Below are 57671 nucleotides of genomic sequence, written 5' to 3' on the forward strand. Positions count from 1 at the left end.
GTCCTTATCCTCCAGGTAGTGAAGGCGGAGGATGGTCTTGTCCTCCTCCGAGAGGGTCACCAGGTCCAAGAGCTCGTTGAAGTCCCGGACCAGGGAGATGTCCCGCAACTTCCGGCGAGTCTCGATGTGCTGGGACATCTCACAGCGGGCGTCCACAGGCGGGACATGCCTTTTTCCCGGACTTGGAGGTCCCGCCGTAAATGGTCCGCTTGGTGGTGGTCTTCTTCGTGGTGATGGTCTGAGTTGCCTTTGCCATCAGGTGCCCCCTCCGTTCTTTTCCGCGTTGTCGTTGTACTGCTCAAAGCTGCCGTTGTTGATGGTGGCGGTGTCCCCCTCTACGGTCTGGGTGGTAACGGTCTCAGTGGTGGAGATCTCCTCCACCACCACGCCCTCCTCCAGGATGCGGTGGATGGCGTCCAGCTCCCCCTGCTGGCGGTGGACCACCGACCCCAGGTAGAGGCAGCCCGCCAGACTCAGGGCGGCCAGCACCGCCGCTGCAGCCGCCACCGGTCGGAGCCGGTCAGCAGCGCGTGTGGCGGCGCGGATCTCCTCCCGGACGGTCTGCCACATCTTTACCAGAATACGGATGATGGCCCGGTAGGTGGTCAGGCCCGCGCCCTCCTCGCTCAGGATCTCATTCAGCTCGTCGTCCATGGGCCCCTCCTCACAAAAGCTGGGCCACCAGGAAGCCCACGGTCCCCGTGATGAAGCCCGTCACGACCAGGTCCCAGAGCCGGGAGGGCCGCCCTTTCAGGGAAGCCACGTCTCCGGCGATGTCGTCCAGCTTCTCCACGATGGTGTCCAGCCGGGTCCCGTTCACTGCCTGGTGCTGTTCCAGCTCTCGGATGCGCCGGAAGAACTCCTCGTGCCGCTGGCTGTTCTTCTGGGACTCCAGTTCAAAGTCGCCCTCCAGCCGCTTGACCCGCTCGTCCAGCTGGCAGGCGGAACAATCGTTGGGCATGGCGTCAGCCCCCTCTCATCACCTTGTCTGCCTCAATGGCCTTCTGGGTAAAGCTATTGTTCTTCCACCAGGCCGCCAGGGCCGCCGCAACGGTCCACGTTGTGGTCACCAGGGCGTTGATGGTCTCGTCATCGATGGGAATGACCTGGATGCCGGCCATGCTCAGACACTGGTTGAGCAGGGCCAGAAAGAGAATGATGGTGCGGGCGATAGTGCCCGCGCTGATGCTGTTTTTCATATGCGCCTCCTTATCGAACTCCTGCATATCGTTCCATCCACAGTCTATCAGAAACGTACTGCAAAGGGCAAATGCCCGCTTAATTCTGACCCTTGCTCATAAGATCCCAGAAGTCATCCGCCTGTGCCGCGCTCATTCCTGCATTCTGGAGCTGCTGCAGTTTGACCTCTTTGGTGATTCCCTTCCCCGTGGCAGCATAGATGGGGTAATAGGTCAGGTAGTCATCAATGCTCATGCCCCACTGCCGTATCCTTTCCCACCGGGCACGTCCGGCGTCCGAGAGCTCCAGTTGATAGAGCCGGTTCTTGTCCGCCGCAGAGAGTCCGCTCGACTCGATGGCAGCGATGATCTCCGCCTGATTGACGGAGTCGTCTCCGTTCCGGTCCCTATCCGCATCCGCATAGGTCAGCCAGGCGTCCACGGAAAGGCCGCTCTGGTAAGCCTCCCGGAGCTTGTCCCGACTCATGGCGGCTCCGTACTTAGAGCGGTAGGCCAGGTATTCGGCCTCGCTCAGGCCCAAGTCTGTGCCTGCCCGCTTTACCTCACCGACCCACTCCTCTGGCTGATAGCCGCTGTGGAGATCCGCCTTGGACACGGCGTCGGCATAGGTGTATACCATGTCCAGCGCCCTGGCCTTCTCTTCGTCCGTGAATCCCTGATAGACCCCGCTTTGGATGAGTTTGTCGGACAGATCATAGGCCGTTTGTCCACGCATGGTCGCGTATTTTACATACTGTTCTGCGCTTAGGTCGATATGATTTCCGTCCACGATGATGTACCGGTTTGCCCGGCTGGGTACCACCCCGCTTTCTCCGGTCTGGTCGTAGAGCCGCTGCACCTCCTCATCCACCGCCGTCACATTCCGCTGGTCGGTGTAGGCGGGGTTGAAAAGGTTTTGGATGGACCGGATGATGGGGTCTCCCGTCTCCTCCTGCCGCCCCCAGGCGTCCACATAGGGGATCTGCTGGTAGTCCCAGCCGGGGAGCCGGGCTGACGCCTTGCCAAGGGCGTACTGGGCATCCGTGGGGAGGGGGAGGTTCTTGTCGGTGTAGGTGGTCATGCGCACGTCCTCGCCGCTGCGCTCCAGCTGGCCGCCCAGGGTGGGGATGGCCTGGGTGAGGTAGGAGACGATGGAGGACCACAAAAGGCCGCTCAGCTTCTCGTTGCTGGCCGCGTAGGACACGTTGTCAATGAGGTCGTTGAGGGACTGGAGCATGGACATTTCCAACATCGGCTCGGAGATGGAGGAAAAAACGTTCGTGATGCTCTCCGCCGTCAGTCCGTTCTCACCCATGGAGTTCATGAGCTGCACGCCCATGAAGAAGGGCAGGGCCTCCGGGGCCAGCCAGTCCAGGGTGACCGACCCGCCGCCGGGGAGGTTGAGGGCGTAGGACTGCGCTCCCGTCAGGTCGTTCATGGCCTGCTGCTTCTCGTCGGGGTCGTCGCCGCCGGTGACGATGCCTTTGGAGGCCAGAAGGGCCCCCAGGGCCATCAGGGCGGAGCCGGTGAGACCGGCGGCGATATTGTCGATGGCCTGGGCCGCGCTCATCTCCCCACGCTTCACCTTTGCCAGGTCGTAGGTGAGGCCCTTTGCCAGCCCCAGGGGGCTGTACTCCACGCCTCGGACCAGGATGTTGGCCGGCGTCCGCTTGAAGGGCAGGACGGCCTCGCCCAGAGTGCCCAGAGACCGGGCGGTCCGCACCACCGCGTCGGAGAACTGGTTTTTATCGTTGAAGGTGGCCCTCTGCGCCTCCTGTCCGGCGTAGTCCCGGGCAGCGTTGAGCAGTGTTTGGTCCACCTGGCCGGACCGGAGCTGTTCAGCCGTGACGCCGTTCGCGTTGAGATAGCCGGACAGCGCCCCGGCGTAGGTAAGACGCTTGAAAAGCGTGTCCTCGGCGCTCAGCGCGGCGCTGTTTCCGCGTCTCGCTGCTTCCAGCGGCTTTGTCTTGAAGATCGTCCTCTTGTCATTGATGATGCTTTGCACGTCGTCGTACTTGCTGCCGCTCAGCACGTCCGCCACGTTGTTATAGTCCCTCCAGGCGGCGGCGTACAGCTCCGGGCTGGTGGCAAAGGACTTGGTGCGCTGAAGCTTGCCGCCGGAAGCGGCGCTCACGCCGGATTCGATGAGGGCGGCCACCCGGTCCTTCATGAATCGGACCGGCATAAAGCCGGCGCTGCCCGCCACGTTGCGGATGTGGGTCCTGGGATTGCACAGCATGGCCAGATACCGCCAGGCGTTCCACTTGTCCTTCCAGTTGGACGGCACCTGGTCGGCCACGTTCTGATAGATCTCCTCCAGCACCGCGTCCCGCCCGGCCTGGTCGGTCTGCTGCTCAAACTTGGTGATGAGGTCCGGGTCGATGGTGATTTCCTGCCCCTTCAGCGTTTTGGAAAGCGTTTTCTGGAGGTTATCCACCGCCTTCTGAGCGGCGTAGAGCTGATAGCTCGGGTCTAACTTCCGCAGGATGCTGGCTGCCTGGACGGCCTGTCCGGCGGCGGTCTCCATCTGGGCGTAGAGGGAGAGGAGCTCAGCGGTGGCCTTGCCGTCCCCGGCGTTGGCGGCGTTCACCAAAAGCTGCTGGCCCAGGGTGGCCAGGTCCTTGGAGACCACGCCCTTCTGGACCGCGTTGGAAAAGTCGCCCAAAGCCCGCTGGAAACCGTCNCTCCATAACGCCGTCCAGCAACCGAATGTATCCGTCATAGTCCCGGAATACCCCAGCGAACTGCGTCCGGGCGTTGTCCGGGTCGGCCTTATAATAGCCCCACACCAGGGCGTTGAGTTCATCATAGGCCACCAGGGCTTCTTCTGTTGTGAGGTCCAGTATATTCTTTCCGGGAAACCGGCTCTCCACCACAAGGTCAAGAATATCCTGTGTTCGTTCTCCGCGGTGGTCAAGCATCGGATACTCGTCGGCTAAGAGGCTTTGATAGGCTGGATTCCCCTGCTGCCGAATCGCGTGTACTGCCTCGTGATATCCGACGACATCGGCGAGTTCGGCGGGGATAGAATCCGAAATGTAGATTTTTCCCCCACTGGTCAGCGCCCAAGCTCTGGGCGCTCTGGCTTTTAGCGCAGAATCATCCACGGTAAATACTTCACGGATATACTGTCTGGCGTTCTGAGAGGCTCGCTCTGCCTGTTGGGACGGCGTGGCGACTATGTGGTCTCGTGCCCATCCTTCTGCTTGATGCCTTCCTCTACCTTCTTCCAGAACATCTCCCATTCTTCCTGGGTATGCTTCTTCGGCTCCTCCAGCTTTACCCCATACATCTGCTCCAGAAGTTCCTTGATGGGCGGAAGGGGCTTCTTCTCCTCGGCCATCGTTCATGTCTCCTCTCCGGTCAGGTTTGGTCCCATCATATCCCGTGGTGGCATCCCTGTCAACTGGTTCAGCTACCGGCAGTGCCACGGGCTGGTTCAGCCGCTCCCCGACGGCGTTGTAGGCCGAGCCGAAGCCGCCGAACACGCCGCCGGAGAGGGCCCCGCCCGCCGCCGCCTGGGCCAGCTCCGCAAGGGAGAACTCCGCCTCCGGGTCCTTGTATGCCTTGTCCACAAGGTAGTTGGCCAGGTAGGAAACCGACTCCTCCCCGGCCTCCGTCCCCGCCTGCCGCAGGATGTTCCGCAGGACACCCTTGCCCCCGGTCTTCATCGCGTCCAGCAGGGTATCCAGGGGGATCTTCTCGGTGGCCGCCTCGATTCCGCCGGAGATCAGGCCCCGGCTCAGCGCCTCGGAGGCGGGCATCCCCCGTTCGCCCAGCTCATACATCCTGTCGGCGGCGGAGATGGTCCCCATGGCCACAAGAGGAAGGGCCGGGTTGACGGCGGCCAGGGGCAGGAGGGCGGCATTCTGTCCGATGGAGAGTGCAGTTCCGCCCAGGAACCGGGGGACCCCCTCCAGGCCCTCCAATGCCTGCTCCCGGTATTCCCCCGCCCGCCGCATGAGCTGCATGCCGGCGGAATCCGGAGAGACTGCGGTGCTCATGGTGTCATGCAGCTTTTGGTTGAGGGCTTGCCGCTTCTGGTCCAGCGCCTTCCACTGGTCCTGGGAGCGGATGTAGGTGAGGGCGTCGCCCGTCCGTCCGGCCTCCAGCGCCCGAATCTGCTGGTTGACCTGGGTGATCTGGTCCAGCGCGCCGCTCTCCGCCCTCTCCCGCGTGTTCTTGTTGAGCTGGGAGAAAGTGTCCCCGATCACGGGCATGGCGGCGGCCCCCGTGCTCAAAATGCTCTGCGCGCCGCTTTTCAGCCGGTTCGTGCTCGTTTTGGCCGGCGTGAGCGTGCTCAGCTCGTTTTCGATCTCCCGGAGCCGCGCCCGGTTTTCCGCCGTCTTTTCCGGCGTATAGACCTTGTGGCTGTTGATGGCCGCCCGCTCCGTGATGAGGTCCTTCCGCTGCTGTTCTAGGCTTTTTTCAGGCAAAGGAGTAGCAATTCCGGTGTTTACAGTTCTGGTTGAAAAACTTTTTAAGTCTTTTTCTTGCTTTTTTGCCTGATTGTTTACACTGTTCCAATTTATAGCCATAATTGGTCTCCTTCAAATTAGGAGATTACGCATAAAGCCCATACTGAGAAAGGAGGCGTTTGGCAGTTTCCTCAGTAATACTTCCACGCTCATAATAAGACTGAATGATAGAAGCTGCTCTTCTGCTTGCTGTATTTAGATTCCCGGTATCTTGGATTTTGCTAAGCTCATTTTGCAGCGGAACAAGACCGGGATTTGCTGGATCATAAATTTTGTGCCCATAAATAGTCCACGCGTCGTCCGCACTTAAACCTCCGACGGCCTGCTGAGACTCCGGGCCCCAAAATCCATCTGCTGTCACTCCAATAGACGCCTGCATCCGTTTGATCTGGTCAGAGGTCAGAGACCCGTTATCGTACTGAGGAGCATAGGGCCTATTATTGGTAGGAGAATCAGAAGAATTTCTTCCCGTAGGGCTCACCGGTGCGGAATAGGTAGCAGCCTGTGCCGGCTGATACCCTGTTCCCATGTAATACTCATAGGCGCTGAGCACGTTGGGCGTAAGATTGCCGTTTTCAATGGCGTCCATCATTTGGGAATAAGACAAAACGGGTTCTGTGGATACCCTGGTGAGGTTGTTGATGTAGGACTGCGCGTCGCTTGCGGTGATGCCCATAGCGGCCAGCATTTCATCGCTGGGCATCACGCCCTGTTCCAGGAAAGAGGAGCCGTAAGAAGCCAAAGTTCCCGTTTTGTCCGCGTTGATAGAGTCTTGGTACTGCTGCTTTTGCATGTTAAGCTGCTGCTGTGCAAGCTGCTGCTGCTGGTCAAACTGATACCGCTGCATGTCAAGCTGAATTTGCTGGATTTCCTGCTGGCGCAGCGCCTCTTGTACCCGGACCTTTTCCTGATAAATAGCCTGGGCCTGAGCATAGTCGTTGTTTGCCATCGCCTGCGCGATGGCGTTGTTGTAGTCGGTCTCCGCCTGGGCCTTTTGCAGCTCGATGTTGGAGTAGAAGTTCGCCTCGTTTTGGTTGAGGTCGTTGAGGTTGTTTTGGAGGGTCACGTTGCGGGAGAGCTCCGCCTGTCCGCCCGCGCCGGAGTTGAGGCCGGAGGCGGCGGCAAACTCCGCAAAGTTCCGGGCCGCCAATTCGCTGGCTCCGGCCGCCTGGTTCCTGGCGTTTTGGTACTGGGCGTCGACGCCAACGGCGGACTGATCGATGGCGTTCACATTTTTGTCATAGGCGGATTTCAGTTGGCTAAGTGCCGCCTTCCGCTGGGCCTCATACATCTGCTGGATGTAGTCCGAGAAGTCCTCCGGCTGGCTGAGCTGATAGCCGCTGCCGTAGCCGCTGTAACCCTGAGACGTCATCACGTCTCCAGAGCCGCCGCCGCTTCCGTAATGGAACCCGCCGCCGTCATAATAGCCGATCTGATTTTTTACGTAGCTCAAATCTCCCTCGGCGGACTTCGCGGCCAAGCCGTAGTCGTTGCGAACCTGGTTCATGCCGTCGTTGGCTTCCCGCATGCCCTCCACGTCGCCGTTTTTCCGGGCCGTCTCATACTTCTGCTTGTAGTAGGCTTCCTTCTGGTAGTAGCCGCTGTCCAGGTCCCGGATGGGTTTGTCGCCATAGGGACCGTTGTACTTGGCCCCCTGGGGCTTGGATGGGTCATAACTTCCGCTGGAACTGCCACGGCTGCCGGAACTGCCAGAACTGGAAGGTCTGGAGGGGGATGTCACCCGGTTCCCACTGGAGCCGCTGGGTCTACGGTTGGCCGTGTTGGAGATGTCCTGAGAGGCATGCTGTTCCTTCTGCCCCTGCTGTTTTCGGATGGCGTTGGCGCCATCATTTGCGGCCTGCATCCCTGCCGAGTCTCCCCGCTTGCGGGCCTCTTCGTAGTCCTTCTTAATGAGGGCCATGCCGATGGCACCCATGAGACCGGGGTAGGGGGCCCGGAGGACCTCACGTCCGGTGTACTCCTCCATGGCACGGAGGACGGCGTCGTTTTCAAAGGTGCCGCCCTGGACCACGATCTTGTCCCCCAGGGAGTCCAGGTTGGAAAGGCGGATGACCTTGGTAAAGACGTTTTCGATGATGGAACGGCACAGGCCGGCCATGATGTCCTCGGCGCTGCGGTCGTTGCGCTGCTCGGTGATGATGCTGCTGTTCATGAACACGGTGCAGCGGCTGCCCAGCACCGCCGGGTGCCGGGAGGCGAAGGCGGCCTCCTCGATGCCCTTGGTGGGGATGCCCAGGGAGGAGGCGAAGTTCTCCAAAAAGGAGCCGCAGCCGGAGGAGCAGGCCTCATTGACCAGGATGTTGGTGATGATGCCCTTGTCCAGCCACATGGCCTTCATGTCCTGGCCGCCGATGTCCAGGATGAAGGTGGCGTCGGCCACGTACTTCTTGGCCGCCCGGGCGTGGGCCACCGTCTCCACCGTGTGGTATTCCGCCTGAAAGGCCTTGGCGAAGAGCATCTCACCGTAGCCGGTGGTGCCCGCCGCCAGGATATGTAAGGTGGCGCCCGCCTTGCGGTAGCGGTCCCGGATCTCGATGAGGGCCCGCTTGGCCACCTTCAGGGGCTCACCGGCGTTGGGGGCGTAGAAGGAGCCCAGCAGCTCCTCGTTGTCGTCCATGAGGACGAACTTGGTGGTGGTGCTCCCCGAGTCGATGCCCAGGTAGGCCCACACCTCCTCCCCGGCCTGGGGCTCCTTCCAGACTAGGGGGCGCTTCCGATTGCGCTCCTCGAAGGCCCGCCGCTCCTCTGCCGTGGCAAAGAAGGGCCTGGCCTCCCGGGGCTGGTCCTCCGGGGCCCGGAACTGTCCGCTTTTGAGCTGCTCCAGCAGCTGGGCGGGCGCCCATGCCTCGGCTCGGTCCCGGAACATGGTGTCCACACACACCGCCGCCCCGCAGGCCACCATGAGCTCGGGGTGGGGCGGGATGAGGACCTCCTCTTTCGACAGGCCCAGCCGCTGGGCAAAGACCCGTACCAGAGCGGGGTTAAAGGTGAGGGGACCGCCCTCAAAGACCACGGGGCGGGTGATCTCCAGGCCCTGGGCCAGGCCGTCGATGGTCTGCTTGGCGATGGCGTGGAAGGCGGAGAGGGCCAGGTCGGATTTGGCAACCCCCTGGTTGAGGAGGGGCTGGATGTCGGTCTTGGCGTAGACGCCGCACCGGCCGGAGATGTCGTAGACGCAGGTGCCCCGCTCCGCCAGGGCGTTGAACTCCTGGACGGGCACCTTCAGCAGGGAGGCGATCTCGTCGATGAAGGCCCCGGTGCCGCCGGCACAGCTGCCGTTCATGCGCATATCGGCCACGGTGAGGGCGCCGGTGTTGGGATCGGTCTGGAAGAAGATCATCTTGGCGTCCTGGCCGCCCAGCTCAATGGCACAGCCCACCTTCTCATACCGGCGCTTCAGGGCGGCGGCGTTGGCCGCCACCTCCTGGGCGAAGGGAATACCCAGGCCCTCGGCGATGGGCTTGGCCCCCGACCCGGTCAGACAGAAGCGGAAGGTCTCACCGGGGAACCGCCGCTCCAGCTCCTCCATCACCCGGATGACGCTCTGGACCTGGTCGGCGTGGTGCCGCCGGTAGTCGGAATATAAAATGTCTCCCTTCTCCGGGTCCAGGACTGCGATCTTGGTGGTGGTGGAACCGATGTCGATCCCCGCGGCCAGCTCGCGCCCGGAGGTCTTTTCCTGCATGCTAGCTGTCATGGCTTCCTTCGTTCTTTCTCTAAAAATTCACGGTGACGCCGGGGACGATGCCCGGCGGCCCGTTTTTGCCCCATTTTTCCGCCTGTTTCGGAAAATGGCGGCCTAACATTCCATCTTAAGTATTAAAACATGTTTATATTGAAATAGAAGTGAAAAAATGGTATTATTGATGAGAAAAATGCATGAATAAGGGGGTGACTGTGCTTGAATGTACAACAGTTGGAGAGCTTCATCCAGGTGGCGGAGCATTTGAACTTCGCCCGGGCGTCGGAGGCCCTGAACATCACCCAGTCCGCCGTCTCCCGGCAGATCCGCTCTCTGGAGGAGGAGCTGGACGCCAAGCTCTTCCGCCGGACCACCCGGACGGTCTCCCTCACCTCCGACGGGGCCATCTTCCTGGAGCACGCCAAGCAGATCCTGGGCCAGCTGAAGATCGCCACCGCCAAGCTCCGGCACCATACCAACGCCCGGGTCCAGCCCCTGACCATCGGCTGCGAGAGCGAGACCGACCTGGACTTCCTCTGCGGCATCCTGGACCGGTGCCGGGAGGAGATCCCCGCCTTCCACCCCTTCCTCAAGGTCATCCCCCACCACTCCCTCCTCAACCTCTTCTTCCAGCACGAGGTTCAGGTCCTGCTGGGCTTCCGGGAGAACCTGCCGGTCAGGGAGGAGCTGATGTTCCGGGAGCTGGGAAAGATCCCGCTTTGCTGCGTCCTGCCCAGGACCCATCCCTACGCGGGCCGGGCGGAGATCGGTGAGGAGGCGCTCTACGATCAGAACCTCATCCTCTGCAATTCCTACACCGTTCCTTCCAAGGTGATGGAGGTCCAGAACCGGGTGGTCCAGCACATCTCACCCGAGCGAATCCACGCCAGCGACAATCCGCGGGCGGTCCTCACCCTGGTCCGGGCGGGGTACGGCTGCTCCATCCTGCCCATACCGTCCTTCTATGACGGTGCGGTCGCCTGCGTCCCCATCCAAAACGTGCCGCCCCTCTCCTACGGCATGATTTTCCAAAGGGATTCCTCTGATCCCGGCCTGAGGCGTTTTCTGGACATCACGCTGCGTGCCGCCGGAACCTGAGGGAGGGAAAACGGAAAAAACCGGAATATGCGCACTTGACAGCCATCCTTTGATGAAGTAAACTAGGAAAGCGAAGGCGCCGCGATCTGGGAGGTTGCGACGCCTTTTTTGCATATAGCATACGCATTGCACGACCCGGCGTGTCGTCCTCGGACGGGCGCCGGCCAGCGAAATCAAGCGCCAGAGGTGATGAAAGTGGAGCGAAATGTGAAAGAACTGGAAGCCCGCCTGGAGGAGCGGTTCCGAAAGCGGGGCTACCCCGGCATGTCGGTGTGCATCCGGGGGCCGGAGGGAATCCTCTATGAGAAGGGCTTCGGGTACCGGAGCATAGAGCACCGAAAGCCGGTGGACGCCGACACGGTGTTCGGCATCGCCTCCATGAGCAAGTCCATGACGGCGCTGGCCTGCTGTATCTTGCAGGCGGAGGGGAAGATGAGCCTGGAGGACCCGGTGGTGAACTATTTCCCTGACTTCCATATCCCCGGCGCGCCGGACGAGTGCGTCACGGTGCGGACCCTGGCCATGCACCGTTCCGGTCTGCCCCCCATGGAGCCCCTGGAGTGGTCCATTGCCATGAACAGCAAGGAGCGGGACACCCACTGGTACCGGGAGATGGTGCGCACCGCCCCCAACAAGATGGACCGCATCGAGCAGATCGTGGACTACATCTCGGCCGGCAACTATGAGCCGGTGGGAGCGCCAGGGGAGTACATGAGCTATTCCAACGAGGGCTACGCCGTCCTCTCCTATATCGTGGACCAGGCCGCGGGCATCACCCTGGAGGAATTTTTGAAAAAGCGGATCTTCGAGCCCCTGGGCATGACCCGGACGGTGCTGGATGTGGACTGCTCTGAGGCCCGGGCCATGGCCGGGGACAACATCACCAGCCTCTTCGAGCGGGACGACGACGGCAAGCTGATATGGGACGACAACTGGTCCATTCTGCCCCCCTTCCGGGGCTGTGCCTGCGTGAAGTCCACCGCCAAGGATATGACCCGCTATTACCAGATGCTCTCCAACGGCGGCGTGTGGGAGGGAAAACAGGTCATCCCCGCCGAGGCGGTGGAGCTGATGATCGGGAAAGCCTTCCCCCTGCGGAAAAAGTATTACTACTGCATGGGACTGGAGAAGAGCCTCATAGGCGGCAAAATGGTGTGCCAGCACTCCGGCGGCCTCCACGGCGTGTCCACCCAGGGCGGACTCATGGAGGGCGGTTACAGTGTGGCCGTCCTGTGCAACGAGGGCGACGTGGATGTGGAGGAGTTCCAGTGGATCTGCTACAACTACATCCTGGGCCTTCCCCTGGAGACGGAGCACTACTGGGCGGTCCCCAACGGGGGGACCTTCAGCCGGCCGGAGATGCTGGTGGGCGACTATCTGGCCCGGGAGGGGCTGCCCGCCCACTGCGTGGTGGAGTGGAAGGACGGCGCCCTGAGCGGTACTTATCAGGATAAGCCGGTGCTGCTGCGCTGGTGCGGACAGAACATTTTTGTCGCCGTGGACGCCAAAAATCCGGAAAAGCGGGTGACCACCCTGCGGTTCTACACCCGGAACGGCTCTGCCTGGGGCGTGAAGTGCGGCTCCCGAATCTATCAGCGGGTCGCAGACGCCCGGCCATAGGACCTGTGAGGAGGAAAAAAGTCCATGAAAAGCTATCTCATCAAACGGGTCCTTCAGGGTGTGCTGCTGGTAGTATCCGTTTCCATTCTGGTCTTCAGTCTGCTCTATATGATGCCGGGCAATCCGGTGGATATGGTGGTGGACCGGAAGGTGTCGGCAGAGAAAAAGGCCGAGATCGCCCACGAGATGGGCTATGACCGCCCCCTGGTGGAGCAGTATGTGGATTGGGTGAAGGGAATCGTCCTGGAGCGGGACTTCGGCACCTCCACCCGGTATAAGGTGCCGGTGTGGGACCTGATGGCCTCCCGAATCCCCAAGAGCCTCACCCTGTGCGGCTGGTCTCTGGTCATCGAGCTGCTCATCGCCCTGCCGGTGGGCCTCTTATGCGCCATCAAAAAGGACTCTCTCTTTGACCGGCTCACGGTGAACTTCACCCTGATCCTCACCGCCATGCCGGCCTTCTGGCTGGGCGCCCTGCTCATCCTGATCTTCGGCGTGTGGCTGGACATCCTGCCCATCAGCGGCGACAAGAGCGCGGCCTACTTCATCCTGCCGGTATTCTCCCTGGTGGCCTCCAGCGTGGCGGGTTCCATCCGTCTGACCAAGGCCGAGGTGCTGGAGGTCCTCAACGAGAAGTATGTCACCACCGCCTTTGCCAAGGGCCTGACCCGCCGGACCGTCATGGTCAAGCATGTGCTGCGCAACGCCCTCATCGTGGTCACGGTTCAGGTCTTTATGTCCATCCCCTGGCTCATCTCCGGCGCGGTGGTCACCGAGAAGATCTTCAATATCACCGGGATGGGCAACCTGCTGCTCAACTCCATCGTGGTACAGGACTTCCCGGTGGTGCAGGCGGTGCTGCTCATCATCGCCATCCTGACGGTGATCTGCAACCTGATCAGCGACATCGTCATTGGCCTTCTGGATCCGCGCATCCGGATCGCAATGGGGGGAGGTGACAAGTGATGGGCGGAAGAAGCAATAAGGTAAAAGAGACCCTCCTGTCCTGCCTGAAGAACTGGAATTTTATGGTAGGATTTGTGATTTTGCTCAGCGTCATCCTGGTGGCTGTCTTCGCCGATGTGATCGCCCCCTACGACTACACCGACCAGCTGGTGGGGGCAAAGTACACCGCCCCCTGCGCCGAATTCTGGTTCGGTACCGACGAGCTGGGCCGGGACGTCTTCTCCCGCACCATCTACGGTACCCGCATCACCCTGTGGGTGGCCTTCCTGGGCGCCACCCTCCAGCTGGTCATCGGCGTCACCGTGGGCCTCATCTGCGGCTACTTCGGCAAGTGGGTGGACCGGGTGTTCTCCTTCCTCACCGACCTCACCTGGTGCATCCCCGGCACCATCCTGGCCCTGGCGGTGGTCACCCTCATCGGCAAGGGCCTCACCAACTCGGTCATCGCCATCTCACTGGTCTCCTGGGCCAGCTATGCCCGCCCCATCCGGGCCAAGACCATGTCCCTGAAGACCATGTCCTTTGTGGAGACCGGCGCCGCCTTCGGTGAGTCGGCCTTCTCCCTGATGTTCCGGTATATCTTCCCCAACGTGGTCCCCTCTCTCATCGTCATGGTGTCCATGAGTCTGCCGGGCACCATATTGTCTACCACCACCCTCTCCTTCCTGGGCCTGGGCTCCCAGGCACCCTCTCCCGATTGGGGCCTGGCCCTGTCAAACGGCATCAACTATATCGGCAGAGCCCCCTGGCTGAGCATTTTCCCCGGCATCGCCCTGGTCTACACGGTGATCGGCTTCAATCTGCTGGGCGAGGGCCTGAGAGATGTGTTGGATCCCCATATGAAGGCGCAATAAGGAGGGGCACGGTATATGAGTGAAGAATTGTTGAGACTGGATCACCTGTGTATCGACTATAAGGTCAAAGGCGGTCTTCTCTCCGCCGTCCACGACGTGAGCTTTTCCATCGGGCGGGGCGAGATCTTCGCCGTGGTGGGCGAGTCGGGCTGCGGCAAATCCACCGTGGCCCACAGCATCATGAATCTGCTGCCCGGTGGCAACGCCCGGGTCAGCGGAGAGATCCTGTTCAAGGGAAAGGACCTGCGGACCTGCTCGGAGAAGCAGATGGAGGCCATCCGGGGCAAGGAGATCGGCATGATCTTTCAAAACCCCCTGGATTCCCTCAACCCGGTCTATACGACGGGTACCCAGGTCCAGGAGGCCATCCTGCTGGACCGTGTGGACCGGCAGGAGGCCTGGAACCGGGTGGTCAATCTCTACCAGGACGTGAAGATGCCAGACGCCCAGGAGCGGGCACGGAGCTATCCCCATGAGCTCTCCGGCGGTATGCGGCAGCGGGTGATGATCGCCATGATGCTCTCCCGGAACCCGGAGCTGCTCATCGCCGACGAGCCCACCACCGCCCTGGATGTGACCATCGAGGCCCAGATCCTGGAGATCATCAAGGACCTGAAGGAAAAGTACCACACCGCCATTATGCTCATCACCCACAACTTCGGCCTGGTGGCCGAGGTGGCGGACAGGATCGCCGTGATGTACGCCGGCGAGGTGGTGGAGTGGGGGGATGTGTTCGAGATCTTCGAGCAGCCCAAACACCCCTATACCCGGCTGCTGATGCAGGCCCTGCCCCGGCGGACCAAGAAGGAGGGGCGGCTCCAGACCATCGACGGGTCGGTGCCCCGCATCCTGGACCAGAAGCCGGGCTGCCGGTTTGCCAACCGCTGTCCCATGGCGTCGGAGCGGTGCTTTGCCCAGACGCCGGAGACGGCCATGGTCAGCCCCACCCACGGCTGCCGGTGCTTTGCCGTCGGCGGAGAGGAGGCACAGACATGTCAGCAATGATCCAGCTGAACCACCTGCAAAAGCACTTCAAGTTCTCCAAGGGCCTCATCAGCACCGACAAGCGGGTGGTCAAGGCGGTGGACGACATCTCCTTCTCGGTAGAGAAGGGGGAGATCGTAGGCCTGGTGGGCGAGTCGGGCAGCGGCAAGACCACCCTGGCCCGGGTGGTGCTCAGCCTCTCCAAGATGACCGGCGGCGACGTGCTCATCGACGGGGTGGACCTGGCCAAGGCCACCCGCAAGGACATGGATAAGCTCCACCGGGACATCGCCGTGGTCTTCCAGGACCCGGCCTCCAACCTAAACCCCCGGCAGACGGTGGAGAGCTCCATCATGCGCCCCATGATCATCCACGGCGTCCCCCGGGCCGAGGCCCGGAAGAAGGCCGGAGAGGTCCTAGACATGGTCAAGATGGACCGGCGCTATCTGGACAGCTATCCCCACCAGCTCTCCGGCGGACAGCTCCAGCGTATCGCCATCGCCCGTGCCCTGGCCCTCTCGCCCAAGATCATGATTCTGGATGAGCCCACCAGCGCTCTGGATGTCTCTGTCCAGGCACAGATCCTCAACCTGCTGCTGGACCTCCAGGAGGAGATGGGGCTCACCTACCTCATCATCACCCACGACCTCAACGTCATCAAGTACATCAGCGACAAGATCGCCGTCATGTACCTGGGCAAGCTGGTGGAGTTCGGCCCCACCGAGGAGGTGGCCGAGCACCCCAAGCACCCCTACACCAAGGGCCTCATGGACGCCGCCCCCATTCTGGACCCCCGGCTTCGCGGCCGGAAGAAGGAGATCATGCAGGGGGATGCCGGCAGCCTCATCAACATGGGCGCCGGCTGCCGGTTCGCGCCCCGGTGCCGGTACGCCGGTCCGGAGTGCCGGGAGCGGGACCCGGAGCCGGTGACCGTGGGAGAAGATCATCAAGTGGCCTGTTTCCACCCACTTGAGATATAATTGAGATTCAGATAAGGAGGAACAAGTTTATGAAAAGAAGATGGATCGCAATGGCCCTCTGCGGCGCTATGCTGGCCGGTGTGCTCTCCGGCTGCGGCGGCAATGACGGCGGCAGCGCTGAGGGCGGGGATACCGCGGAGCGGGAGGTCTTCGTGGTCTCCGACGACGAGTGGTACGGCACCGACCCCTACCAGCAGGACGCCTGGACCAGCGTCCAGTCCATGATCGCCGACCCCCTCTTCACCCTCAACCCCGACGGCGGCGACCTGCTGGACGGCCTGTGCACCGACCTCACCATCAGTGAGGATGGCCTCACCATGACCATGACCGTGCCCGAGGGCAAGTACTACGCCACCGGCGAGCAGGTGGAGCCCGAGGACGTGGTGGCCTCCATCGAGTGGGGCCTGGAGGTGAGCCCCTACGCCGACGGCTACTCCAACATCGAGTCCATGGAGGTGGACGGCCGGAACGTGATTTTCCACCTTTCCACCTTCCGCTCCGACCTGCTCTACTACCTGGGCGAGTGCTTCATGGGCGTCATCGACAAGGACCAGCTGGACTCTATGACCAAGGACGAGCTCATGTGGGGCGCCGTGCCCTACGGCATGTACTCCGTGGAGGAGTATGAGCCCGGCTCCGGCGTGACTCTGGTGGCCAACGAGGGCTACAAGTCCGACAACCCCCTGGTCACCAACAAGGGCCCTGCCCAGATCAAGCGTGTGGAGGTCAAGTTCAACTCCAACCAGGAGGAGTTCACCATCCTGGAGGAGTACAAGGCCGGCGATATCGACATGGTCAGCGGCGGCGGCTTCGGCTCCGACAGCCGCTCCCAGCTGGAGGGCCTGGAGGGCTTCCAGATCGTGGGCAAGTCCTACCCCAACATCGAGTACTTTGAGCTCAACACCGACGAGGGCAGCGTCTTTGAGGACATCGCCGTGCGCCAGGCCGTGGCCCTGGCCATCGACCGCGACGCCCTGTGCGCCCTCACCGACGGTGACGCCGTGCCCGCCTACTCCATGATCTACGACTCCGTGAAGAACTTCTCCCAGGAGGCCAAGGACGACTTCATGGCCAACTACGCCAACGACCCCGAGCGGGCCAAGCAGATCCTGGCCGATGCCGGCTACACCGACTCCGACGGCGACGGCTACGTGGAGAAGGACGGCGCTCCCCTGGAGTTCACCTTCTATACCCGCTCCTCCGGCACCAGCATCACCATCGCCCAGGGCCTCCAGGAGCAGATGAAGGACATCGGCATCCAGATGAACATCGAGTCCATCGACTGGAACTATGTCTACGAGAACATCAACAACGACGCCTATGATGCCGGCATTGAGGTGCTGGAGTGGGCCGAGCCCATCCTGGTCCTGAACAGCTGCTACTACGACCAGGATGCCCCCGGCAACGATGACGCCTACTACGCCGCCGTGGAAGACGCCGCCTCCACCGTGGACAGCGACGAGCGTACCGCCAAGATCGGCGAGATCCAGATGGAGATGTTCAAGAACTGGAACATCATCCCCTTCTACAGCGATGTCGCCTACATCACCCACGCTGACTATGTCAAGGGCCTCGTGGTCCAGGCCGACAGCTCCCTGTACTGGAACGACCTGAGCTTCTAAACCCTGTTCCGAATGAAAAAAGCACTGGCGCCGGTACGGAAAGTACCGGCGCCATCGTGCGCGTACAGACAAATCCAGAAAGAGGGTAACAAAATGGAGCACCCCATCGGTATCATCGGCGGCATGGGCCCCATGGCCTCCCAGCTCTTTTATAAAATGGTGACGGAGCACACGGCGGCGGAGCGGGATCAGGACCACATCGATCTCATTCTGCTCAGCGACGCCTCCATGCCCGACCGGACGGCGGCCATCCTGTCGGGGCAGTACGAGGGGCCCTATGAGCAGCTCCTCTCCGACGCCCGGCTGCTGGAGCAGTGCGGCTGCACCGCCATCGCCATCACCTGCAACACCGCCCACTTTTTCGCCGACATGATCGCCGACAAGATCGGCATTCCCATCCTCCACATGATCCGGGAGACGGCGGCCGCCCTGGCCGGACGGTGTCCCGGCGGCGTTGTCGGCGTCATGGCCACCGACGGCACGGTGCAGACCGGTCTCTACCAGAAGGCCCTGACCGAGCGGGGCCTCACCCCCTGGACCCCTCCGGCGGAGATCCAGAAGGAGGTCATGCACCAGATCTACGACCGGGTGAAAAAGGGCCTGCCCTGCGACCAGGAGAGCTGGACACGCATCGAAGCGGCCTACCGGCAGGCGGGCTGTGCCGCCGTGGTGCTGGCCTGCACGGAGCTCTCGGTCATCAAGGCCGACGAGGGCCTGGGGGACTGGTATGTGGACCCCATGGAGACCCTGGCCCGGAAGGTCATCGAGACCGCCGGAAAGACCTATCGCTGAGGAGAGGAGAACAAGACTATGGGACTGCCTGAAAACAGCGGCTTTGACCTCCACGCCAAGTGGCCCCGGGGAGAGCGGGACCTCATCACCGACGTGCCCGGGGTGAAGGTGGGCCATGTGACACTGAAGGAGGGGGACGTCCACACCGGCGTCACCGCCGTGCTGCCCCACGGGGGCAACTGCTTCCAGGACAAGGTGATGGCCGGGGTGTCGGTCATCAACGGCTTCGGCAAGAGCGTGGGCCTCATCCAGATTCAGGAGCTGGGTACCATCGAGACCCCCATCCTCCTCACCAACACCCTGAGCGTGGGCACCGCCTGTGAGGAGCTCACCCGGTATATGCTGGAGGGAAATCCGGACATCGGGGTCACCACCGGCACGGTGAACTGCGTGGTCACCGAGTGCAACGACGGACGGCTCAACGACATTCGGGGCCTCCACGTCCGCCCTGAGCACGTCCGTGAGGCCCTGGCCAACGCGAGGGAGGACTTTGAAGAGGGGGACGTGGGCGGCGGCACCGGCATGGTCTGCCTGGGCCTCAAGGGTGGCATCGGCTCCGCCTCCCGGCGGGTGGAGGTGGACGGCCAGACCTACACCGTGGGCGCCCTGGTCATGTCCAACTTCGGCGCGCCGGGCAACCTCATCATCGGCGGAAAGCACTACGACACCAACCTGGGCCGGGACGAGCGGAAGGACGAGGGCTCCATCATCATGCTCCTGGCCACCGACATCCCCCTCAACGAGCGGCAGCTGAGTCGGCTGGCCAAGCGGTCCATGGTTGCCCTGGGCCGGGTGGGCTCCTACTGCGGCAACGGCAGCGGCGACATCGCCATCGCCTTCACCACCGCCAACCGCCTGCCCCATTACAGTGAGAAAAACATCCTGGAGACTAGGATGTTCTACGACGAAAACATCGACCGGGTATTTGTGGCCGGGGTGGAGGCGGTGGAGGAGGCCATCATCAGCTCCCTCTACCACGCCGAGACCACCACGGGTGTCCGGGGCAACTGCTACCTGGGCCTCCGGGACTTCGTGGCCAGGTACGGCGGTTAAAGGGGGCGATCCTATGGCAGTTTATTTCATCAGCGCCGACCTGGAGGGGATCACCGACGTCACCGCCTGGTGCGAGACCGAGCCGGGCGGCCAGGGCTACGAGGAGGCCCGGCTCCAGATGACCCGGGAGGCGGCGGCGGCCTGTGAGGCCATCCTGGCCGCCGGCCACCAGGTGGTGGTCCGGGACGGCCACGACTGCGCCCGGAACCTCCTGCACGACAAGCTGCCCCGGGGCGTGCGGCTCATGCGGGGCTGGGCCTGTCACCCCGGCTCCATGATGGCCGGTGTGGACGGAAGCTATGCCGGCGCCCTCTATGTCGGCTACCACGCCCCCGCCGGCACCGACGGCAGCCCCCTGGCCCACACCATCAACAAAAACATCATCCGCTGCCTGAAGATCAACGGCCGCGTCGCCTCCGAGTTCACCCTCAATTCCCTGTACGCCGCCCAGATGGGGGTGCCCTCCATTTTCCTCAGCGGCGACGAGACCATCTGCCGCCTGGCGGCGGAGGAGATCCCCGGCCTCACCACCGTGGCGGTGAAGGAGTGCCGGGGCAACTCCACCTTCAACCTCCACCCCGACGACGCCTGCGAGGCCATCCGGGCAGGAGTGGCGGCGGCCCTGGCCCGGCCCCTGCCGGTGCGCCCGGTGCCGGAGGAGTTGGTGCTGGAGGCCGATCTCACCGGCCACCAGGCGGCCCGCCGTGCCCAGGCCCTGACGGCCCTGGCCCGGTCCCCCTTCACCCGCACCGCCGTGGATGCCGTCTCCTACACCGCCCACAGCCCTACGGAGCTCAACCAGGCCGTGGAGGAGATCATTGGCTGAGGCCCTCCCGCCGGAAATCGCTTATTTTATGAACAAACATCGTTCCTTTTGTAAACATTAGCACTCTCGCATTGAAAGTGCTAATTCACAGTGCTATAACATAATTGTTCCAAGAAGAGGAGTTCAGAGAGCTCCTCCGCAGGGCAAAAAGTAAGTGCTGTGAATGGAGGAATGACTTATGTTGCCCAGCATTTTTGGTGAGAACCTGTTCGATGATTTCTTTGATGACCGCTTTGGGATGTTCCCCATGTGGAATAATAGCCGTGATCCGCTCTACGGCAAGCACGCCAAGAACCTGATGAAGACCGATGTGCGGGAGACCGAGAACACCTACGAGGTGGATGTGGATCTGCCCGGCTTCAAGAAGGACGAGATCACCGTGGACCTGAAGGACGGCTACCTGACCATCAGCGCCGCCAAGGGCCTGGACAAGGACGAGAAGGACAAGGAGGGCCGTTACATCCGCCAGGAGCGCTACGCCGGTGCATGCAGCCGGAGCTTCTACGTGGGCGATGTGAAGCCCGAGGACGTGGCCGCCAAGTACGAGGACGGTATCCTGAAGCTGTCCATGCCCAAGCAGGGCAAGCCGGAGCTGCCCAAGCGCTCCACCATCGCCATCGCCTGATGGAACAAGTTCATACCGATTGATCTGTAAAAAGGGGGCGCTCCCAGAGATGGGAGCGCCCCCTTTTGCATACCTTCAGGGCTTCAGAGCTTCAATGGACAGGACGGTGAGGGTGTTGCCGGAGACGGAGAAGCGGATGTTGTGACCGGCAAAATCCATGCCGTAGACCCGGTCCGGGTCGTGCTGGTAGGAGGGCCTGGGGTCGCGGGAGAGAACCCCCAGCAGGGCACGGGCCTTGTCCTCCGGCAGACGCTCCAGCAGGGCGGGCGGGCAGTCCACCTCCAGCTCGGCGCCGCCGGTGGGGGCGAACCCCCCCAGGGCCTCGGGATGGCAGTCTGCGTAGGGGAGGTAGGGCTTGATGTCCAGAATGGGGGTGCCGTCCATGAGGTCGGCCCCCGAGACGATGAGCTGGGGGCCGTCGGGGGTGTGGAGCCGGATCTCCTCCAGCTTCACGGCGGAGAGGCCGATGGGGTTGGGCCGGAAGGGGGAGCGGGTGGCAAAGACCCCCATGCGCTCGTTGCCCCCCAGCCGGGGCGGACGGACGGTGGGGGACCAGCGGGCACCCACTGAGCGGGAAAAGACCCACACCAGCCACAGATGGGAAAAGCCCTCCAGCCCTCGGAGGGCGTCGGGGTTGCGGTATTCCGGCGTAAAGACCACCGCCGCCCGGAGGGACTCCACCAGGCCGCTCTGCCTGGGGATGCCGAACTTGGTGGGGAAGTCGCTGCGGATGTGGGCCACGGGGGCCAGAGTGAGGGCCTCAGACACGGGGCAAAGCCTCCTTTTCAGCAGTGTTCAGGAAGGTAACCAGCGCCTCCTCGGGCATGGGCCGGGCCAGGTGGTAGCCCTGGAGCCAGTCCACGCCGCAGCCGCCCAGGGCGTCGGCCTGGGCCTGCGTCTCCACCCCCTCGGCCACCACCGCCACGTCCAGCTCGTGGAAGAGTGCCACCAGGCCGTGGATGAGCTGGCGGCTACGGGGGCTGGCAGGGTAGGCGCTGAGCAGGCTGTGGTCCAGCTTGACGCACTGGAAGGGGAGGTCCAGAGCGCAGGACAGGTTGGACCAGCCGGTACCAAAGTCGTCCAGGTAAAAGTGGATGCCCATACCGGAGAGCTGCCCCATCACCTCCGCCGTACGGCCGATGTCCTGGGCGGCCACCCGTTCGGTGATCTCAATCTTCAGCCGGTCAGGGGAGAGGGCATAGGTCTCCAGACAGCGGCGCAGCCGGGGGACCAGGTCAGGGTCCAGGAACTGCTGCATGGACAGGTTGATGGACACACTCTCCTGGGCGGAGGCCGTCCCTCCGCCCAGCAGGCGGCAGACCTCCTCCAGCACCAGCCAGCTCAGCTCGTCGATGAGACCGGACTCCTCTGCCAGGGGAATGAACTCGGCGGGGGGATGGGCTCTCCCTCCGGGCTGGAAAGGCGAAGCAGGGCCTCGGCGGAGGTGAAGGCGCCGGCGGCGGTGCTCCACACCGGCTGGTACCACACCTGGAACCGGCGCTCCTGGAGGGACTGACGCATCAGGGAAACCAGATCCTTGCGGCGCTGGAGCATCTGTGCCGCCTGCCCCTGGAAGCGCACCGGTTCGCCGTCGCCCTTCCGGGCCAGATCCAGGCTGTACTCCAGAGCCTCCAGCAGCCGCCCCACCGTCCAGTGCTCACCGGCACACAGCAGGTCGGCCAGACGCACGGTGAGCACGGCCTGCGCCGCCCCCAGGCTCAGAGGCTCCGCGAAATGGTTCCGAATGGTCTGGAGCCGGGCGGCGCCGTCAGCGTCAGGGTAGGGGAGGAGCAGGGCGAACTCCACATTGCCGAACCGAAAGACCCGGCCCCGGGGGAAGAGCCGCTCCAGCTGCCGGGCGACCTCGTAGAGAAAGGAATCTCCCATCCGGTGGCCGAAGCGGCGGTTGATGTCGGAGAACTGTTGGAGCCCCAGCAGGATCACCTGGAACCGCTGGCGGCTGGCCAGGCGGAGGGAGAGCTCGTTGCAGAAGCTGTTGCGGTTGCCCACGCCGGTGAGGCTGTCCTGCTCCACCAGACGGCTCTGAAAGCTGATGTAGAGGATGAGGTCGGCCATGGTGACGATGGCACCGTTGAGGAGGATCTCGGGGTAGAGGCGCTGGAAGATGATCATGAGCACTACCAGCGGGGGCAGGGTGCGCATAACGTGGACCATGCTCCGGCTGACGCTGGGGCGGTTGCGCAGATAGCACACCATCAGGGCGGCCAGCTCCACCGCCAGGATGCCGTAGCCCAGGGCATTGAGAGGACCGCGGCGGTAGGCGCCCTGTTCGTCGAAGAAAAAGAGAATGCCGCTGCGGAGGTTCCACAGCACCGCTGCCGCGAAGAAGAGCGTCAGTACTGCCACAAAGACGATGGCGCGCCGGAGAGTCCGGTCGCTGTACGCATGCTCCAGGATCAGGGAGAAGAGATAGGCCGCCATGACCGAGCACATGAGGACGCTGATAAAAAAGTAAAGGCTGTTGAGCAGCACGTTGAGCCACAGGGGCACCACAATGGTGCCACCGATGGTGAACACGCACAGAATGTTCAGCAAAATGGAGTCCAGAGAGAGCAGCAGGCAGGCCTGATACACGCGCTGACGGCGGGTGGGCGCCTGTTTTTGTCCATGGGAGGAGAACATCAGCAGCACCAGTATGATGATACAGAGCAATTCCGCCGACAGGGACCACCGAATCATGCCGTCACCTCCTCTGCCCTCTTCAAACGGAAGTCATATCGAGTATTTTATCACGAATTTTGGGAAATGAACAGGGAAAATCCCGCCTTTCATGAGGAGCGACGTTGCGGAGAATGAAATTTCATAGGATGATAAACCAGCGGGAACCGCGTGACTTTTCCCCGGACAGCATGCTATACTTATTTTATCAGAAACCATACAAGACCAAGATCGGAGCGTGAAATATGCGGAAGCTGCCCAAGTGGATCCAGAACCTGCGGGGACTCTCACCCGCCAATTTTCTCTTTTTGACGGTGGCCGGGCTCATCAACGCCTTCGGCGTCACCATCTTCCTTGCCCCCGTCAAGCTCTATGACAGCGGCATCTCGGGGACCTCCATGCTGCTCTCCCAGCTCACCCCGGAGACGTGGACCCTCTCTATCTTCCTCCTCCTCCTCAACACCCCCCTCTTTCTCTACGGGCTGCGGCGGCAGGGGTCGGTCTTCACGGTGTACGCCATGTATACGGTGGCCGTCTACTCCCTGGGTGCGTGGCTCATCACCGATGTTCTCCCCGTGGACGTGACCATGGCCTCGCCCCTGGCGGGGTCCGACCTCCTGCTGTGCGCCCTCTTCGGCGGCCTCATCTCCGGCCTGGGCAGCGGCCTGGCCATCCGCTACGGCGGCGCCATGGACGGCATGGAGGTCATGGCGGTCATCTTTGCCAAGCGCCTGGGCGTGTCGGTGGGCACCTTCGTGATGGCCTACAACATCATCCTCTATATCATATGTGGTGTGGTCCTCCAGAGCTGGATCCTCCCACTCTACTCCATCGTCACCTACATGGCCGCCCTCAAAACGGTGGACTTCATCGTGGAGGGCCTGGACCGGTCCAAGGGGGTCTTTATCGTCACCGTCCGGCAGGAGGAGGTGTGCCGGGCCATTTCTGAGACCTTTGAGCACGGCATGACCATCGTGGACGCCAAGGGTTTTTACTCCAACTCTCCCCGGACTCTCATTTACGTGGTGGTCAACCGCTTCCAGATCATCCCCATGAAGGATCTGGTCCACCGGATCGACCCCACCGCCTATATCACCATCCACGAGGTGGCCGACGTCTTTCAGATGAACCAGGACAGTGCTCCGGCGCCCAAACCTGAACCCACGCCTGAGCTTGAGCCGTAAAACCATACATAGGAACAGGTCTGATGCACCAGACCGGAAAGGTGGAAACATCATGCGCTCTTTCTTCTTCAGCCCCAGAGGAACCACGAAAAAGACCGCCCGGGCCATTCTGCGGGACTTCGGCCCGGTGGAGGAGCGGGACCTTCTTGGCCGTCCCCTCACCGAGGACCTGACCGTGCCGGCGGAGGAGCCGGTGCTGGTGGCCATGCCGGTGTACGCCGGACGCATCCCCCAGCACTGCTTCGAACAGCTCTCCGCCCACCTGAAGGGCCACGGCGGCCCGGCCATCGCCGTAGCGGTGTACGGCAACCGGGACTACGACGACGCCCTCACCGAGCTTCAGGATCTGCTGGAGGGGAACGGCTTCCACGTGGTGGCCGCCGGCGCCTTCATCGGCCGGCACTCCATCTTCGACCACGTGGCCGCCGGCCGGCCCGACGAGGCCGATCTGGCCGCCATGGCCGACTTCGGTCGGCGCTGCCGGGAGATCCTGTCCGCCTACAACCCCGGCGGGGACCATGCCCCCATTGCCATCAAGGGCAGCCATGACCTGCCTTCCCACAAGCGGGTGCCCTTCCACCCCTCCGCCGGGGACCGGTGCATGAAGTGCAACGCCTGCGCCAACGCCTGCCCCGCCGGCGCCATTCCCAAGGATACTCCCTGGGTCACCGACAACGACAAGTGTATCTCCTGCGGCGCCTGTATCTACCTCTGTCCCACCCAGACCCGGCAGTACCGGGGGGAGGCCTATGAGACCACCGCCAGAGGCTTTGAGGCCAAGTGCGCCAAGCGCCGGGAGCCGGAGGTGTTCTTTTAAGCCGTGAATGAGATCATACAGAGCCTTTACGACCGCAAGTCGGTGCGGGCCTTTGAGGACCGGCCGGTGCCCGGGGAGCTGAAGGAGGCCATTCTGGCCGCCGCCGCCCAGGCCCCCACCGCCGGCTGCCAGCAGCTCTACACCATCCTGGACATCACAGACCAGGCCCTCAAGGAGGCCCTGGCCGAGACCTGTGACCACCAGCCCTTCATCGCCCAGGCCCCGGTGGTCCTCGTCTTCTGCGCCGACTGCCTGCGCTGGTATGACGCCTACCGGGCGGCGGGGCTCTCCCCCCGGCGCCCCGGCCCCGGCGACCTGATGCTGGCCGTCACCGACGCCGCCATCGCCGCCCAGAACGCCGTGGTGGCCGCCCAGAGCCTGGGACTGGGCTCCTGCTACATCGGGGACATCATGGAGCGGTACGAGGACCAGCGCAAGCTTTTACATCTGCCACCCTGGGTCTTCCCCGCCTGTATGCTGGTGCTGGGCTGGCCCACCCAGCAGCAAAAGGAGCGGAAAAAGCCGGAACGGTTCGACAAGTCCTTCATCGTCCACGAAAATGGCTACCGCCGCCTGGACGAGTCCGCCCTCCGGACCATGTTCCGGGACCGCTGCGGCGGCCAGACCTTTGAGGGTTTCCTCTCCGCCTTCTGCCATCGGAAGTACGAATCGGACTTTTCCAGGGAGATGAGCCGTTCTGTGGGGGAGTATCTCCAAGACCTGGAACAGGTGGCGGAGCTTTCCACGGAAAAATAACCAAAGTCAGAGAAAGTTTTGTTGCAATTTTCTATCGGAATGGTATAATTGTGGCAAGCGATACCAAATCGACTTTTGAACTTCAATAAGGAGGATGAACCAATGGCAAAATTTGTCTACGACTTCTCCGAGGGCAACGGCTCCATGCGTGAGCTGCTGGGCGGCAAGGGCGCCAACCTGGCGGAGATGTCTAACCTGGGCATGCCTGTGCCCCAGGGCTTTACCGTGACCACCGAGGCCTGCACCCAGTACTACAACGATGGCCGCACCATCGCTCCTGAGATCGAGGCCGAGATCATGGAGCACCTGGCCAAGCTGGAGGAGAAGACCGGCAAGCAGTTCGGTTCCACCACCAACCCACTGCTGGTGTCCGTGCGCTCCGGCGCCCGCGCCTCCATGCCCGGCATGATGGACACCATCCTCAACCTGGGCCTCAACGACGTGGCTGTGGAGGGCTTTGCCGCCAAGACCGGCAACCCCCGCTTTGCCTATGATTCCTACCGCCGCTTCATCCAGATGTTCTCCGACGTGGTCATGGAACTCTCCAAGAAGCGTTTTGAGGAGATCATCGATGACCTGAAGGACAAGAAGGGCGTCAAGCAGGACGTGGAGCTGGCTGCCGACGACATGAAGGAGCTGGTTGTCCGCTTCAAGGAGTTCTATAAGAACGAGAAGGGCGAGGACTTCCCCCAGGACCCCAAGGTCCAGCTGATGGAGGCCGTCAAGGCCGTGTTCCGCTCCTGGGACAACCCCCGCGCCAACGTCTACCGCCGCATGAACGAGATCCCCTACGACTGGGGCACCGCCGTCAACGTCCAGTCCATGGTGTTCGGCAACTCCGGCAACAACTCCGGCACCGGCGTGGCCTTCACCCGCAACCCCGCCACCGGTGAGAAGGCCCTCTTCGGCGAGTACCTCATCAACGCCCAGGGCGAGGACGTGGTGGCCGGTGTGCGTACCCCCTCTCCCATCAGCAAGCTGCAGGAGGAGATGCCCGGCGTGTACGATCAGTTCGCCGACATCGCCACCCGCCTGGAGCAGCACTACAAGGATATGCAGGACATGGAGTTCACCATCGAGGATGGTAAGCTGTACATGCTCCAGACCCGTAACGGCAAGCGCACCGCCGCCGCTGCCCTGAAGGTGGCCGTGGACCTGGTGGACGAGGGCATGATCGACGAGAAGGAGGCCGTGTGCCGCGTGGAGCCCAAGCAGCTCGACGCCCTGCTGCACCCCACCTTTGACGCCGAGGCCCTGAAGAAGGCCGCCGTGGTGGGCAAGGGCCTGGCCGCCTCTCCCGGCGCCGCCTGCGGCCGCGTGGTCTTCACCGCCGAGGAGGCCAAGGAGTGGGCCGCCCGCGGCGAGAAGGTCGTCCTGGTCCGTCTGGAGACCTCTCCTGAGGACATCGAGGGCATGCAGGTCTCCCAGGGTATCCTCACCGTCCGCGGCGGTATGACCTCTCACGCCGCCGTGGTGGCCCGCGGCATGGGCACCTGCTGCGTGTCCGGCTGCGGCGACATCGTGGTGGACTACGCCGCCAAGCAGTTCACCCTGGCCGGCAAGGCCTATAAGGAGGGCGACTGGATCTCCCTGGACGGCTCCACCGGCAACATCTACGGTGAGGCTGTGGCCACCGTGCCCGCCGATCCCGGTTCCGGCTACTTCGGCCGCCTGATGGGCTGGGCCGACAAGTACCGTCAGCTGGGCGTCTACACCAACGCCGACACCCCCCGCGACGCCAAGCAGGCTGTGGCCTTCGGCGCCCAGGGCATCGGTCTGGTCCGCACCGAGCACATGTTCTTCGAGGGCGACCGCATCAAGGCCGTCCGTGAGATGATCGTGGCCGAGAACACCGAGGAGCGCAAGAAGGCTCTGGCCAAGCTGCTGCCCTATCAGCAGGGCGACTTCGAGGGTATCTACGAGGTCATGGGCGAGCGTCCGGTGGTCATCCGCTACCTGGATCCCCCGCTCCACGAGTTCCTGCCCACCAAGGCTGAGGACATCGCCGAGCTGGCTGCCGACATGGGCATCACCGCCGAGCGGCTCACCGAGGTTGTGGCCTCCCTCCACGAGGTCAACCCCATGATGGGCTTCCGCGGCTGCCGTCTGGCTGTGGCCTATCCTGAGATCGCCGAGATGCAGACCACCGCTGTCATCAACGCCGCCATCAACGTCACCAAGAAGGGCCAGTACACCATCAAGCCCGAGATCATGATCCCCCTGACCACCGACGTCAAGGAGATGAAGTACGTCAAGGAGGTCGTGGTGAGCACCGCCGATCGGATCATCGCCGAGTCCGGCATCGACCTCAAGTATGAGGTGGGCACCATGATCGAGGATCCCCGCGCCGCCCTGCTGGCCGGTGAGATCGCCACCGAGGCTGAGTTCTTCTCCTTCGGCACCAACGACCTCACCCAACTGACCTTCGGCTTCAGCCGTGACGACGCCGGCAAGTTCCTGGGCTACTACTACGACAAGAAGATCTACGAGTCCGATCCCTTCGCTCACCTGGATCAGAACGGCGTGGGCAAGCTGGTGGAGATGGCCGTCAAGGCCGGCAAGGCCACCCGTCCCGAGATGCACATGGGTATCTGCGGCGAGCATGGCGGCGACCCCACCTCTGTGGAGTTCTGCCACAAGGTCGGTCTGACCTACGTCTCCTGCTCTCCCTTCCGTGTGCCCATCGCCCGTCTGGCCGCCGCTCAGGCCGCCATCAAGAACCCCCGGTAAGGAAGCGTTCTGTCATCACCATCGGATTTGACGAGGTACAAGCCCTCTAAATTCCGCGGATGCGGTATCGAACCGTCAAAATGACAGGATCTGACCGTGGAGGTTGCTGTCTGAATGCCAAAACCCCCGCACATTCCCCAAACGGGAATGTGCGGGGGTTTTCTTGTGCCGGAGGCAGCCCTCCCTGCCGGATTACCAGGCGTATATCCTTGTGGAGATATACGGCTTTGCTTGAAAGGTTACTCTGCGTTTGGGGCGGGCAGGAACCGGAGCGCCACCAGCCGGTGAAAGATCGCCGCGAAAACCAGACCGAAGGCAGCGCCCAGAAGGGTATCTGTGATGCGCAGGATCACAGCGCCCTGGAGCCCGTAGATCCCTGCCCCCAGCATCAGCGCGCCCAGGCAGTTCATTGCCGTCTTATACCGGTAATCCGTGCAAAAGCCCAAGCATAACCCGCCCAGCGGTCCAAGCAGTGAATGGAGGGACTCAGGAATTATTAAATACAGAATAAAAAACAGGCAGGAACCCGCGACAGCCCCTGTAATCCGCTGCCGGAACCGGACGAAGGTATTTCCGGAATATGGATATTCCGACAACAGAGACCCGCAGGCAAATCCCATCCACATAAACCGCTCTACGCCAAAGACCTGTCCGGCTGTCATGACCAGGCTTACGCCGAGCGCCATGCGCAGCTGCCACAGGCAGACGGGCTTGGACAGATCAAACCTCCGTACCACATGATGGAACCGAACCGTTTTGTGCTGGTGCCGGTGCTTGAGAAACAGGATCGTGCCGCAGAGCAGGTACCCTGCCAGCGTCAGAAGCCCACGGCGGATCAGAGCCTCTCCGACGACAGGATTGCCCGTCAAATAAATATAGGCAAAACTGTATAAACCGCCGTTTCCCATCTCAGGCCGCTGAGTTGTGAGAGAAAGAAGCGCAAAAAAGGAGACGAAGTGCAGTGGGATCAAAAAAGGCGGCGGGAGTATCGCCACTGCGCTGGGCGCCAGCACCAGAATCGCCAATGCCGCCGCCAGAGCCAGGAGTGAGTCTCCGATGCAGTACTCAAAATTGACAAAACGAATGCCCAACAGGATGCAAAACAACGCCACCGCCATCGGGGTATTGTCGGAGCCAAACACGCCGGACAGCAAGCTGATGAATACAATGGCAAACGCCACAATCAAGACAGAACGTGTGGCCATGGCCACCCAGTAATACATCTTTTCCTGCTTTGTGCCGCAAGCGGCAATTTTTCGTTTGAGTATGGCAGGGTCCATTTGCAGCGCATCATAAAATTTCATCTTCCGTATCTTCCTGACCTTTCTCGATCTGTGCGGCGAGTCGATCCGCATAATACATAAACATCTCAAAATCCTTGCCGGAGCTTCGCCACAGGTCATAAAACGGCTGCAAAATACTTTCGTAGCCCTGCTTCAATTCAGCAAGGCCGGTCTCTGTGATAAATATCTGGTAGCTTCGTTCATCTGTGGCTTTCCGCTGTTTCCGTATACAATTTTTCTCATAGAGCGTCTTCAGGCAGCGGCTCACCGCCTCTTTTTTCATACCGCTTCCCTGGCTGAGGAGAACAGGGGTATTTTGATCCGGCCGCAAATACAGATGGGCCAAGAGCTCGCACTCACTGACAGTCAGCATGGATTTGCGTTTGGGCAGCAAAGACCGCGTGATCTTTTGCATCTGCTGCTGATAGTGAATCATATCTGTCCACTCCATGCAGATCTCCTTTGCATATAATTAACTTTGTTAATCATATGCACTGGAATGCGTTTTGTCAATAGCGGGAGCAAAATAATGGAACTAGTCCGGGCTGAAAAACCGAACCTGGCATATCAGTACATCTCACTGCAGCCAGGCGCCGTTTCCGCCTACAAAGCGCGGGGCGCGACTTTTGCATCATTCAAGACAGATTTTCGTTTACTTTCCAGATATTTGGCGGTATGATGATAGCATGTAAAAAGTCGGCGGGGCATCCGGCGGCACAGGCGGAGATAAAGGAGAGAATGCTGTGAACAGCGGCAAAAGAGGGTCTATCAATACGGTGCTGAGCATCCTTCTGATGGTCGCGTGCGTGAGCATGCTCATTTTTGGGGTGATCCTGGTGCGCGCTAAATTGCTCCAAAACACACAGGATCTGGGTATGTCCCTGGCCGAAAGCTATGCCGCCGAGGAGGAGCTCCAAGTGACCACCTTCCGGAATTTCCTGGAGCTCGGGAGCCAGTATGTGGAGGAACTGAGCAGCTCGGGCGCGGACACCGAAGAGATCCAGACCTGGCTCCACAGCTATTTTGCCAAGATCACCGCCATTGTAGGGGAGAACGTCATGGACCCCTATGCCGTCATCGACGGTGCCATCGTGGCCGCCAACCCCTGGGAAGGGGATGACAGCTACGACTATCAGGGCACCGACTGGTACCGCCAGGCCCTGGAGGCCGATGGGGAGGTCATCTTTACCGACGCCTATATCGACGCCATCACTGGCAGCCCGGTGATCACCGCGGCCAGAAAATTTGAGGGCTCCGACGACGTGCTGGCCATGGACATCTTCCCGCGGAACTTCCACGAGCGGGCGGAAAGCAAGAGCCTGCCTGAGGACGGCTCCCTCTACCTGTGCGACTCTAAGGGGACCCTCCTCTATTCCTCCACCAAGTGGGACGCGTCCGACGAGGAGCTCCAGTACTTCACCGACGAGCTGTTCAAGGGGATCCAGGATGGCTCCCTGCTGGCCTATGACGCCTCCTTCCGGGACCCCGACGGGGTGCAGCGGGGGGCTTACTATTATGAGATGAGCAACGGCTGGACCGTCATCCTCACCATCCCCTTCCAGACCGTCCTCATGGGGGAGCGCAATCTCCCGGTCATGGTGCTGGTGGCCGTCTCGGCGCTGGTGATGGCGGCCATGATGATCATGGTGATCCGTGACCTGGTGAACAGCCGGCGCATCCGCCGTGCCGACAGCACCATCCACATTCTGGGCGACTCCTTCTATGCCATCTACCTGGTCAACTATAAAAACAGCACCTATGAGACCATCAAGCTCTCTCCGGATATGGAGGGCACCCTTCCGGAGACGGGGGATTACCAGAGCCTGATCGACATCATCGGCACTCTGGTGGAGCCTAAGACCTTCCACGAGTTCGCTTTGGCCTTTTCCCTGGAGAGCATCCGCCAGCGGGTGGCCGCCAGGATCCCCGACTACGGCGGTGACTACCAGCGCCGCTTCGGCGACGTCTACAAGTGGGTGAACGTCCGCACCCTCTACGACAGCAGCCGCGCCCCGGATGAGGTCATCCTCTGCTTCCGGGAGGTGGATCTGGAGAAGCGCCAGCAGCTCCAGCATATGCGCATCCTCCAGGAGGCCCTGGACACCGCCAAGAAGAGCACTAAGGCCAAAAACGCCTTTTTCTCCAACATGTCCCACGACATGCGCACCCCCCTCAACGCCATCATCGGCCTTTCTGAGCTGGCCCAGCGGGACCGGGACGACCGGGAAAAGGTGGACGGCTACATGCGGAAGATCGAGTTTTCCGGCAAACAGCTCCTCTATCTTATCAACGACATCCTGGAGCTCTCCCGGCTGGAGTCGGGGCGCAACACCCTGGACTGCCGCCGCTTTGACCTGCGCCAGTGTGTGGAGGACCTCACCGCCTCCTTCCACGACATGGCGGAGAAGGACGACCGGAAGTTCTCGGTGGAGCTGGACATCACCGACACCATGGTGGAGGGCGACCCCCAAAAGCTGGGGCAGATCCTCAACAACCTCATCTCCAACGCCTTCAAGTACAGCCGGGCCGGAGACCGGGTGGAGGTGACGGTGAAGCAGTTCCACTTCCAGCAGCACAGCAAATACCAGTTCACCGTGGAGGACACGGGCATCGGCATGTCGGAGCAGTTTTTGGAGCACATTTTTGACCCCTATTCCCGGGAGACCCGGTTTACCTCCCAAACCGTCACCGGCACCGGCCTGGGCATGCCCATCGTCCAGAGCCTGGTCCAGCAGATGAGCGGCGAGATCACGGTGGAGAGCACCCTGGGGAAGGGGAGCCGCTTCACGGTGACCCTGCCCCTGGAGGCCGTCCGGACGGAGGAGGGGGCAGCGGAGACGGAGTCGGAGAAGGAGGACGTGGACCTGACCGGGAAGCGGGTGCTCCTGGCCGAGGATAACGAGCTCATCATGGAGATCAGCATGGCCATCCTCACCATGAATGGCATGGAGGTGGTCCAGGCGGTGAACGGCGCCGAGGCGGTGGAACGCTTTGCGGAAAGTCCCGCCCACTCCATCGACGCCATCCTCATGGATATGCAGATGCCCGAGATGGACGGCTGTCAGGCGGCCCAGGCCATCCGGGCCATGGACCGGCCCGACGCCGCCACCGTGCCCATCATCGCCGTCACCGCCAACGCCTTCGCTGAGGACATCGCCAAGACCACGGAGGCGGGCATGGACGCCCACATCTCCAAGCCCATCGACTTCGTCGTGCTGAACCGGACCCTGGCCCGGCTCATCAACGGAGAGAAACGTTCTCAAATGCCCGGGAAGGCTTGACTTTTCCGGCCGGGACACATAAAATGGACCACGGAAAAATTTTCGAGGAAAAGGATTGAGATATATGGCACAGGACAAGAAGCAGGTGGAGCAGATCACCGATATGGAGGTGGACTTCGCCCAGTGGTACACCGACGTGTGTAAGAAGGCGGAGCTCATCGACTACTCCAGCATCAAGGGCATGTTCATCTACCGCCCCTACGGCTACGCCATCTGGGAGAACATCCAGCGGGAGCTGGACAACCGGTTCAAGGCCACCGGCCATGAGAACGTCTCCCTCCCCATGCTCATCCCCGAGTCCCTCCTCCAGAAGGAGAAGGACCACGTGGAGGGCTTCGCCCCCGAGTGCGCCTGGGTGACCATGGGCGGCAGTGAGAAGCTGGAGGAGCGCTACTGCATCCGCCCCACCAGTGAGACTCTGTTCTGTGAGCACTATAAGAACATCATCCACTCCTGGCGGGACCTGCCCAAGCTCTACAACCAGTGGTGCTCCGTCCTCCGCTGGGAGAAGACCTCCCGCCCCTTCCTGCGCCACCGGGAGTTCCTGTGGCAGGAGGGCCATACCATGCACGCCACCGCCGAGGAGGCCCGTGAGGAGACCCAGCGGATGCTGAACATCTACGCCGACTTCCTGGAGAACGTGCTGGCCATGCCCGTGGTCAAGGGCCAGAAGACCGACAAGGAGAAGTTCAACGGCGCTGAGGAGACCTACACCGTGGAGTGCATGATGCACGACAAGAAGGCCCTCCAGGCCGGCACCAGCCACTACTTCGGCGACGGCTTCGCCAAGGCCTTCGACATCACCTTCACCGGCAAGGACAACCAGCTCCACCACCCCCACCAGACCTCCTGGGGCGTGTCCACCCGCATGATCGGCGGCATCATCATGACCCACGGCGACAACAACGGCCTGGTGCTGCCCCCCCGCATCGCCCCCATCCAGGTGGTCATCATCCCCGTGGCCCAGCACAAGGAGGGCGTCCTGGAGGCCAACCGGGCCGTCATGGACCGCCTGGTCAAGGCCGGCTTCCGGGTGAAGATGGACGACTCCGACCAGTCCGCCGGCTGGAAGTTCGCCGAGTACGAGATGAAGGGCATCCCCCTCCGCCTGGAGCTGGGCCCAAAGGACATCGAGAAGAACCAGTGCGTCCTGGTCCGCCGGGACAGCGGCGAGAAGACCTTCGTCTCCCTGGACGGCATCGAGGACACCGTGGCCTCCATGCTGGACTCCATCCACGACGGTCTCTACGCCAAGGCCAAGAAGAACCTGGAGGACAACACCTACGCCTGCTCCAGCCTGGAGGAGGTCCGGGAGAAGATGCAGGAGCGGGGCGGCTTCGCCAAGACCATGTGGTGCGGCGACGAAGCCTGCGAGATCCGCATGAAGGAGGAGGCTGGCGTCACCTCCCGCTGCATCCCCTTTGCCCAGGAGAACCTGGGCGACGTGTGCCCCATCTGCGGCAAGCCCGCCAAGCATATGGTCTACTGGGGCGTGGCGTATTAAGCTCCCTTTCCCACAAGAACCAGAATGGCCGCCCCGATCAGGGGCGGCCATTTTCGCCGTCAGGCGGAAACAGAGCATAGCGGACTTTGCAGATTATATGGGGGCCCCGCGCGAGCCCAGCGCAGCGGGTCGCGTGGGGAGAGGACGAGCAAGGGAGCGGAGCGAGTTTTCGCCGTCAGGCGGAAACAGAGCATAGCGGACTTTGCAGATTATATGGGGGCCCCGCGCGAGCCCAGCGCAGCGGGTCGCGTGGGGAGAGGACGAGCAAGGGAGCGGAGCGAGTTTTCGCCGTCAGGCGGAAACAGAGCATAGCGGACTTTGCGAGGACGAGGCGTGGACGAGGAAAACCCTTGTTTTGTGCCAAAATTATGATATACTATTGGGGCGTTTACGGCCGCGCCGGGTGAGAGCGGCCCACAAAAGCCGCCTTCCGGCAGGGCGGCGGAAATAGAGTGTAATAATTAAGGAGTATGACATGATCACAGTCACCGACCTCAGCTTACAGTACAGCGGCCAGGCCCTCTTTTCTCATGTGGACCTGCAGTTCGTGAAGGGGAACTGCTACGGCATCATCGGCGCCAACGGCGCCGGCAAGTCCACCTTCTTAAAGATCCTGTCCGGGGAGCTGGAGCCCACCTCCGGCGAGGTGTCCATCCTGCCCAACACCCGCATGTCCATCCTCAAGCAGGACCAGAACGCCTACAACGCCTACACCGTCATGGATACGGTCATCATGGGCAACCAGCGCCTCTACGATATCGGCAAGGAGAAGGAGGCCCTCTACGCCAAGGAGGAGATGACCGAGGAGGACGGTATCCGGGCCTGTGAGCTGGAGGAGGAGTATGCCGAGCTGGGCGGCTGGGAGTCCGAGTCCGACGCCAGCCGTATCCTCCAGGGTCTGGGCATCCCCGTGTCCATGCACTACGACATCATGGAGAACGTGGACGGCCGTCTGAAGGTGAAGGTCCTGCTGGCCCAGGCCCTCTTCGGCAACCCCGACATCCTGATGATGGACGAGCCCACCAACAACCTGGACATCAACGCCGTGAATTGGCTGGAGGACTTCCTGCTGGACTTCGAGGGCACCGTCATCGTGGTCAGCCACGACCGCCACTTCCTCAACACCATCTGCACCCACATCGTGGACATCGACTACAACAAGATCAAGATGTACGTGGGCAACTACGACTTCTGGTACGAGTCCTCCCAACTGGTGCAGAACCTCATCAAGAACCAGAACAAGAAGAACGAGGAGAAGATCAAGGAGCTGCAGGAGTTCATCTCCCGCTTCTCCGCCAACAAGTCCAAGTCCAAGCAGGCCACCGCCAGAAGAAAACTGCTGGACAAGCTCACCGTGGAGGAGATGCCCGCCTCCTCCCGGCGCTACCCCTGGGTGTCTTTCTCCCCCGACCGTGAGGTGGGCAAGGATATCCTCTTCGTCACCGAGGTCTCCAAGACCGTGGACGGGGTCAAGCTGCTGGACAAGGTGAGCTTCACCGTCAACCACGGCGACAAGATCGCCTTCGTGGGCGAGAACGAGAACGCCCACACCGCCCTCTTCAAGATCCTCACCGGCGAGTGGGAGCCCGACGAGGGCACCGTGAAGTGGGGCCAGACCGCCACCTTCTCCTACTTCCCCAAGGACAACACCGAGTTCTTCAAGGACAACGACGACAACCTGGTGGAGTGGCTCCGCCAGTTTTCCTCCGACCCCCACGAGGCCTATCTCCGGGGCTTCCTGGGCCGGATGCTCTTCTCCGGCGACGACGTCTACAAGCAGGTCAAGGTCCTCTCCGGCGGCGAGAAGGTGCGGTGCATGCTCTCCCGCATGATGCTCTCCGGCGCCAACGTGCTGCTGCTGGACCAGCCCACCAACCACCTGGACCTGGAGTCCATCGCCGCCGTCAACAACGGCCTGGAGGCGGTAAAGTGCAACGTGCTCTTCTCCTCCCACGACCATCAGCTGGTCCAGACCGTGGCCAACCGGATCTTCGACTTCACCCCCGACGGCAAGCTGGTGGACCGCCAGATGAGCTATGATGAGTACCTGGAGCGCATGGCCCAGGAGAGCGCCCAGGGGTAAGGCCGGATTTCCGGCATGCGGCGTGTGGGGCGCGCCAAACCACGCGGCAGTTATCATCCTGCCCACCCTCATCCGCCCCAGTGTGCGCACTGGGGCACCTTCCCCCTTGAAGGGGGAAGGTCCGGGAAAACGCCGCCCGCGAACCTTCCCCCCTCAGGGGGGAAGGTGGATGGCCGAAGGCCAGACGGATGAGGGGGCGTTCCGGTTTTGAGCTTGCCCGGGGGTCAGCCGCCCCATACGTAGCCCTCACAGCGCAGCTCCTCCATGAGGGCGGCGCCCAGGCAGAAGCCCCGGCGGAAGGCCTCGTTGGTATAGCAGTCCTGAAGCTGTCCCAGGGCAGACCAGAACTCGTCCAGAAAGGCGTCAGACAGGGTCTCCGCCACCTTCCGGCAGTAGGGGTCCAGGGCCTTTCGGGCCGTCTCCTCCCCGGGATAGGGCGGATGGGGTGTGCTGGCTTCATTGATAAAATCAAGGACAGAGTTCAAATCTCTCACCTCGAATACGTAGTTTTACTACGTATTCATTATACGAAGAAAACATTCGCTTGTCAAGAGGGGGATACTATGGTCCCATTTTCTGACCGCCTTCGGGAAGTACGGAATGCCCGGGACAGAAAACAGCGGGAGGCCGCTGATACCTGTGGGGTCTCCCTGCGGACCTATCAGCTCTATGAGCAGGGGAAAAACGAACCGAACATTGCAAAGCTCATTGCGCTGGCGGATTTTTTTGACGTGTCGCTGGATTATCTGCTGGGGCGTACTGACACGGACCCAAAATTGTGATATACTACCATCGTATGTACTTTCTTCGGGGCGGCAGCGCCGTGATGGGAGTACCATTTCCAAGGACCCTATTCTTGAGAGGACTGTAACGCATGCGCAAAGAACTCATCCTGCCGGTGACCGCCATCGTGGGCGGCGCCATCGGCTTTTTCCTGCGGCGTCAGGAGCTCCTCACCGCCTTTGAGCCGGACACCGGCCTGCCCATCGAGGGCATGCCCGTGACTTGGGCCCTCATCGCCCTCTCGGTGGTGGTGGCTGCCGTGGTGTTCCTGCTGTGCCTGGGGGTGGGCAAGGGCTTTGAGGGCGGCTACGACGAGGCCTTCCAGGCCAAGGACACCGCCCCCTACATGATGGGCATGACGGCGGGGGCCTTCCTCACCGCCGCCGCCGGCGCCCTCCTGCTCCTGAAGCTCCCCGGGCTCTACGCGGAGGCCTCCCTGGAGACCGGCGGCTTCCCCATGTTCAGCCTGGTGCCCATGGCGCTCCTCTGCGTCCTCTGCCTGTGCTCCGCCTGGTCCATGCTCATGCTGGGCAAGAACAACTACCGTGGCGAGGGGAAGGGCAAGTACAGCGCCTGGCTCCTCATCCCCGCCTACACCTGCTGCATGTGGCTCATCGTCTCCTACCAGGAGCACAGCGGCGACCCCATCATCCTCGACTACGTCTATCAGATCTTCGCCGTCATCGCGGCGGTGCTGGGCTGCTACTTCCTCTCCGGCTTCGGCTTCGGCCGCGGCCGGCCGGCCGCCGCCGCCTTCTTCTCCGCGGAGGCCATGTACTTCGCCCTGGTCACCCTGGCCGACGCCCATGAGCAGGCCTTCCTGCTGCTGTACGCCGGCTGCTTCTTCTACTTCGCCGCCTCCGCCGTGGCCCTCCTCCACAATCTGGGCCGCCCCCTGGGGCCGCGAATGCCAGGGGGCAAGCGCCTGAGCACAGATGAGAAAATCAATAGGGAGGAAAGACCCCATGAAGGATAAGTTCTATATCACAACGCCCATCTACTACCCCAGCGACAAGCTCCACATCGGCCACACCTACTGCACCGTGGCCACCGACGCCATGGCCCGCTATAAGCGTCTCCAGGGCTACGATGTCATGTTCCTCACCGGCACCGACGAGCACGGCCAGAAGATCGAGGACAAGGCCAAGGCCGCCGGCGTCACCCCCAAGCAGTTCGTGGACAATATCGTGGAGGGCAAGGGCGGCATCCTGGACCTGTGGAAGCTCATGAACATCTCCAACGACCGCTTCATCCGCACCACCGACGACTACCACGAGGCGGCCGTGCAGAAGATTTTCAAGAAGCTCTATGAGCAGGGCGACATCTACAAGGGTAAGTATGTGGGCAAGTACTGCAAGCCCTGCGAGTCCTTCTGGACTGAGACCCAGCTGGTGGACGGCAAGTGCCCCGACTGCGGCCGTGAGGTGCAGGACGCCGAGGAGGAGGCCTACTTCTTCCGCCTCTCCAAGTACGCCGACCGTATCCTGGACCTGCTGGAGAACACCGACTTCCTGGAGCCCCGGAGCCGGGTCAACGAGATGGTCAACAACTTCATCAAGCCCGGCCTGGAGGACCTGTGCGTCTCCCGGACCAGCTTCACCTGGGGCGTCCCCGTGGACTTCGACCCCGGCCACGTGGTCTATGTGTGGATCGACGCCCTCTCCAACTATATCACCGCCCTGGGCTACGACAACGACAAGTACAACGACTATGACAAGTTCTGGCCCGCCGACGTCCACTTTGTGGGCAAGGAGATCGTCCGCTTCCACTCCATCATCTGGCCCGCCATCCTCATGGCTCTGGACCTGCCCCTGCCCAAGAAGGTCTACGGCCACGGCTGGCTCCTCCTGGAGGGCGGCAAGATGTCCAAGTCCAAGGGCAACGTGGTGGACCCCGTCATCCTGGCCCAGCGCTACGGCGTGGACGCCCTGCGCTACTTCCTGCTGCGTGAGTTCCCCTTCGGCTCCGACGGCAACTTCTCCAACGAGGCCCTCATCTCCCGCATCAACGTGGACCTGGCCAACGACCTGGGCAACCTGGTGAGCCGTACCGTGTCCATGGCGGGCAAGTACTTCGAGGGGGGCAAGCTCCCCAACAAGCAGGCCGAGGGCCCCGAGGACGCCGAGCTGGTGGCCCTGGCCTCCGGCCTCCGGGACAAGTACGAGGGACACATGGAGAAGTACGCCTTTCAGGACGCCCTGGTGGACGTGTTCGGCCTCATCTCCCGGGCCAACAAGTATATTGACGAGACCAAGCCCTGGATCCTGGGCAAGGACGAGAGCCAGAAGGCCCGTCTGGCCCGGGTCATGTATAACCTGCTGGAGAGCATCCGCATCGCCGCCGTTCTCCTCATCCCCTTCATCCCCGACACGGTGGAGAAGATCTTCGCCCAGATCGGCACCGGTGAGAACGGCCGCACCTGGGAGAGCGCCGGCACCTTCGGCGTGCTGCCCGCCGATGTCACCATCCACCGTGGGGAGAATCTCTTCCCCCGTATCGACATGGAGAAGGAGCTGAAGGAGTTGGAGTCCCTGGAGAAGAAGCCCGAGGCGCCCAAGGCCGCCGAAGCCCCCAAGGCCGAGGCCGCCAAGGCGGAGAAGCCCGCCGAGCCCGAGTATATCACCATCGACGATTTTGCCAAGGTGAAGTTCGTCACCGCCAAGGTCCTGGCCTGCGAGGCCGTGCCCAAGTCCGCCAAGCTGCTGCGGTTCACCCTGGACTGCGGCGAGGAGTTCCCCCGGCAGATCCTCTCCGGCATCCACGAGTGGTATGAGCCCGAGGACCTGGTGGGCAAGACCGTGGTGGCCTGCACCAACCTCAAGCCCCGAAAGATGATGGGCATCATGTCCAACGGCATGCTTATCTCCGCCGTCAAGGAGGAGCCCGACGGCTCCGAGAAGCTCCACCTCCTCATGCTGGACGACAAGGTCCCCGCCGGTTACGGCCTGTGCTGATTCTTTTTCTTGTAAGAAAAAGAATCAAAAAGAACTTTGGTATCGCTCCCATTGTGGTCACAGGACCGGCGCTTTCGCCCGGTAACGATGGATCGATCAAATAGGAGACGCCAAGCGGGCGCTGCCATCGGCAGCGCCCGCTTTTGTTTTGCGGAGAGGGGAGTATGACGGATGACGTGAGCCACCTGCCGCCTCACGCCGCTACTTGCACCACGCCGCAGTAACGGCAATCCCAGGCAGCGCCACCACGTTCCGACACCCTCCCGCGCAGGCGGCGAAAAAAGTGAGGATAGAACCACGGCTTACCCCTGTTCCACCTGCGGAGTCTCCTGTGGACGGTGCTGGTGCTGGGCGGGGGCGTAAAGACGGGCCGCCGGATTCCTATTTGGAATCACCTAACCCACACGGGAGCCCCTTTTTCTTTGGATTCCAAAAACCGTTCTTTTTCCAGCAGGGAAAAAGAAACGGGTTTTGAACGTCTCTCCCGTCCTTGCACGTCACAAAAAGCAATGGGCCGAGATACGGGTTGGCGTGTGAATACGAGTGCGCCGCGGTACAGGCCAAGAAAATTTTCCCCACCCTGTTGACATTTCTGTCGGAGCGAATATAATAACATATGAACAATAACTCATATGTTTCAGAAAAGGAGTGGGGAAGATGGAGGAGAGAGAGGAACTGGAGCAGTGCGAGACCATCCAGGTCCACCAGGACATCGTGGAAAAGGTGGATGCCGAGATGCCCGACGAGGAGATCCTCTACGACCTGGCGGAGCTTTTCAAGCTCTTCGGGGACTCCACCCGCATCAAGATCCTGTATGTGCTCTTTGCGTCCGAGATGTGCGTGTGTGACATCGCCCAGCTCCTGGGCATGAGCCAGTCGGCCATCTCTCACCAGCTCCGGGCCCTGAAGCAGGCCAAGCTGGTGCGCTACCGCCGGGAGGGCAAGCAGGTCTTTTACTCCCTGGCCGACGGCCACGTCCGCACCATCCTGGGCCAGGGCATGGAGCACGTTGGTGAGTAATCAAAACAATCAAATTATAGGTTAGGAGGACACCACCATGAAGAAAAAGTTCAAGCTGCAGGACCTGGACTGCGCCAACTGCGCCGCCAAGATGGAGGACGCCATCAAAAAGCTGCCCGGGGTGAATGATGCGTCGGTGAGCTTTCTCACCCAGAAGCTGACCCTGGACGCCGACGACGAGCGGTTCGAGGAGATCCTGGACCAGGCGGTGAAGGTGTGCAGAAGGGTGGAGCCCGACTGCAAGATCCTGCGCTGAGGGGCGGAGAACCGTCCCCGGTAATGGTTTCGGAGGTGCATGGTGATGACCAACAAACATAAAAAGACCCTGTGGCGGATCATCGCGGCGGCGGCGCTGCTGGTGTGGGCTATGTTCGGCCCAACCCTGTGGTTGCCGGCGGGCCTGCCCTTTGTGTCGGTGGGCCGGACGGCCGCCGACGGCACGGCGGCCTTTGCCCTGGCCGCCTGGGCCCGGTTCCTCATCCCCTACCTGGTCATTGGTTGGGACGTCCTGTGGCGGGCGGTGCGGAACATCGCCCACGGCCAGGTCTTTGACGAGAACTTCCTCATGGCCATCGCCACTGTGGGCGCCTTCTTCATCGGGGAGTATGCCGAGGCCGTCTTTGTCATGCTCTTCTACCAGGTGGGCGAGCTCTTCCAGAGCTACGCCGTGGGCAAGTCCCGGCAGTCCATTGCTGAGCTTATGGAGATCCGCCCCGACTACGCCAACGTGGAGCGGGACGGCCAGGTGGAGCAGGTGGACCCCGACGAGGTGGAGGTGGGGGAGACCATCCTCATCAAGGCCGGGGAGCGGGTGCCTCTGGACGGCGTGGTGCTGGAGGGCCGCTCCGACCTGGACACCGCCGCCCTCACCGGCGAGTCCCTTCCCCGGGAGGTCCAGAGCGGGGACGACGTCATCTCCGGCTGCGTCAACCTCACCGGCCTTTTGAAGGTCCGGGTCACCAGGGCTTTTGAGGAGTCCACCGTCTCCAAGATCCTGGACCTGGTGGAGAACGCCGGCAGCAAGAAGGCCAAGGCCGAGAACTTCATCACCAAGTTCGCCCGTTACTACACCCCCGCCGTGGTCATTGCCGCCGTGGCTCTGGCGGTGCTGCCGCCCCTCATCGGTGCCATGACCTGGAGCGAGAGCCTCCACCGGGCCCTCATCTTCCTGGTCATCTCCTGCCCCTGCGCCCTGGTCATCTCAGTGCCTCTGAGCTTCTTCGGCGGCATCGGCGGCGCCTCCAAGGCCGGTGTGCTGGTGAAGGGGGGCGCCTATCTGGAGGTCCTTTCCCGGACCCAGATCGTGGTCTTTGACAAGACGGGCACCCTCACCAAGGGGGTCTTCAACGTCACCGCCATCCACCCCGAGACCTGCGGCGAGGACCAGCTGCTGGAGCTGGCCGCCCTGGCCGAGAACTGGTCGGAGCACCCCATCGCCCGCTCCCTCCGGGAGGCCTACGGCAAGGACATCGACGCCGGCCGGGTGGCCGACGTGGAGGAGCGCTCCGGCCGGGGCGTCCGGGCGGTGGTGGACGGCACCGAGATTTTCGTGGGCAACGACAAGCTGATGGACGACATCGGCGTGTCCTGGCACCCCTGCCACCGGGTGGGCACCACCGTCCACGTGGCGTCGGCGGGGGAGTACCTGGGCCACATCGTTATCTCCGACGAGGTGAAGGAGGACGCCGCCCGGGCGGTGTCCGACCTGAAGGCCCTGGGCGTGGCCAAGACGGTGATGCTCACCGGCGACGCCCAGGCCGTGGGCGAGAGCGTGGGAAAGCAGCTGGGGCTGGACGAGGTCCACGCCCAGCTCCTGCCCGCCGATAAGGTGGAGCGGGTGGAGGAGCTGCTGGCCCAAAAGACCGGGAAGGGCTGCCTGGCCTTCGTGGGGGACGGCATCAACGACGCCCCCGTCCTCTCCCGGGCCGACGTGGGCATCGCCATGGGCGGCCTGGGCTCCGACGCCGCCATCGAGGCCGCCGATGTGGTCCTCATGGACGACAAGCCCTCCAAGATCGCCGTGGCCATCCGCATCGCCCAAAAGACCCTGGTCATCGTCCGACAGAACATCGCCTTCGCCCTGGGGGTGAAGGCCCTGGTGCTGGTGCTGGGCGCCCTGGGCCAGGCCAACATGTGGGAGGCCGTCTTTGCCGACGTGGGGGTGTCCGTCATCGCTATCCTCAACGCCATGCGGGCCATGAAGGGCCAGGGCCAGCAATGACCATTTTTAGGGAAAGCCCGCCGGTTTTTAGGACCGGCGGGCTTTTTTGTGCCTTTTTCGACCGGGTACTTTCCTTGACAGGAAGGGGGGAATGGGATAAACTTAACCTGAGATATTATCGTTTGAATGTGAGGGAGACCCATGCCAAAGAGCAGCGCAAAAAGCTACGGCAACGACTCCATCTCCTCCCTGAAGGGTGCCGACCGGGTCCGTAAGCGGCCCGGTGTCATTTTCGGCTCCGACGGGCTGGAGGGCTGTGAGCATGCCGTTTTCGAGATCCTCTCCAACGCCATCGATGAGGCCCGGGAGGGCCACGGTGATCTCATCACCGTGACCCGGTACGCCGACCAGTCCATCGAGGTGGAGGACTTCGGCCGGGGCTGCCCGGTGGACTGGAACGAGAAGGAGGGCAAGTTCAACTGGGAGCTGGTCTTCTGCGAGCTCTACGCCGGCGGCAAGTACAACAACCTGGAGGGGGACAACTACGAGTACTCCTTAGGCCTCAACGGTCTGGGCACCTGCGCCACCCAGTACGCCAGTGAGTTCTTCGACGCCGTCATCCACCGGGACGGCCAGGAGTACACCCTCCACTTTGAAAAGGGCGAGAACATCGGTGGCATCCAGAAGGCGCCCTACACCGGCAAAAAGACCGGCTCCAAGTTCCGCTGGAAGCCCGATCTGGAGGTCTTTACCGATATCAACATCCCGGTGGACTACTTCCTGGACGTCCTGAAGCGCCAGGCGGTGGTCAACGCCGGGGTCACCTTCCGGTTCCGCAACCAGGTGGGGGGCAGGTTCGAGACCACCGACTTCAAGTATGAGCACGGCATTGAGGACTATGTCCGGGAGCTGGCCGGGGAGGACAGCCTCACCCAGCCGGTGTTCTGGCAGACCGAGCGGAAGGGCCGGGACCGGGCGGACAAGCCCGACTACAAGGTGAAGCTCTCCGTATCCTTCTGCTTCTCCAACCGGGTCCAGGTCATCGAGCACTACCACAACTCCTCCTGGCTGGAGCACGGCGGCTCCCCGGAGAAGGCGGTGCGCAGTGCCTTCGTCTCCGCCATCGACGGCTACCTGAAGGCCCAGGGCAAGTACCAGAAGAGCGAGAGCAAGCTCACCTGGAACGACGTCCAGGACTGCCTGGTCTTCGTCTCCAACAACTTCTCCACTCAGACCTCCTACGAGAACCAGACCAAGAAGGCCATCAACAACAAATTCGTCCAGGAGGCCATGACGGATTTCCTCAAAAGCCAGCTGGAGGTCTACTTCATCGAAAACCCCTTCGACGCCCAGAAGATCGCCGAGCAGGTCCTCATCAACAAGCGCTCCCGGGAGAGCGCCGAGAAGGCCCGGCTGAACATCAAGAAGAAGCTCTCCGGCAATGTGGATATCTCCAACCGGGTGCAGAAGTTCGTGGACTGCCGGACCAAGGACACCGAGCGGCGGGAGCTCTACATCGTGGAGGGCGACTCCGCCATGGGCGCCGTCAAGCTGAGCCGGGACGCCGAGTTCCAGGGCATCATGCCGGTGCGGGGTAAGATCTTGAACTGCCTCAAGGCCGACTACGCCAAGATCTTCAAAAGCGAGATCATCACCGATCTGCTGAAGGTGCTGGGCTGCGGGGTGGAGGTCAAGGACAAGCACGCCAAGGACATGGCCGAGTTTGACCTCATGAACCTCAGGTGGAACAAGATCGTCATCTGTACCGATGCCGACGTGGACGGCTACCAGATCCGCACCCTCATTTTGACCATGCTCTACCGCCTCACCCCCACCCTCATCCAGCGGGGGTACGTCTATATCGCCGAGTCCCCCCTCTACGAGATCGGCTACAAGGACAAGACCTGGTTTGCCTACAACGAGACGGAGAAGGCCAACATCCTCAAGGAGCTGGAGGGGAAGAAGTACACCATCCAGCGGTCCAAGGGCCTGGGCGAGAACGAGCCCGACATGATGTGGCTCACCACCATGAGCCCCGCCACCCGCCGCCTCATCAAGGTCATGCCCGAGGACGTGGAGCGCACCGCCGCCGTCTTCGACCTGCTCCTGGGGGACAACCTCCAGGGGCGCAAGGACCACATCGCAGAAAACGGGTATAAATATTTGGAATTGGCCGATATTTCCTGATATGCCTTTCAAGGCTGCCTACGTAGCGGCGATGTGGTCCGCGAACGGATGTGAGCCGCCGCGTCAGCGGCGTCCAAGCGTTTTGCCCGGCGGGCAAAACCTTGCGGCGGGACCATTCATTTGTCCCGCCGAAGATGCTGTCCGGGTCCCCATCCGGCCCTGGCCGGATGGGAGGCATATTGCAGAAAACGGTTATAAGTATCTGGAGCTGGCCGACATCTCTTAAAAGACTGCAGCCCCGCCGGTCCCCACCCACAACGGAATAAGGAAAAGGAGGTCCCCATGAAAAAGCTGATTTCCATTCTGCTGACCCTGGCGCTGACTCTGTCCCTTTCCGCACCCGCCCTGGCAGCCGCCCCGGAGGAGGCACCTCTGCCCGATCTGATTGATCCCCCTCTTCCCGTGGAGGATACGCTGGTCATCCGGGACTCCGGCTATCCCATGGACGCCGAGACGGTGGCCTGGCTGGAGGCCCACCCCGAGGAGGCCGCCGCCATGGAGGCGGCGATCGACACCTATGTCCAGGAGACGTGGTACTATGACTCCGTGGCCGAGATGGCCGAATACTGGGGGGAGTCGGAGGCCTACATCCGGGACATGCTTCTGGAGGAGCAGGTCTGGGCGGCCATGGTCCAGGAGGAGGAGCAGGCGGCCCAGGCTGAGTACGCCGCCGCCCACCCCGGCTACCTGGACGGCTTCGACCCCGACGCCTGGCTCCGGACGGCCTACCCCGATTACAGAGACCCGGAGGAGGCCTTTATGGCCGACTACGATCTGGCCGACCGGGCGGCCTTTGAGGCGTACATGAAGGCGGACTACACCAACCATCTGATTCGGATGGAGAACCTCCGGAGCGAGCGTGACGCCGCATTGGCAGAGGCCCCCGCCGCTCTGGACGGCTTCGACGTGGATGACTACTTCACCCAGGAGTACCCCTACTATTCCGACCAGGAGGAGTTCATGGCCGACTATGGCCTTCTGGACCGGACCGAGTTCGAGACCTATCTCACCTGGGAGTATCTGATCTACTATGCCGCTCCGGAGGGGAATGATCCCTGGACCGACGACCTCAAAGAGGCCCTGGGCGGTGTCCCCGGGGAGCTGGGGATCATGGTCAACGGTACCTACCTGACCTTCACGGGCGACAAGCCCTATGCCGAAGACGGCGTCACCTACGTCCCCGCCGCTGAGCTGGGGGAGGCCCTGGGCCTGGAGCTCACCGGCGACTATGTCACCCTGCGGGAGATGGCCCAGGCCGCCGGCTGTGAGATCTGGTGGGACCAGGCCTATGAGACCGCCGTGGTCATAGACCCCGACGTCCTGGTGGCGGCCATCGACAGCGGTTTCACCGCCCTCAACGGCGTGCTGGCCAAAAACACCCTGGACTGGGAGCGCTGGGCGGAGAGCGAGGACTGGAACGTCACCCTCACCATGTTCGACACCCTCAACGGGGACAAGACCTATCCCATGACCCTGACCCAGGAGAGTCTCTACGGCCCGGAGGGCCTCCAGACCACGGGTGAATACGACCTGTCCGCCCTGATGACCCTGTTGGAGCAGATGGGGCTGCTGGAGTATGTGGGTGAGGATGAGCTGAAGGTGGTCTCCGCCGTCCTCAGCGGGGACTATGAGCTGCGCTGGGACACCGAGACCGGAGCCATGGCCTTTACCGCCTCCTGCCTGCCCGACCTTCTCTCCATGATGGGTACCCCCTATCCCAAGGACCTGTGGTTCACCATGGACGGGGAGACGACAGAGGAGCTGAGCACCCTCTTCTCCGACCTGATGGACCAGGAGGAGCCCGTCACCGTGGGCGATCTGGTGTGGTACCTCTACGCGTCCACTACGGCGCCCTGGTCTGACCCCGTCCTCTACTGGAGCGAGGCCACGGAGCTGGCCGCCGGGATGTCCATCTTCCTGGGGGACGACGCTCTGGTCCGGGAGGGGGATGCCTGGGTGCTGCGGCTGGGCATGTCCGAGCTGGCCGGCCTGCTGGGCTACAGTGAGGAGGACTACGACTATCTGGGCCTCCAGGACTTCGCCCTGGAGTGTGCCTTCGGCGACGACGGCACCGTCACCGGCAGTCTGCTGTGCCTCACCCCCGACGAGAGCTGGTCTCCCGCCATGCGTATTGCTGCCGATTGGAAGTTTGACCTCACCAGCGGCAGACTGGAGGCCGAACTCCACCTCAAGAACCAGATGAAGCTGACCATCACCACCTCCACCGCCCTGGAGGAGACCGGCGAAAAGCCGGAGACCCAGGTGCCCGAGGGGGCCGCCTCCATGGCCCTGGAGGACCTGACCGGCTGGTGAGCCGCCATCTGACCATCGTATAAAGGACTGATACCATTGGCTAAGAAGAAGACCCCCCAGGAGGGGGGCAAGCGGGTGGACGACTCCAACGTCCTGGGCCTTCACGCCGAGGTGCTGGAGCAGCCCATCACCCAGACCCTGGAAATCAACTATATGCCCTACGCCATGAGCGTCATCGTCTCCCGGGCCATCCCGGAGATCGACGGCTTCAAGCCCTCCCACCGCAAGCTCCTCTACACCATGTACCAGATGAAGCTGCTGGGTGGGAACCGGACCAAGTCGGCCAACGTGGTGGGCGCCACCATGAAGCTCAATCCCCACGGCGACGCCGCCATCTACGACACCATGGTCCGCCTCAGCCGGGGCTACGGCGCCCTCCTCCACCCCCTGGTGGACTCCAAGGGCAACTTCGGCAAGGTGTACTCCCGGGACATGGCCTGGGCCGCCCCCCGTTACACTGAGGTGCGCCTGGACCCCATCTGCGCTGAGTTCTTCCGGGACATCGACCAGGACGCCGTGGACTTTGTGCCCAACTACGACGGCACCATGGCCGAGCCCACCCTCCTGCCCACCACCTTCCCCAACGTGCTGGTGTCCTCCAATATGGGCATCGCCGTGGGCATGGCCTCCAACATCTGCGGCTTCAACCTGGCCGAGGTGTGCGACACCACCGCCGCCTACCTCAAAAACCCCAACTGTGACCTGATGGCCACCCTGAAGGCCCCAGATTTCCCCACCGGCGGCGAGCTCCTCTACGACGAGCGGGAGCTCAGCGCCATCTATGAGACCGGCCGGGGCTCCTTCAAGGTCCAGGCCCGGTGGCGGTACGTGAAGGAAGAAAACCTCATCGAGATCTACGAGATCCCCTACTCCACCACCGTGGAGGCCATCATGGACAAGGTCTCTGAGCTGGTGAAGAACGGCAAGGTGAAGGAGATCTCCGACATGCGGGACGAGACCGACCTGAGCGGCCTCAAGCTCACCATGGACCTGAAGCGGGGCACCGACCCGGACAAGCTCATGGCCAAGCTCTTCCGCATGACCCCCCTGCGGGACTCCTTCTCCTGCAACTTCAACATCCTCATCGCCGGCATGCCCCGGGTCATGGGGGTGCGGCAGATCCTGGAGGAGTGGACGGCCTGGCGTATGGAGTCCATCCGCCGCCGGACCTACTTCGTCCTGGGCAAGCGCCGGGAAAAGCTCCACCTCCTCCAGGGCCTCCAGAAGATCCTGCTGGACATCGACAAGGCCATTAAAATCATCCGGGAGACCGAGGAGGACGCCGAGGTGGTGCCCAACCTGATGATCGGCTTCGGCATCGACGAGGTCCAGGCCGAGTATGTGGCCGACATTAAGCTGCGCAACATCAACAAGGAGTATATCCTCAAGCGGACCCGTGAGACGGAGGACCTGGAAAAGGAGATCGCCGACCTCCAGGACCTGGTGGACAGCCCTGGCCGCATCAAAAAGACCATCGTGGCCGAGCTCGCGGCTGTCAAGAAGAAGTACGCCGCCCCCCGGCGGACCGGGCTCCTCTACGACCTGCCCGAGGAGACCGACGACGGCGGGGAGGACGTGCCCGACTACCCGGTAAATGTTTTCCTCTCCAAAGAGGGCTATTTCAAAAAAATCACCCCCCAGTCCCTGCGCATGAGCTCGGAGCAGAAATACAAGGAGGGGGACGGCGCCTACCTCCAGTGGGAGTGCACCAACCGGGACGAGCTGCTGGTCTTTACCGACCGCCAGCAGTGCTACAAGACCCGCATGAGCGACTTCGAGGACGCCAAGGCCAGCGTGCTGGGCGACTACCTGCCCACCAAGCTGGGCTTCGACGAGGGGGAGAGCTTCCTCTGGGCCTGCGTGCCCGGGGACTACTCCGGAAACCTCCTCTTCTTCTTTGAAAACGGCAAGGTGGCCCGGGTAGAGCTGGCCGGCTACCAGACCCAGACGAGAAGAAAGCGCCTTACCGGGGCATACTCTGATAAGAGCCCCCTGGTCCGGGGCTTCCTCCTCCGGGAGGATATGGAGATGGCGGTGTGGTCCACCGAGGGCCGCTGCCTCATCTTCCACACCGCCGCCCTCAACCCCAAGACCACCCGTACCACCCAGGGCGTGGCGGTGATGACCCTCAAGCCCAAGTATAAGGTGGAGGGTGCCGCCCCCCTGGACCAGACCCCCATCCAGAATGCCGCCCGCTACCGGGCCCGGAGCCTGCCGGTGTCCGGCGCCCTTCTGAAGGAGGAGGACCGGGGCGAGGAGCAGATGAGCCTGCTGTGATGGAAGATCCCAATCCCCTCTGGAGGTATCTATGAAAAAGTCCCTGAGCAAAACCCTGCTGGCCTATATGTGGATCACCATGGCGTCGGTGATCTACGCCGTGGGCTTCAACTGGTGCTACGAGCCCAACCAGATCGGCTTCGGCGGCATTACCGGTGTGGCCCAGATCATCAACGCCTTCCTGCCCTGGGCCCCCATCGGCACCGTGGTCATCATCCTCAACGCCCCGCTCTTCCTGCTGGGCTGGCGGCTGCTGGGAGGGCATCTCCTTCTCTCTTCCCTCTACGCCATGTTCGTCTCCTCCCTGGCCATCGACGTGCTCCACATGTTCCACACCTTCCAGCCCATGGACCCCATGCTGGCCACCATCTACGGCGGCTTGCTCATGGGGGGCTCCCTGGGCATCGTCTTCCTCCAGGGCGCCACCACCGGCGGCACCGACCTCATCGCCCGGCTCCTGAAGCTGAAGCTGGCCTGGCTGCCCATGGGCAAGATCCTCATGGCCACCGACCTGGTGGTCATCGTGGCGGTGGCCCTGGCCTTTGGCAACATATACAGCGCCCTCTACGGCGTGGTGGCCCTCTTCCTCTCCTCTAAGGTGATGGATATGGTCCTCTACGGCCTGGACACCGCCAAGGTGGCCTATATCATCAGTCAGGACTCCCGGACCATCGCCCAGAAGCTCACCCGGGACCTGGACCGAGGCGTCACCATTCTCCAGGGCCGGGGCGCCTGGTCGGGTCAGGACAAGGAGGTGCTCATGTGCGCCTTCAAGCAGCGGCAGATCGTGGCCATGAAGCGGATGGTCAAGGAGGTGGACCCCGCCGCCTTCCTCATCGTCTGCGACGCCCACGACGTTATGGGCGAGGGGTTCCGGGAGTACCAGCAAAACGACTTGTGATGTGAAAGAAGGGTGTTTTATGGCAGATCTCGAAAAATTGCAGAAGAGTCTGGAGGCGGAGGGCTTTGCCGTCTCCCGCTTCGATACGGCGGCCCAGGCCGCCGACTACTTAGACGCAGCCCTGGACGGTAAGACCATCGGCATCGGCGGCTCCATCACCGTCCAGGAGATGGGGCTGGGGGAGCGGCTGGCAAAACACAACACCGTCCTCTGGCACTGGGGCGGGAGCACCCTCCAGGAGGCCGCCGGCGCCCAGGTCTACCTCACCTCGGTGAACGGCGCCGCTGAGACCGGCGAGCTCATCAACATCGACGGCACCGGCAACCGGGTGGCCTCGGGGCTCTTCGGCCATGAGAAGGTGTACTTCATCGTGGGCCGGAACAAGGTGGTCCCAGACTACGACGCCGCCCTCTGGCGGGCCCGGAACATCGCCGCCCCCAAGAACGCCCAGCGGCTGGGCCGCAAGACCCCCTGCGCCGCCAAGGGCGACCGCTGCTACGACTGCAAGAGCCCCGAGCGGATCTGCCGGGCCCTGGTGGTGTACTGGGAGAAGCCCAACAGCATGGACATGGAAGTGGTGCTGGTGGATGAGGACCTGGGCTATTAAGGGGCGCTTTGCCGCCCTGACTCTGGCCCTGCTGTCTGTGCTCAGCGGCTGTTCAGCCATGCTGGAGCGGGAGTACCAGTCGGTGGAGCCCCACATCCGGCTCAGCGTGGCGGAGGACGATTCCAACGCCGTGTGGGCGGAGAGCTACTCAGAGCTCCAGAGCGCCATCCTGGCCCAGGTGAAGGCCCACCAGGAGGTGGGCGTCATCCGCCTGAAGAACTGGAAGGGGGACGTGGAGGAGCAGCTCACCCGGGCCTGCGACGAGATCAGCCACTCCGACCCCCTGGGAGCCTACGTCGTGGACCGCATCCAGCACAGCTTCACCCGGATGGTCTCCTACTATGAGGCCACCATCACCATCGACTACCGTCGCTCGGCGGAGCAGATCGCCGCCGTCACCACCGTCACCGGCAGCGGCGCCATCCGGGCCGAGCTGCTGGACGCCCTGGACGGCTTCGTCCCAGAGACGGTCTTCCAGATCAACTACTTTGACGAGACCCAGGATGCCGACTACATCCGGAACCTCATCCGGGAGGCCTACTATGACCTGCCCGCCGCCGCCCTGGGTATGCCCGAGGCCCAGGTGAACCTGTACCCCGATGCGGGGAGCCGGCGGGTGGTGGAGGTCCTCCTCACCTATCCCGAGGACACCAAGACCCTCCAGGGCAAGCGGGTACAGATGGAGGACGCCGCCACCGACCTGGTGGAGCCCTACCGTACCGGCCTTGCCGACCGTGTGTTGGCCTCGGTGCTCTTCAGCACCCTGCGGGAGCGCTCCGACGCCGACGGGGCGGCGGGATCTACCGCCTACCACGCTCTGGTAGAGGGAGCCGCCGACAGCGAGGGTATGGCCCTGGCCTACAAGGAGCTGTGCGATCTCACGGAGCTGCCCTGTCAGGTGGTGGAGGGGGATCTGGATGGCGTTCCTCACTTCTGGACCATCGTCACCCTGGGGGAGGGGAGCTTCCATGTGGACCCCTCCCGGGAGGATGGCGTCCTCCTCACCGACGCCCAGATGGCCCAGGCGGGCTATACCTGGCCGGAGGGAGAATACCCCGTCTGCGGCGAGGCGGAGATCCCCACAGAAGAAAATGTAGAAAATTGAAAAAACTATTGACAGAAGCGGCAAGTGTGGCTATAATATCATTTGTCGCTTGCAGGTGTAGCTCATCTGGTAGAGCGCCACCTTGCCAAGGTGGAGGTAGCGAGTTCGAGCCTCGTCACCTGCTCCAGCAAAAAGAAAACGGACTGCTTTTGCAGTCCGTTTTCTTTTTGCTGTGAATAAGCTGTCCTTTGGAGAGAACTCGCTGCCTCCACCACAAAAATGCGGTGTAGCCGCATTTTTTGCGATCCGGAGGTGCGGGGTCCCCGCAAAAGCGGCGCTTTTGTGGGGTGCGATAGCGAGTTCGAGCCTCGTCACCTGCTCCTCGTCGGAGCAAGCGCCATATCCCTTGCTCTGACTTTTGAAAAAAGTCAGAGCGCGCTCATTTTGCTGCTCCTCCTCTCCAAACCGGACCCGCTGCGCTGGGCTCCGGTTTGGTCTCCATCGGGGGTGTTTTGGGTTCCGCCGCCCGCCGGGCGGCTCCACCCTTCGGAACTGCACATGCTCGGGGCAAGTGAATTGCCCCTGCGCCAAGGTTTTGTCCTGCGGGCAAAACGCTTGTGCGGCGCAGACGCGCCGCCGGCCCGCTGGGCCGGTGAGTGCGCAGAGAGAGGATACGGCCCCGGTCGTGTCCTTTTTTTATGCCTGGGCAGATGGGCTGTGCCCCTTTGCCAAAAAACTTTTTTCACTCACGAAAACTTTCCACCCACCCCTCCGTCTAACATACAGAAAGACAGAGAAGGAGGGGAGCCGCTTGGCTTATCAACCGAAACGCTACCGGCGGAAGAAACGGCGCACCGCAGTGCCCCGTCTGCCCGTCGCCGTGCTGCTCCTGGTATTGCTGCTGGCCGGAAGCTGGTCGGTGCTGTCCGCCCATGTGAGCGCTCGTCATGATACCGATGATCTGCCCCGACAGAAGGCAGAGAGACAGGAGACTGCGGTCCCTGTGGAGACTACTGATGTGACCGTGACACCTCCCCCTGAGGAGACTGTCACCGTCCCTGAGGAGACGGAAGCCGTCCAGGGCTATGACTATACCGCCCCCGTACCCCAGGGGGAGCGGGTGGAAAACGACTGGTTTGAGGACGCCGCCTTTTTGGGGGATTCTCTCACCGACGGCCTGCTGCTGTACAGCGACATCCGGGGAGCTGCCAACCTCTCTTATAAGGGCCTCACCGTTCAGTCCGTCCGCACCGATCAGGTGATCCGGGTGGACGGAGGGAAATATACCCCTCTGGAGGCCCTGGGGCAGAAGACCTACGGTAAGGTTTACATCCTGCTGGGCATCAACGAGCTGGGCTGGTACAACGGCCAGCGGTTCTACGACTGCTATGCCCAGCTCATTGATCTGGTCCGGGAGGCCCAGCCCAACGCCCAGATCTACCTCCAGACCCTGCTGCCGGTGACGGCGGAGAAGTCGGAGAGCCACGAGTGGCTGAAAAACGAGAAGATCGCCGTCTACAACGACCTCATCGCCCAGCTGGCCGAGGAGAAGGAGGTCTATCTGGTGGACGCCCACGCCGCCCTGGCCGACGAGAACGGCGTGCTGCCGGCGGATGAGAGCACCGACGGCGTCCACCTCACCAAGAGCGGCTATCAATGCTGGGCCGACTACCTCCGGACCCACACCGTGGCGCCGGAAGAACCATAACGGAAGGAAGCTGCCGTCCCCTTGAGACAGAACGTCCCGGACAACCGCCAGCTGCTGGTGGAGCATATTCTCGACGGACAGACGGATTTTTACCGCCTGGCGATGAGCTATGTCAAAAATCGGGACGCGGCCCTGGATGTGGTGCAGGAGGCCATCGTGAAGGCCCTCAGCAAGGTGGACACCGTCCGGGAGCCGGCCTATCTCAAAACCTGGTTCTACCGCATCCTCATCAACGAGGCCATGAACTACTTCCGGCGGAACCGGAACCTGGTTTCCCTGGAGGACGTGATGGTGGACCGGGCGGAGGAGCCCAGGGACCCGGGGGAGCGTCTGGACCTCTACGATGCCATCGACCGGCTGTCCTTCCCGGAACAGACCGTTGTCAAGCTGCGCTACTTTGAGGATATGAAGCTGGAGGAGATCGCCCAGGCCACCGGGGCCAACCTGAACACAGTGAAGTCCCGGCTCTACAAGGCCATCCGAAAGCTCAAGGACATGACTGGAGAGGAGATCGACTATGCACCCTGAAATGGAACGAGCCAAAGCACGCTATCACCAGCAGGAAGTGCCGGAGGAGCTCTCTCTGACGGTACGGGCCGCCATCCGCGAGGGGAACCAGCGGCGGAAGAGACGCCAGACCCTGCGCAGGAGCCTGGCCACCGCCCTGGCCAGCTGTGCCTGCTTCGTGCTGCTGGTCAACGGCAGTCCCAGCTTTGCACAGGCGGTGTATGAGGTGCCGGTGCTGGGCAGCCTGGCGAAGATCTTTACCGTTACCGAATATACCATCAACGACGATGAGCGGGTCATCGACGTGCGCCTCCCCGCCCTGGAGAACACCGGCCACACTGAGCTGGAGCAGAAGATCAACCAGGAGATCTCCACCCGCGTCCAGGACGTCATCGACGAGGCCGAGGCCCGGGCCAGGGAGACCAAGGAGGCCTATGTGGCCACCGGCGGCGATCCCGACGACCATATGCCGGTCATCATCGATGTGGACTACGAGGTCAAGTGCCAGAACGACCAGTACCTCTCCTTTGTGATCAACAAGACCGAGACCAGAGCCAGCGCCTACACCGAGTTCTACACCTATAACATTGACCTGGAGACCGGCAAGGAGCTTACCCTGCGGGACCTGCTGGGACCCAACTGGATGGAAACGGTCAACACCCAGGTGGCCGAGCAGATCGAGGAGCGCTCCAAAGACCCGGACAACGTCTTTTGGACCGCCGAGCAGGGCGGCTTCCAGGGCATCGAGGAGGATCAGCCCTTCTACCTCAACGAGGATGGCCTCCCCGTGGTGGTCTTTGAGAAATACGAGCTGGGCCCTGGTTCCATGGGCAATCAGGAGTTTGTCATCCAGACGGGTGACTGATCATATACGTCTGCCTCCAACAGCCGGACGGGCGGATACGGTGCTTCCGTATCCGCCCGTCCGGTCTTTTTATCGTGAGATCGTGCAAAGGTTAAAAATGGGAATGCCTAGATTTTATGGGAACTGGATGCAATTTACAGGCCAAAATTCATCATTTTATACAAAAATATTTTTTAAAATACCGGCAAAAATGATTGATTTTCACAATGCAAAGTGGTAGCCTTTAAGTGTAAGGGCCGGTGTTACCGGAAACCCAGATCTGAGCAAGCTTGTGAAAGGAGCAGGGTAAAAATGGAACTGAAGAAGCTGATCTACACCGTGGAAGACGGCATCGCGGTTATCACCATGGACTACCTGAAGAACCTCAACGCCATTGATGAGCAGATGGCGGACGAGCTCCAGTATGTGGTGGACGCGGCGGAGCAGGACCCGGCGGTACGGGTGGTCGTACTCAAGGGCAGCAAGAAGGCCTTTTCCGCAGGCGGGGACATCGGCTACTTCTATCAGCTGATCCAGGCTGGCGGCGAGGTCAATATGGACGGGCTCATCAGCAAGGTGGGCGGCGTGGCCGACGGCATCAAGCGCATGAGCAAGATGGTCATCACCTCGGTGTGCGGCGCCGCGGCGGGTGCTGGTGTGAGTCTGGCCTTGGCCGGCGACTTCATGATCTGCGCCGACAACGCCAAATTCATCCTGGCATTTGTAAACCTGGGCCTGGTGCCCGATACCGGCGCCACCTATCTGCTGGCCAAGAGCATCGGCACCGCCCGCACCATGGAGCTGGCGGCCACCGGACGGCCCGTGGATGCCCAGGAGGCTAAGGCGCTGGGCCTGGCCTACAAGGTGACCACTGTGGATGAACTGGACGAGGTGACCATGGCCTTTGCGAAAAAGCTGGCCGCGGGTCCCCTTGTCTCGTACAAAAACATCAAAAAGCAGCTCTACGACGCCAGTTACAGCGACTACAAGCAGTGGCTGGCCGAGACTGAGGTGCCCACCCAGCGGGAGTGCGCCGCCTCCATGGACTTCCAGGAGGGTTGCAAGGCATTTATGGAGAAGCGCAAGGCCCAGTTCCAGGGGAAGTGATACACAGGCGAATTACGCCGAACACCCATAAGGAAAGGTGGCAAAGGATTTGAAATCAAAGATCGTGACCCGTGAGGAGGCCGTGGCCGGCATCCATGACGGCCAGGTCATCATGTTTGGAGACTGGCACGGAGAATTCTCCGCCGAGAAGCTCATCACCG

46 protein-coding genes and 1 tRNA gene (1 of these 47 cut by a window edge) are annotated in these 57671 nt (G+C 62.1%); 36 read left to right on the forward strand and 11 right to left on the reverse strand.

Annotated elements, in window-relative coordinates:
• Nucleotides 1-255: 255 nt before the first annotated feature.
• From E0E29_RS02475 to E0E29_RS02500, 5 genes are all read right to left on the reverse strand, one after another.
• Nucleotides 256-654, reverse strand: coding sequence for a hypothetical protein (locus tag E0E29_RS02475; protein ID WP_130848488.1), 399 nt, complete (start codon nucleotides 652-654; stop codon nucleotides 256-258).
• A gap of 10 nt (nucleotides 655-664) precedes the next feature.
• A complete protein-coding gene (locus tag E0E29_RS02480; RefSeq protein WP_130848489.1) occupies nucleotides 665-961 on the reverse strand; it encodes a hypothetical protein in 297 nt (98 codons plus the stop codon).
• 4 nt (nucleotides 962-965) lie between these two features.
• Nucleotides 966-1199 carry a phage holin gene (locus E0E29_RS02485; protein WP_207303553.1) on the reverse strand — a complete coding sequence of 78 codons (234 nt, stop codon included), beginning with the start codon at nucleotides 1197-1199 and terminating at the stop codon, nucleotides 966-968.
• Nucleotides 1200-1278: 79 nt separating this feature from the next.
• The gene (locus E0E29_RS02490; protein ID WP_165449764.1) at nucleotides 1279-3843 is read right to left on the reverse strand and encodes a hypothetical protein; all 2565 of its coding nucleotides are present in this window, start codon (nucleotides 3841-3843) and stop codon (nucleotides 1279-1281) included.
• A 1898-nt stretch (nucleotides 3844-5741) separates the two neighbouring features.
• Nucleotides 5742-9374 (reverse strand): acyl-CoA dehydratase activase, encoded by a 3633-nt coding sequence (locus E0E29_RS02500; RefSeq protein WP_207303554.1) that lies wholly within the window; start codon nucleotides 9372-9374, stop codon nucleotides 5742-5744.
• Nucleotides 9375-9578: 204 nt separating this feature from the next.
• Between E0E29_RS02500 and E0E29_RS02505 the strand changes: the two genes are divergently transcribed.
• From E0E29_RS02505 to E0E29_RS02555, 11 genes are all read left to right on the forward strand, one after another.
• On the forward strand, nucleotides 9579-10457 hold the full coding sequence (locus E0E29_RS02505; RefSeq protein WP_130848493.1) for a LysR family transcriptional regulator: 879 nt from the start codon (nucleotides 9579-9581) through the stop codon (nucleotides 10455-10457).
• 207 nt (nucleotides 10458-10664) lie between these two features.
• Nucleotides 10665-12077 carry a serine hydrolase domain-containing protein gene (locus E0E29_RS02510; protein WP_242622346.1) on the forward strand — a complete coding sequence of 471 codons (1413 nt, stop codon included), beginning with the start codon at nucleotides 10665-10667 and terminating at the stop codon, nucleotides 12075-12077.
• Between the two features lie 24 nt (nucleotides 12078-12101).
• Entirely contained in the window at nucleotides 12102-13043 is a 942-nt protein-coding gene (locus E0E29_RS02515; RefSeq protein WP_130848495.1) for an ABC transporter permease, read from the forward strand.
• Nucleotides 13043-13897 (forward strand): ABC transporter permease, encoded by an 855-nt coding sequence (locus E0E29_RS02520; protein ID WP_130848496.1) that lies wholly within the window; start codon nucleotides 13043-13045, stop codon nucleotides 13895-13897. The genes E0E29_RS02515 and E0E29_RS02520 overlap by 1 nt, the downstream gene beginning before the upstream one ends.
• A 15-nt stretch (nucleotides 13898-13912) precedes the next feature.
• Complete coding sequence (locus E0E29_RS02525) at nucleotides 13913-14902, forward strand: ABC transporter ATP-binding protein (RefSeq protein WP_130848497.1); 990 nt, start codon at nucleotides 13913-13915, stop codon at nucleotides 14900-14902.
• A complete protein-coding gene (locus tag E0E29_RS02530; RefSeq protein ID WP_130848498.1) occupies nucleotides 14890-15861 on the forward strand; it encodes an ABC transporter ATP-binding protein in 972 nt (323 codons plus the stop codon). The genes E0E29_RS02525 and E0E29_RS02530 overlap by 13 nt, the downstream gene beginning before the upstream one ends.
• A gap of 29 nt (nucleotides 15862-15890) precedes the next feature.
• Nucleotides 15891-17483 carry an ABC transporter substrate-binding protein gene (locus tag E0E29_RS02535; RefSeq protein ID WP_130848499.1) on the forward strand — a complete coding sequence of 531 codons (1593 nt, stop codon included), beginning with the start codon at nucleotides 15891-15893 and terminating at the stop codon, nucleotides 17481-17483.
• Nucleotides 17484-17576: 93 nt separating this feature from the next.
• Complete coding sequence (gene cuyB, locus E0E29_RS02540) at nucleotides 17577-18275, forward strand: cysteate racemase (RefSeq protein ID WP_130848500.1); 699 nt, start codon at nucleotides 17577-17579, stop codon at nucleotides 18273-18275.
• A gap of 18 nt (nucleotides 18276-18293) precedes the next feature.
• Nucleotides 18294-19328 (forward strand): P1 family peptidase, encoded by a 1035-nt coding sequence (locus E0E29_RS02545; protein WP_130848501.1) that lies wholly within the window; start codon nucleotides 18294-18296, stop codon nucleotides 19326-19328.
• Between the two features lie 13 nt (nucleotides 19329-19341).
• Entirely contained in the window at nucleotides 19342-20154 is an 813-nt protein-coding gene (locus E0E29_RS02550) for a M55 family metallopeptidase (protein ID WP_130848502.1), read from the forward strand.
• Between the two features lie 178 nt (nucleotides 20155-20332).
• The gene (locus E0E29_RS02555; RefSeq protein WP_130848503.1) at nucleotides 20333-20779 is read left to right on the forward strand and encodes an Hsp20/alpha crystallin family protein; all 447 of its coding nucleotides are present in this window, start codon (nucleotides 20333-20335) and stop codon (nucleotides 20777-20779) included.
• 75 nt (nucleotides 20780-20854) lie between these two features.
• Here the strand turns inward: E0E29_RS02555 and tsaA are convergent, their stop codons facing one another.
• The 3 genes from tsaA to E0E29_RS18560 are packed head-to-tail and all read right to left on the reverse strand — an operon-like array spanning nucleotide 20855 to nucleotide 23479.
• On the reverse strand, nucleotides 20855-21547 hold the full coding sequence (gene tsaA / locus E0E29_RS02560) for a tRNA (N6-threonylcarbamoyladenosine(37)-N6)-methyltransferase TrmO (RefSeq protein ID WP_130848504.1): 693 nt from the start codon (nucleotides 21545-21547) through the stop codon (nucleotides 20855-20857).
• Nucleotides 21540-22160 carry an EAL domain-containing protein gene (locus E0E29_RS02565; protein WP_242622392.1) on the reverse strand — a complete coding sequence of 207 codons (621 nt, stop codon included), beginning with the start codon at nucleotides 22158-22160 and terminating at the stop codon, nucleotides 21540-21542. Before E0E29_RS02565 ends, tsaA begins: the two co-directional genes overlap by 8 nt.
• Nucleotides 22121-23479: a diguanylate cyclase domain-containing protein gene (locus E0E29_RS18560; RefSeq protein WP_130848506.1), complete on the reverse strand. Its 1359-nt coding sequence runs from the start codon at nucleotides 23477-23479 to the stop codon at nucleotides 22121-22123. Before E0E29_RS18560 ends, E0E29_RS02565 begins: the two co-directional genes overlap by 40 nt.
• A 224-nt stretch (nucleotides 23480-23703) precedes the next feature.
• On the opposite strand from E0E29_RS18560, the gene E0E29_RS02575 reads away from it, so the two are divergent.
• From E0E29_RS02575 to ppdK, 4 genes are all read left to right on the forward strand, one after another.
• Complete coding sequence (locus E0E29_RS02575) at nucleotides 23704-24642, forward strand: YitT family protein (RefSeq protein WP_130848507.1); 939 nt, start codon at nucleotides 23704-23706, stop codon at nucleotides 24640-24642.
• 52 nt (nucleotides 24643-24694) lie between these two features.
• Nucleotides 24695-25459 carry a 4Fe-4S binding protein gene (locus E0E29_RS02580; protein WP_130848508.1) on the forward strand — a complete coding sequence of 255 codons (765 nt, stop codon included), beginning with the start codon at nucleotides 24695-24697 and terminating at the stop codon, nucleotides 25457-25459.
• Nucleotides 25460-25462: 3 nt separating this feature from the next.
• Nucleotides 25463-26215 carry a nitroreductase family protein gene (locus E0E29_RS02585; protein WP_130848509.1) on the forward strand — a complete coding sequence of 251 codons (753 nt, stop codon included), beginning with the start codon at nucleotides 25463-25465 and terminating at the stop codon, nucleotides 26213-26215.
• A gap of 102 nt (nucleotides 26216-26317) precedes the next feature.
• Nucleotides 26318-28945 (forward strand): pyruvate, phosphate dikinase, encoded by a 2628-nt coding sequence (ppdK, locus tag E0E29_RS02590; protein WP_130848510.1) that lies wholly within the window; start codon nucleotides 26318-26320, stop codon nucleotides 28943-28945.
• 239 nt (nucleotides 28946-29184) lie between these two features.
• Here ppdK and E0E29_RS02595 read toward each other — a convergent pair whose 3' ends face one another.
• Together E0E29_RS02595 and E0E29_RS02600 are read right to left on the reverse strand one after the other, a co-directional pair.
• Nucleotides 29185-30249 (reverse strand): FUSC family protein, encoded by a 1065-nt coding sequence (locus tag E0E29_RS02595; protein WP_130848511.1) that lies wholly within the window; start codon nucleotides 30247-30249, stop codon nucleotides 29185-29187.
• Entirely contained in the window at nucleotides 30236-30679 is a 444-nt protein-coding gene (locus tag E0E29_RS02600) for a MarR family transcriptional regulator (RefSeq protein WP_130848512.1), read from the reverse strand. The genes E0E29_RS02595 and E0E29_RS02600 overlap by 14 nt, the downstream gene beginning before the upstream one ends.
• A gap of 292 nt (nucleotides 30680-30971) precedes the next feature.
• Between E0E29_RS02600 and E0E29_RS02605 the strand changes: the two genes are divergently transcribed.
• From E0E29_RS02605 to E0E29_RS02620, 3 genes are all read left to right on the forward strand, one after another.
• Nucleotides 30972-33509, forward strand: coding sequence for a hybrid sensor histidine kinase/response regulator (locus E0E29_RS02605; RefSeq protein WP_130848513.1), 2538 nt, complete (start codon nucleotides 30972-30974; stop codon nucleotides 33507-33509).
• Between the two features lie 64 nt (nucleotides 33510-33573).
• Nucleotides 33574-35013, forward strand: coding sequence for a proline--tRNA ligase (gene proS / locus E0E29_RS02610; protein ID WP_130848514.1), 1440 nt, complete (start codon nucleotides 33574-33576; stop codon nucleotides 35011-35013).
• A 475-nt stretch (nucleotides 35014-35488) separates the two neighbouring features.
• On the forward strand, nucleotides 35489-37096 hold the full coding sequence (locus tag E0E29_RS02620; RefSeq protein ID WP_130848515.1) for an ABC-F family ATP-binding cassette domain-containing protein: 1608 nt from the start codon (nucleotides 35489-35491) through the stop codon (nucleotides 37094-37096).
• A 224-nt stretch (nucleotides 37097-37320) separates the two neighbouring features.
• Here the strand turns inward: E0E29_RS02620 and E0E29_RS02625 are convergent, their stop codons facing one another.
• Nucleotides 37321-37581 carry a hypothetical protein gene (locus E0E29_RS02625; protein WP_130848516.1) on the reverse strand — a complete coding sequence of 87 codons (261 nt, stop codon included), beginning with the start codon at nucleotides 37579-37581 and terminating at the stop codon, nucleotides 37321-37323.
• 78 nt (nucleotides 37582-37659) lie between these two features.
• Here E0E29_RS02625 and E0E29_RS02630 point away from each other — a divergent pair, with 78 nt between their 5' ends.
• The 18 genes from E0E29_RS02630 to E0E29_RS02715 form a co-directional block, all read left to right on the forward strand.
• Nucleotides 37660-37878, forward strand: coding sequence for a helix-turn-helix domain-containing protein (locus E0E29_RS02630; protein ID WP_130848517.1), 219 nt, complete (start codon nucleotides 37660-37662; stop codon nucleotides 37876-37878).
• Nucleotides 37879-37970: 92 nt separating this feature from the next.
• Nucleotides 37971-38855, forward strand: a complete 885-nt coding sequence (locus E0E29_RS02635) for a hypothetical protein (protein ID WP_207303555.1) — start codon at nucleotides 37971-37973, stop codon at nucleotides 38853-38855.
• A complete protein-coding gene (gene metG, locus E0E29_RS02640) occupies nucleotides 38845-40833 on the forward strand; it encodes a methionine--tRNA ligase (RefSeq protein ID WP_130848518.1) in 1989 nt (662 codons plus the stop codon). The genes E0E29_RS02635 and metG overlap by 11 nt, the downstream gene beginning before the upstream one ends.
• A 657-nt stretch (nucleotides 40834-41490) precedes the next feature.
• On the forward strand, nucleotides 41491-41853 hold the full coding sequence (locus E0E29_RS02645) for an ArsR/SmtB family transcription factor (protein ID WP_130848519.1): 363 nt from the start codon (nucleotides 41491-41493) through the stop codon (nucleotides 41851-41853).
• A gap of 37 nt (nucleotides 41854-41890) precedes the next feature.
• Nucleotides 41891-42109, forward strand: coding sequence for a cation transporter (locus tag E0E29_RS02650; protein ID WP_130848520.1), 219 nt, complete (start codon nucleotides 41891-41893; stop codon nucleotides 42107-42109).
• 45 nt (nucleotides 42110-42154) lie between these two features.
• Nucleotides 42155-44074 (forward strand): heavy metal translocating P-type ATPase, encoded by a 1920-nt coding sequence (locus E0E29_RS02655; protein ID WP_207303556.1) that lies wholly within the window; start codon nucleotides 42155-42157, stop codon nucleotides 44072-44074.
• Between the two features lie 141 nt (nucleotides 44075-44215).
• Nucleotides 44216-46201, forward strand: a complete 1986-nt coding sequence (locus E0E29_RS02660) for a DNA gyrase/topoisomerase IV subunit B (protein ID WP_130848521.1) — start codon at nucleotides 44216-44218, stop codon at nucleotides 46199-46201.
• Between the two features lie 282 nt (nucleotides 46202-46483).
• Nucleotides 46484-48514, forward strand: a complete 2031-nt coding sequence (locus E0E29_RS02665; protein ID WP_130848522.1) for a hypothetical protein — start codon at nucleotides 46484-46486, stop codon at nucleotides 48512-48514.
• A 36-nt stretch (nucleotides 48515-48550) separates the two neighbouring features.
• Nucleotides 48551-50791, forward strand: coding sequence for a DNA gyrase/topoisomerase IV subunit A (locus E0E29_RS02670; protein WP_130848523.1), 2241 nt, complete (start codon nucleotides 48551-48553; stop codon nucleotides 50789-50791).
• A gap of 31 nt (nucleotides 50792-50822) precedes the next feature.
• Complete coding sequence (locus E0E29_RS02675; RefSeq protein WP_130848524.1) at nucleotides 50823-51692, forward strand: YitT family protein; 870 nt, start codon at nucleotides 50823-50825, stop codon at nucleotides 51690-51692.
• Nucleotides 51693-51711: 19 nt separating this feature from the next.
• Nucleotides 51712-52299 (forward strand): lactate utilization protein, encoded by a 588-nt coding sequence (locus E0E29_RS02680; protein WP_130848525.1) that lies wholly within the window; start codon nucleotides 51712-51714, stop codon nucleotides 52297-52299.
• Complete coding sequence (locus tag E0E29_RS02685) at nucleotides 52280-53404, forward strand: hypothetical protein (protein WP_130848526.1); 1125 nt, start codon at nucleotides 52280-52282, stop codon at nucleotides 53402-53404. The genes E0E29_RS02680 and E0E29_RS02685 overlap by 20 nt, the downstream gene beginning before the upstream one ends.
• Before the next feature lie 51 nt (nucleotides 53405-53455).
• Nucleotides 53456-53531 (forward strand) — tRNA-Gly (locus tag E0E29_RS02690).
• 624 nt (nucleotides 53532-54155) lie between these two features.
• A complete protein-coding gene (locus E0E29_RS02695) occupies nucleotides 54156-55052 on the forward strand; it encodes a GDSL-type esterase/lipase family protein (protein ID WP_165449766.1) in 897 nt (298 codons plus the stop codon).
• 21 nt (nucleotides 55053-55073) lie between these two features.
• Nucleotides 55074-55580, forward strand: coding sequence for an RNA polymerase sigma factor (locus E0E29_RS02700; RefSeq protein ID WP_227603023.1), 507 nt, complete (start codon nucleotides 55074-55076; stop codon nucleotides 55578-55580).
• The gene (locus tag E0E29_RS02705) at nucleotides 55570-56424 is read left to right on the forward strand and encodes a DUF3298 and DUF4163 domain-containing protein (protein WP_130848528.1); all 855 of its coding nucleotides are present in this window, start codon (nucleotides 55570-55572) and stop codon (nucleotides 56422-56424) included. Before E0E29_RS02700 ends, E0E29_RS02705 begins: the two co-directional genes overlap by 11 nt.
• A 291-nt stretch (nucleotides 56425-56715) precedes the next feature.
• The gene (locus tag E0E29_RS02710; RefSeq protein WP_130848529.1) at nucleotides 56716-57510 is read left to right on the forward strand and encodes an enoyl-CoA hydratase/isomerase family protein; all 795 of its coding nucleotides are present in this window, start codon (nucleotides 56716-56718) and stop codon (nucleotides 57508-57510) included.
• Nucleotides 57511-57559: 49 nt separating this feature from the next.
• A protein-coding gene (locus E0E29_RS02715) for a CoA transferase subunit A (protein ID WP_130848530.1) crosses the window boundary here: on the forward strand, nucleotides 57560-57671 show its 5' portion. The gene runs 632 nt beyond the window's last position; only the first 112 of its 744 coding nucleotides appear in the window; it begins with the start codon at nucleotides 57560-57562; its stop codon lies beyond the right edge, outside the window.

Source organism: Intestinimonas timonensis (genome assembly GCF_900626145.1).
Taxonomy (GTDB): domain Bacteria; phylum Bacillota; class Clostridia; order Oscillospirales; family Oscillospiraceae; genus Intestinimonas; species Intestinimonas aquisgranensis.

Excerpts from the sequence above, each read along its gene's own strand:
- E0E29_RS02475 (WP_130848488.1), bottom strand. The coding sequence starts at position 654 with ATGGACGACGAGCTGAATGAGATCCTGAGCGAGGAGGGCGCGGGCCTG.
- E0E29_RS02480 (WP_130848489.1), bottom strand. The coding sequence starts at position 961 with ATGCCCAACGATTGTTCCGCCTGCCAGCTGGACGAGCGGGTCAAGCGG.
- E0E29_RS02485 (WP_207303553.1), bottom strand. The coding sequence starts at position 1,199 with ATGAAAAACAGCATCAGCGCGGGCACTATCGCCCGCACCATCATTCTC.
- E0E29_RS02500 (WP_207303554.1), bottom strand. The coding sequence starts at position 9,374 with ATGACAGCTAGCATGCAGGAAAAGACCTCCGGGCGCGAGCTGGCCGCG.
- E0E29_RS02515 (WP_130848495.1), top strand. The coding sequence starts at position 12,102 with ATGAAAAGCTATCTCATCAAACGGGTCCTTCAGGGTGTGCTGCTGGTA.
- E0E29_RS02520 (WP_130848496.1), top strand. The coding sequence starts at position 13,043 with ATGGGCGGAAGAAGCAATAAGGTAAAAGAGACCCTCCTGTCCTGCCTG.
- E0E29_RS02525 (WP_130848497.1), top strand. The coding sequence starts at position 13,913 with ATGAGTGAAGAATTGTTGAGACTGGATCACCTGTGTATCGACTATAAG.
- E0E29_RS02530 (WP_130848498.1), top strand. The coding sequence starts at position 14,890 with ATGTCAGCAATGATCCAGCTGAACCACCTGCAAAAGCACTTCAAGTTC.
- E0E29_RS02535 (WP_130848499.1), top strand. The coding sequence starts at position 15,891 with ATGAAAAGAAGATGGATCGCAATGGCCCTCTGCGGCGCTATGCTGGCC.
- cuyB (WP_130848500.1), top strand. The coding sequence starts at position 17,577 with ATGGAGCACCCCATCGGTATCATCGGCGGCATGGGCCCCATGGCCTCC.
- E0E29_RS02545 (WP_130848501.1), top strand. The coding sequence starts at position 18,294 with ATGGGACTGCCTGAAAACAGCGGCTTTGACCTCCACGCCAAGTGGCCC.
- E0E29_RS02550 (WP_130848502.1), top strand. The coding sequence starts at position 19,342 with ATGGCAGTTTATTTCATCAGCGCCGACCTGGAGGGGATCACCGACGTC.
- E0E29_RS02555 (WP_130848503.1), top strand. The coding sequence starts at position 20,333 with ATGTTGCCCAGCATTTTTGGTGAGAACCTGTTCGATGATTTCTTTGAT.
- E0E29_RS18560 (WP_130848506.1), bottom strand. The coding sequence starts at position 23,479 with ATGATTCGGTGGTCCCTGTCGGCGGAATTGCTCTGTATCATCATACTG.
- E0E29_RS02575 (WP_130848507.1), top strand. The coding sequence starts at position 23,704 with ATGCGGAAGCTGCCCAAGTGGATCCAGAACCTGCGGGGACTCTCACCC.
- E0E29_RS02580 (WP_130848508.1), top strand. The coding sequence starts at position 24,695 with ATGCGCTCTTTCTTCTTCAGCCCCAGAGGAACCACGAAAAAGACCGCC.
- ppdK (WP_130848510.1), top strand. The coding sequence starts at position 26,318 with ATGGCAAAATTTGTCTACGACTTCTCCGAGGGCAACGGCTCCATGCGT.
- E0E29_RS02595 (WP_130848511.1), bottom strand. The coding sequence starts at position 30,249 with ATGAAATTTTATGATGCGCTGCAAATGGACCCTGCCATACTCAAACGA.
- E0E29_RS02600 (WP_130848512.1), bottom strand. The coding sequence starts at position 30,679 with ATGGAGTGGACAGATATGATTCACTATCAGCAGCAGATGCAAAAGATC.
- proS (WP_130848514.1), top strand. The coding sequence starts at position 33,574 with ATGGCACAGGACAAGAAGCAGGTGGAGCAGATCACCGATATGGAGGTG.
- E0E29_RS02620 (WP_130848515.1), top strand. The coding sequence starts at position 35,489 with ATGATCACAGTCACCGACCTCAGCTTACAGTACAGCGGCCAGGCCCTC.
- E0E29_RS02630 (WP_130848517.1), top strand. The coding sequence starts at position 37,660 with ATGGTCCCATTTTCTGACCGCCTTCGGGAAGTACGGAATGCCCGGGAC.
- E0E29_RS02635 (WP_207303555.1), top strand. The coding sequence starts at position 37,971 with ATGCGCAAAGAACTCATCCTGCCGGTGACCGCCATCGTGGGCGGCGCC.
- metG (WP_130848518.1), top strand. The coding sequence starts at position 38,845 with ATGAAGGATAAGTTCTATATCACAACGCCCATCTACTACCCCAGCGAC.
- E0E29_RS02645 (WP_130848519.1), top strand. The coding sequence starts at position 41,491 with ATGGAGGAGAGAGAGGAACTGGAGCAGTGCGAGACCATCCAGGTCCAC.
- E0E29_RS02650 (WP_130848520.1), top strand. The coding sequence starts at position 41,891 with ATGAAGAAAAAGTTCAAGCTGCAGGACCTGGACTGCGCCAACTGCGCC.
- E0E29_RS02655 (WP_207303556.1), top strand. The coding sequence starts at position 42,155 with ATGACCAACAAACATAAAAAGACCCTGTGGCGGATCATCGCGGCGGCG.
- E0E29_RS02660 (WP_130848521.1), top strand. The coding sequence starts at position 44,216 with ATGCCAAAGAGCAGCGCAAAAAGCTACGGCAACGACTCCATCTCCTCC.
- E0E29_RS02665 (WP_130848522.1), top strand. The coding sequence starts at position 46,484 with ATGAAAAAGCTGATTTCCATTCTGCTGACCCTGGCGCTGACTCTGTCC.
- E0E29_RS02675 (WP_130848524.1), top strand. The coding sequence starts at position 50,823 with ATGAAAAAGTCCCTGAGCAAAACCCTGCTGGCCTATATGTGGATCACC.
- E0E29_RS02680 (WP_130848525.1), top strand. The coding sequence starts at position 51,712 with ATGGCAGATCTCGAAAAATTGCAGAAGAGTCTGGAGGCGGAGGGCTTT.
- E0E29_RS02685 (WP_130848526.1), top strand. The coding sequence starts at position 52,280 with ATGAGGACCTGGGCTATTAAGGGGCGCTTTGCCGCCCTGACTCTGGCC.
- E0E29_RS02705 (WP_130848528.1), top strand. The coding sequence starts at position 55,570 with ATGCACCCTGAAATGGAACGAGCCAAAGCACGCTATCACCAGCAGGAA.
- E0E29_RS02710 (WP_130848529.1), top strand. The coding sequence starts at position 56,716 with ATGGAACTGAAGAAGCTGATCTACACCGTGGAAGACGGCATCGCGGTT.